This is a genomic window from Paenibacillus pabuli NBRC 13638, from assembly GCF_001514495.1.
Taxonomy (GTDB): Bacteria; Bacillota; Bacilli; order Paenibacillales; family Paenibacillaceae; genus Paenibacillus; species Paenibacillus pabuli.
The window spans coordinates 115,343-173,013 of record NZ_BCNM01000001.1 but is presented as its reverse complement, the minus strand read 5'-3'; the positions used below and the strand labels follow the sequence as shown (position 1 = coordinate 173,013).

Here is a 57,671-nt window from a genome sequence, read left to right as displayed (position 1 = left end):
TGTTGAAAGAGTCGTCCCCGACAGCGCGGTTGATATGAGAAAGAACAGTACAAGCGGCTTCATTAATTTCAAGCATCCCATCAGAGCCTGACGTGGCAGTACAACGAGCGCCAAGATAACTGGCACCAACGTAAGAGATAGGCCTAACCAGTGGTGTTGAAGCATCGTAGCGGTCACAAGTAAAATGTATAAAATCCATTTCAGCCGCGGGTCCATAGCGCCATACAAGCCCTTTGGTTTACCTGCTTCTTTATGAGTGTTGTATATGGATGTGTGTTCCTGCTTGTCGGTTACGACTGGAGAGCTTGGACGTGAAATGGAACGCTTCATTCCCTCTCTGGATTTATCCTCTGTTGCGACCCCATCCGGCTTCTGCGCTAACGACTCATGGACGGACTGAACAATGCTTTCAGCCATTTCCTCCGGGGTCAACGCAGTAAAAGGCAAATGAATGCCTCCTGCCGCAAATTGTTGTGCCAGTTGCATAGAGGGTGGCAGTCCTATACCTGCTGACTCCAGCAAATCAGGCCTTGTATGAAGTTCCCTTGGTGTGAGATCAGCAACCAGACGTCCCTCCTGCAGCAGCAGAACCCGATCTGCATGCGGTAAAAATGTGTCCAGGTCGTGTGTAGCCACAATGGCTCCCTCACCCGCATTTCGATGCTGATTCAATGCTTCCAGCAGCATGACAACACGTTGTGCTTCCAATCCGGCGCTAGGTTCATCGAGCAAGAGCCATGAAGGCTGCGGAGCAGTTCCGAGGGCAAGCCCCAGTCTTCTTCGCTCTCCTCCACTTAGTGCAAAGGGAGATCTGTCCGAATGGAATCGTTCCTGCACTCCATGACCCGCTGCGGAGTCCCAGCGCTCAAGCGCCTCGGAAATCCGCTTATTCTTTTGTTCATCCGGTAGTCGATATGGACGCAGGGAATACGTAAATTCACGCCCAATGGTTCGGGCGAACAGCTGCTGCTCCGGGAATTGAAAGACCAACCCCATTTGCAGCAGAATGGACTGCGGCACTTTCCCATTTTGCCAGAAAGGCTCTCCGTCCAGCTTGAGGATGCCCGTATCTGGAGGTTTCAGGCCAGCGATCGTTTGCAGCAGTGTGGTTTTGCCTGATCCTGTGCAGCCCAGTAATAAAGTGATTTCTCCACGGTTCAGTTGGACATTTACATCTTGAAGCAGCGCTCTTTTGTCAGGTTCAGATGAAGTTATGCTGATATGTTCTAATTCTATTGCCAACGGGCTGCCTCCTTAACCAACTGCTCTGGTCGCAGAGGTTTCGCATCATGAAGCAGACCTTTCCGTTTCAGGAGTAGAGCCGTCTGCACTGTAAAAGGTGGAGCAAGCCCCAGCTCTTCGCAGGGCGATCGTTGTTGTTCGTCTCTTCTAATGTTAGCAGCATCCTCTTCCTTCTCCATTCCATAAAAGAAAGCCACAGGCACTCCGTCGTACACACAACGTCCCTGTTCCATGGCAATAATTCGATCACATCGCGTCGTTTCCTCCAAATGATGCGTAATCCAGATTACCGCCGTCCCTTGCTGGACAATGGTTTGAACCACAGCTTCAATCCGATCCCTGGCTCCCGGGTCAAGCATTGCCGTAGGCTCGTCCAGAATAAGCAGGTCGGGTTGGGCTGCCAGCGCTACTGCAATATTAAGCAACTGCTTTTGTCCTCCTGACAACTGAGATATTGCTGTCTCTGGTGGGAGTTCAAGTCCTACCGTATGTAATGCGTGCTCTCTCCGACGTAACTGCTCATCCGAAGATTCCAGCAACGAAGATAAGGCGAAATGAAACTCCTCTTCAATGGTATCTCCGAGTACTTGTGCATCGGGCTGCTGGAGAACTCCACGAACAACCAGTTCCGATGGAGCTTTTCTTTCTCCGCCCGATAGCGGAGTGAATCCAATCAGTAACCCGGCCAGCGTACTTTTACCGCTACCATTGGCTCCCACAATACTGATCCATTCTCCTGGGGCTATTACTAGCGAAACCCCATCCACTGCCTTTCGAACACGTCCTGATTCGGACGCATAATGAACACGGACATTTTCTAGTTTAATCAAAGGTATCACGTCTTGCATCGCAAATTGGTCCTTTCCCTTTTGAATCTTTTGTGGTACGATCCAAATCGTCAACCACAATTATTTATTTGGTTAACAATAAGATTACCAAAATCGAAAGGAATGTTCAAACATGAAATTATCTTTGCGAGGTATTGTATTTAGCGCACTCATGGCAGCCATACTAGTTCTTTTTGGATACATAAGTATTCCCATTGGTTTCTCACCCGTGCCGATTACACTGCAAACTCTTGCGGTCATGCTGGCTGGAGGGCTGCTCGGCCCATTATATGGCTTTCTAAGTATCGCTCTGGTCGTCATCCTGACTGCACTGGGCTTCCCGCTCCTGCATGGCGCAGGTGGACTCGCCGTACTTCTTGGACCAACCGGAGGATATGTCATGATGTGGCCCTTCTCCGCCTTGCTCATTGGATTATTGCTCTCTAGAATCAAATTGAACGGATTTGTAGGTTATTTCCTTGCCTTTATCGTATTTGAGCTGTTTGGCTCATTACTGATCTATGTTTCGGGCGTACCCTGGCTGGCGTATGCTTACAAAATGTCGTTACCGGAAGCCATGATTCAAGGATTCTATCCTTACATCATCGGTGATCTGATCAAAGCTTTGTTCGCTGCGATCATCATCGCACCTGTACGCATGGTCTTCCCACCACAACGACTGACAGGTAACATGAACTCAACGGTTGTGCGAGCCGATTCCTGATCAGCACTTGCATAAAATTAAAGTTATCCTGAACGAAATGCAACCCAAATCAGCAATGGATACCGAAAAAAAGCCGCGTCCGCGTAAACAGAATATCATTCTGTTTCACGCAGGACACGGCTTCTGTATATAGAAATGCTCAAAGCATACTCCTGCAAATCTCTACTCTTGTTCCTGACCCTTCCCACCATACAAGGTTAGCAGTGGTTCTTGAACTCGCACTTGGCCCGTAATCAAAGGAACCACTTCCTCGTAGTTCGCAGAATTCGTTACAATGATCGGGGTTACCGTATGATAACCTGCGGCCTTGATCTCAGCGATATCGAATTCCAGCAGCAAATCTCCCGCTTTAACCCGATCACCTTCCTGAATGTGTGACGTAAAGTGCTGACCGTCTAGCTTGACGGTATCTACACCGACATGGACCAAAATCTCCGCACCTGTATCCGATACAACAGCCAGGGCATGTTTCTTTTTGAAGGCCACGGTAATGGTACCGTCAAAAGGAGCAACGACTCGGCCAACTGCCGGCTCAATCGCAATGCCTTTGCCCATCGCGCCGGATGAAAATGCCGGATCAGGAACATCACTCAGATCCACAATGGTTCCCTCGATAGGGCTAAGTACTTCTTGATCCGATGAAGCCGCTGCTCTTGCGGATGCCTTGGCGGATTCCGTGCTTTTTTCTTTTTCCTCTTCTTCAACCGGATCTTTGAAGCCCATAATGTAAGTCAATGCAGCCGCAACCACAAAGGATACGCAGATCCCAAGGATCAGTCCTGGGAAGCCCTCTCCGCCCGGTCCATAGAAGATTGGCAAAGTCAGCAGTCCAGGTGCGCCCGAAGCAAATGCTTGAGTACCTGCCTGGCCAATAATAGCCCCACCAACGGCACCCCCGATTACTCCTGCGATGAATGGACGTTTGAGTGGCAGAGTAACACCATAGATAGCAGGCTCGGTAATCCCGAACAAAGCTGTCAGTGTCGATGAACCTGCGAGGGTCTTCAGCTTTTTATTTTTGGTTTTCAGCATCACTCCGAATGCAGCTCCCGTTTGTGCAAAGATGGAAGCCGTTGCAGCCGGTTTGACACCATCACGTCCGTATACAGCAACGTTATTGATAAATACAGGAATGAGACCCCAGTGTATTCCGAAAATAACGAGCAGCTGCCAGCTTGCACCCATCACGGCTCCAGCCAACAGTGGACTAAATCCGAAGGCAGCCACGAGACCTGATGCTATGGCATTACCTACGTATACGCCGAATGGACCGAATACAAGCAAAGTAAGAGGTACCATAATGACAAGCAAAAATAATGGAGTGACAAAATTTTTCACACTTTCGTGAAGAACCTTATTGAAGAATTTCTCCAATTTGCTCATGACGATCACTGCCAGAATAATAGGGATAACGGTAGATGAATAATTCATCAAAATCACCGGGATACCGAAAAAATCGGTTGGCGTTCCCTCCGCCTTTAGCGTAACGATGGATGGATAGATTAATGCACCGGCAATCGTCATTGCCACAAACATATTACCCTTGAATTTGCGAGCGGTTGTGACCGCTAACAGCAAAGGCAGGAAATAAAACAGACTGTCTGCTGCTGCAAATAAGATCTTATATGTGGTTTCCGTCGTTTCGAGCCAGCCGACATTGCTTGCAATGAGCAGCAAACCTTTCAGGATACCGGCTCCAGCCATAACCCCTAAGAGCGGTGCAAAAATACTGGATATTACGTCGATTATACCGCCAATGCCTTTCGCAGATTTACTTGGCTTTTCCTTTTCAGAAGAATCATCCAAAATGTTGCTGATCTGACCAATGGCACTGTAAACTTCAGGCACCTTATTGCCAACGACTACCTGAAACTGTCCCCCATTTTCCTTAACTGCGATAATTCCTTCTGTCTTTTCCAGCTTGGCTTTGTCTGCCTTGGCATCATCCTTTAATACAAAACGCAAACGTGTTGCGCAATGGACCAGTGATACCACATTCTTTTCGCCGCCGACCAGCTCGACGATCTCTTTTGCGAGTTTTTCCTGACTCATGATGTGCACCCCCATATTTACTAAAACAGGCATCTTACCGATTTTTTTGCACGCAAAAAACCTAAGCCTTGAGTAAAGATTGGACACTTCGGTCCTTCCTTCTCATGACTTAGGTTTTGCCTGCCTAACCAGTAACAATCCCAGTTAAATCGTATTCAATTCCTGTTAATCTCATATTATAATAATTTAACCAAATATGTCAACAATTTAATTGCTATCTATTAACGACTCGTTCAATGTGGACGGTCAGATACAATTTTTCTTCATTGGTAAGCTGATGGTTATATTCCTTGTTGACGAACATTTCAATTTTTTCCGTACATGCCGCTGCTTCCGGGTGCTTCTCTTTGATCATGTCATAAAAGTGATCATAGTTATTGTCATAATGGGTCCCGCTTAATACCCTTTGGGAGAAGAATTTCAGATGCGTAATGAAGCGAAAATAGCTGAGAGACTCTTCATCGAATTCCATTTTGAAGTGATATTTCGCTATATTAATAATCTGCTGAATAAACTTCGTGATGTTCATCGTTGTAATGACTTCTTCATTCATCTCCGCATTGACAATATGCAGGGCAATATATGCTGCTTCATCCGGTGGAAGCTCGATGTCCAACCTGGACTTGATCTGCTCCAGCGTTTTCAGGCCTAGTCCGAACTCAGCTTTGTACAGCTGTTTGATTTCCCACATCAGTGCATTCTTGATTTCAACCCCTTCGCGATATCGTTCAATCGCAAAGTTAATATGATCTGTTAGGGAAACGTAAATATTTTCATTCAGGTTACGGCCCAGATTCTCTCTGGCGTAGGTAATAATCTCTTCCACAATTTCGATTAGTTCGATCGGCACTTCGCGCAGCAGCATTTTGAAATTGTCGGATGTCTGCTTGTTTTTAAGCGCAAATACTTTCTGGATGCGGGTCTCGTCTACTTTATCCCCCGGCTTTTTCTTAAAGGCAATCCCACGCCCCATCACCACAAGCTCTGCTCCATCCGCCTGATAGATGCTAATGACGTTATTGTTGATAACCTTTGCTATTTTCACTTCAATCCCCCCGTCACGATCCACTCTCTTGGCAGTCATATATCGCCTTGTGGGCATACAAAAAAAACCTGAAGCAACACAAAATAAACAAGACATCTACGTCTGTTTTTTTGGTGCTTAGGTTTTGCCTACTTCAAGTAGTAACAATCCCAAAACGATATAATTGCGTCAAGTATAGCGTGAAGCGACTTATATGTCAACGCTTTCAGTGTAAGGACGATCGGAAGTTCCATGAAGATTGGTCCTTCCGATCATATGAGGGAAAACTCTCTCGTTAATGCCTGGCTTATGCTTCACCTAAATTGACGCCATCCGATTCGATCACATTTTTATACCAGTGGAAACTCTTTTTCTTGATCCGCTTCAGGTCACCCTTACCTTCATTGTCACGGTCCACGTAGATATACCCATAACGTTTTCTCATCTCACCCGAAGAAGCGCTGACAATATCGATTGGTCCCCAGCTTGTATAACCGATAATGTCTACACCGTCCTGCAGAGCTTCGCCCATCTCGGCAACGTGACGTTTCAAATAATCGATTCGATAATCATCGTTAACTTCGCCCTCAGATGTAACTTCATCATGGGCTCCAAATCCGTTCTCTACCACAAACAGCGGTTTTTGATATCGGTCATGTAATTGATTGGCTGTAATACGCATGCCTTTGGGGTCAATGGTCCATCCCCACTCCGATTTTGCCAAATATGGATTGGCTACTGAACCAAACACATTGCCACTCGTCATGTTTTTAACCACTTCAGGATCGGTGGACGTTGTACGACTGGAGTAATAACTAAATCCGATATAATCAACGGTATGGTTTTTCAGAATTTCCGCATCGCCTGGCTGCATGGCAATGTTCAGTCCATGATCCTTGAAGAAACGTTTGGCATAGCCCGGGTACTCTCCACGTGACTGAACATCAATGAAGAAATAGGACTCCCTATCTTTCTCCATGCCCTGGAACACATCCTCCGGATTACATGTGTACGGGTAGAAGCTGCCTGCCGCGAGCATACAGCCGATCATTGCCCCTGGAATCATCTCATGACAGGCTTTAACGGCCAGAGCACTTGCCACCAATTGATGGTGTGCCGCCTGATACTGAATCTCCTTCACGTTTTCACCATCTTTGAAGACCAGACCCGCGCCCAAGAATGGCAGATGCAGCAGCATGTTAATCTCGTTGAACGTCATCCAATATTTAACCTTGTCCTTATAACGGCCGAATACGGTCTTCGCGTAAGTTTCAAACAGAGTCACCAATTCACGGCTTCTCCAGCTGCCATATTTCTCGATCAGATGGACCGGTACATCAAAATGAGCGAGCGTAACCACAGGTTCAATGCCATGTTTCAGCATTTCATCGAATAATCGATCATAAAACTGCAATCCTGCTTCATTCGGCTGTGCCTCTTCTCCGGTTGGAAAAATCCGCGCCCATGCAATCGACACACGCAGCGCTTTGAATCCCATCTCGGCAAACAGAGCGATATCCTCGGGGTAACGATGGTAAAAATCAATCGCTTCATGTGAAGGATAGAACTCGTGTTCCAGCGGGGTCAATGCAGGAACATTGCCCTTCATAATGCTTCTTCGTTTCTCTCCTGTTGGCAGCAGATCAACAATGCTCAGTCCTTTACCATCTTTCAGATAAGCGCCCTCCGCCTGATTGGCAGCAATGGCTCCACCCCACAAAAAGTTTTTGGGAAACTTAAAATTAGTCATCCGTATTCTCCTTCCAGATATGTAATTCTGTTATCCGCTCAAATCGCAAGAAACATTAAAAAGACAAAAATATTTATGTTGAACTACACATTTACACATAAACGGAGAGGACAGAAAAAATCTGGAGAAGCAACGCGTTCGCCTTTATCCCCGGATTTTCCCTTTGAAAGAGAGAATCAAAAAATCTGGGGATAACAGCGATCGGAAGATTGTTCTGTCCGCGCAGTGGTCCAGTGTAAAATCGTTCGTTCAACTTAAATACAAAAAACCCGAACCAGCCTGGATACACCTCGCGGTGTAAACAAGCCAGCTCAGGTTATGCCCTTATCGGTAACATTCCCAGATCACAATTATGCGGATTGGATAAAACTTTAGCAAGGAATAGGGAAACTGTCAACATCATGAAATCTATAGCAGCTGCCTAATGCAATGCTATACCTGGTAGAAGGCAGCGCAGGTTCCCCCGAAAATCATTTGCTGCTCCGCCTCCGAGAAGGATTTCATATGTTTCGTTATGATCTCAAGTGTTTGAGCGTATGTACCAGCGACCGTGCAAACAGGCCAATCAGAACCAAACATGACCCGATCTGGACCAAAGGCTTCTAGCGCAGTATCGAGATAGGGAGTAAAGTCCTCCTGTTTCCAATTCTCCCAATCCGCTTCAGTGATCATGCCTGACCATTTGCAATACACATTCGGTTGTTCCGACAAAGCATATATCGCTTCCTTCCAAGGTGAAACCTTGCTCGCCTTAATATCAGGTTTCCCCAGGTGATCAAGTACAAAGCGCTGTTCAGGGAACTTCTTAACCAGTTCTATAGCATGGGGCAGTTGCTCCTTGGACACCAGCAGATCATAAGCCAGGTTATACTGCTGCAGCAATGCAATTCCTCGCTGAAAATCGTCTCGCAATACAAACTTCTCATCCGGTTCATCCTGTACCACATGACGTACACCCTTCAACCAGGGGCTTGAGGCATATTTCTCAAGTTGGTGTGAAACATCTGCAGAACACAGATCCACCCAACCCACAACGCCCTTGATGAACTCATGTTGTTCTGCCAAGTGAAGAAGCCATTCGGTTTCCTCAACCGTTTGTCTCGCCTGGACAGCCATACAACCTGATACGCCTGAATTCGTTAGCAGAGGTTCGAGATCTTCCGGAAGAAACGATCTTCGAATGACGTTCATAGGTTCCCCGATCCATCCATATTCATGAACATTATAATTCCAGAAATGTTGATGTGCATCCAGCTTCATTACCTGATCCCCTCCTGTAGTTATTTGCATTAGACCATGAGCTAAATGTAACGCTATTCTTATAAAAATAAAATAAAAAAATCCGTTAAACACTAATTTTTACATGAATTTTATTCCAATTATGAGGGTGTTTCCTGCTCGTTAATTATGATATATTTACAACTTAGAAAGCGCTTTCAATACTTAATTTGGAGGTGATTCCATTTCAAAGAAGCCAGAGTCTTGTTCCATGTTGAATCTTATTTACCAATGTCTTCAAGAACTCTATTTTAGATCAACAATTATAATTACAAAGGAGAATATGTTAATGAACAAAAACCGCAAATCGGTCCTTTCGCTCACTCTCGTAACGGCAATGATCCTGTCCCTGTTCTCATCCGCCATCGCTTCTGCCGCTGATGAGGCGATCCAGACTAGTACTGCTGCCACTCCAACCAATATGCAATCCTATGTTAATGCGATGGAGCCGGGCTGGAATCTTGGTAACTCGCTGGACGCGGTCGGTGCAGATGAGACGGCCTGGGGCAACCCGCTGATCACGCAGCAACTGATACAAAATATTGCAAATCAAGGCTACAAGAGTATACGTATTCCAGTGACCTGGCAAGCACATATGGGTGGAGCTCCCAACTATACTATTGATACCGCTTACATGAATCGTGTACAACAGGTTGTAAATTGGGCCCTTGATGCGAACCTGTATGTGATGATCAATATCCATCATGACTCATGGCAGTGGATCAGCTATATGGAGAATGACCATGCCAATGTTCTGGCTCGTTACAACTCTGCTTGGACTCAAATTGCAAACAAATTCAAAAACACATCCACTAAGCTGATGTTCGAAAGTGTAAATGAACCACGTTTCTCCGAAGGTGGCACAACAAATACTGCTATTGCATACGCTTTGCTGGATGAATTGAATGTATCTTTCCATAGCATCGTGAGAGCATCAGGCGGAAACAACACCACACGTCCACTCGTTCTGCCAACCATGCATACTTCTTCCACTCAACCAGATCTCGATGCATTAACCCAGACGATTGCGAAATTGAATGACCCTAACATTATCGCAACCGTTCACTATTATGGTTTCTGGCCATTCAGTGTGAATATCGCAGGATACACGAAATATAACGCTGAAGTACAAAAGGATATTACAGATACATTCGACCGTGTCTATAATGCTTTTACTGCCAAGGGTATACCCGTTATCGTTGGGGAGTATGGGTTGCTCGGCTTTGATCAGCACACAGGTGTTATTGAGCAAGGCGAGAAGTTGAAATTCTTTGAATTTATTGGCCAATACCTGCGTCAGAAACAAATGACCACCATGTTATGGGATAATGGACAGCATTTTGGTCGTACCAGCTTCACCTGGTCTGATCCGGATCTGTATAATACGATGAAAGCAAGCTGGACAGGTCGCTCCTCCACAGCTGAATCGGATTTGGTTTATCTTAAAAAAGGTGCAGCGATTCAGGATAAAACCGTAAAGCTCAATCTCAATGGCAATACATTTAGTTCACTTGCCAATGGCAGTACCACTCTTGTCCAAGGTACAGATTACACGATCAGTGGTGATGTGCTAACGTTGAAATCCAGCCTGTTGACCCGACTGACCACTTCCGGCAATCTTGGTGTTAATGCCAAGCTGACCGTCAAATTCAACAAAGGTGCAAACTGGACCCTGAATATCATCAAGTATGATACACCTAAACTGAGCAATGCAACAGGCACAACGAGCTCGTTTGCGATTCCGACGACCTTTAATGGCAATCAGCTGGCCACGATGGAAGCCACGTATACCAATGGAGGCAACGCAGGTCCGCAAAACTGGACTTCATTCAAAGAATTTTCCTACACTTTTAGTCCGAATTATAGCAGCAACGTGATTGAACTGAAACAAAACTTCTTCAATGATACGAATAATGGCGAAGTCATTCTCAAATTCCACTTCTGGAGCGGAGACATCATAACGTACAAAATCACAAAAAATGGTTCCAGTGTAATAGGAATCTCTTCCTAATAGGGTTTCACAGCTCAATGTATAGCACATAGGAATTAGCATATAGAAAAACACGAAACGTTGTGTTCAGGGCAACAGGCTTTGGACACAACGTTTTTCATTTATACTTGGTTCAACCGACTGGCGACAGGGACCCACGATCAGGTGATTCACAATAAAAATGAAACATTTCCATTCCGGCTGTGAATAACATATGTTGCTCCCAGGTTTTTATAAACAAGTCCAACATGAGCCTTGTTGCTGGAAACAACATAGAGTTGTTGCGGACAGAAGCTGTGGCACAGCTCAATGTCCTGACAGCACTGCGGCAAGTTATTTTCAAATACAAAGGCGTTTTTCACTACAAATTCTGGCGGAAGCTGATTACGGTCAGTCATTTCCTGAATGTAACGTACAGTAACTGCCCCAAGAGATTGAAGTTGTTTCCCCTCTTCTTCACTGTGTACAAGCACAACAACCGCAAATCCCTTCTTCAGTAATACATCCACAAAATTCTTTCCTGTCTCACCGCATCCTGTCGATACCATCATCATTGCTTCATCCATTGCCGCCAACCTCGCCTTCACATCAGATCCTGCAAATGCCATCTGGAGTACGTTATTTGCGAATCATAGTCCTCTGTCTGCATCTCTGCAATTGAACTGCATGCGATTTCTGCACCGTTCTGATCGATTCCAGACAATCCAGGTGAGCAATTCTTGCCTAATCTCCACTTTTCGCTGTCATGCGGCATTTTACTCGGTCTGTCATGAGCGGAAGAAAAAATCGAGATAATCTAGTCCAAAACGAAGATATATCTCTTGTTAATCGCTTACATGTGTGAATTCTATACCAAAAATCAGAAAATCAGGCGTATATCCATCCCATTTGATTTTACTTGAGCTGTGTTCAGTCGTAACATAATCGACATGATAACAAAAACATTAAAAATCTCATGTGGGAATGTTCATGGTTTTGCCGAATTTGAATTGCCTGTAGGATCCCATCCCTCTGATCTGGTAAAATGGGCTTCGGTGTTCAGACCTTTAAAAGGTATGGAGCTGTCACTGGTCATGCAATATATCCAGCGGCATCAAGAACTATGGGGAAATGAACGCATGCTTTTCCTGCACGAAGCCGCCAGCAATTTGCTTCTCAACCTGGAGCAAGCCAGCACATCTGATGTGATGTTAAGCGGGGAAGAAATTCGTGCCTTTCTGATGCAATACGCACTCACGTACTATTCTTTTTGACACCTTCCGTGAATAGAAAAGATACATAAAAGTGCAAAGAAACCCTGGTGATATACACCGGGTCTCTTTGCATTTTTCAACCTGTCTTTTTCAAAAGCTTACTCTCATGCTGGTTCAACAAATTTCACAACGATTAGTGCTTCACCATTAGCTTGAACAGGGCCTGTTAACGTTGCCGTCACCTGTTCAATTCTATCGTTCCCATTCGGGACGAGCACAGGTGTAATTAATGGCAGTCCTGCAGCCTGGATCGCTTCCATGTCAAATTCAATTAACAACTGTCCTGCGGTTACAGTGTCTCCGCTGTTCACATATGCGGTAAATCCCTCACCCTTCAGTCCAACGGTATTAATTCCAATATGCACAAGCATCTGAACACCTGTTTCATGTTCCAGAATTACCGCATGTTTGCTCTTGTTCATCACATGAGCGATAACGCCGTCAAAAGGTGCGTACACTTTGCCCTCAGAAGGCTCAATTGCGATTCCTTCTCCCATATGCTTTTCCGAGAATGCAGGATCAGGAACCTGCTCCAATGCAACGGCTGTGCCTGTGATCGGTGATGCAATCTCCAGAATATCTAACTTGGTACGATGGTTAACTTTCTTGCTGACAGATGAATTTGACTTCTGCGACTGATCCTTCGCCTTGCTCTCTTCTCCTTCACTGCTTGCTACTTCCTCAGCAAGCGGCTGATCCTTATATCCAAAGAACCAGGTAAGCGCAAAGGCAATCCCCATGGCCACCACGTTGGACAAAATGTACAGCGGCAGTTGACTGTTCAGATACAGCAGGGTTCCCGGAATAACCGTCACCGCCATACCTGTACCTTGCAAATGGAACAAGGATGCGATAAATCCACCCACAGCGCCTCCGACAAGACCCATGATAAATGGTTTCATATACCGCAAGTTAACCCCGAAGATAGCAGGTTCGGTAATTCCCAGAAATGCAGAGAATGACGAAGGCAGTGCGAGTGCTTTCAACTTCGTATTTTTGGTCTTCATTCCCACAGCCAGACAAGCTGCTCCTTGTGCCGCCATGGCACAGGTAATGATGGCGTTAAATGGATTAAAGCCCGTCTTCTCCAAGAGCTGAATCTCCAGAAAGTTAAAGATGTGATGTACACCGGTAACGACAATAATTTGATGGAAGAAACCAATAATAATGCCCGCAATACCAAATGGCAGTCCCAATACGGCTGTCGTTCCATGCAGCACCCACTCCTCCAGGGAATGGAATACTGGACCAATCGCGAAGAGTCCCAACGTAATCATGACCGTCAGCGTAATAAAAGGAGTAAGAATTAAGTCGAGCGCCTCTGGTACGCGTCTTCTCAGCACTTTCTCAAACTTTGCTCCGATCAATCCTACGAAGAACGCAGGCAGCACGGAACCCTGATACCCGACCACCGGTATGAATCCGAACATGTGCAGCGGTTGTGCTGATCCATCGGCCACAGCGTATGCATTCGGCAGCGCCGGATTCACAAGCATGAGACCCAAAACGATGCCGAGAACCGGACTCCCGCCAAACACACGGAATGCAGACCAGGCTACGAGTGCAGGCAGAAATGCAAATGCCGTGTCCGTCAGGATCTGAGTAAATAACAGGAAATTGGGCGAAATGTCCTCTGGCGTTGCACCAAATAGCGATAAAATTTCATTTTGAGTGAGCAGCCCCCGCAGACCCATGAACAGCCCCGTTGCCACCAGCACAGGGATAATCGGTACAAAAACGTCACCAAACGTGCGAATGGCCCGCTGAAAAGCATTACCTTCCTTTTTGCCCTGACTCTTCACGTCTTCCTTGGAAGACCCTTCGATTCCCAACTTCTCAACCTCTTCAAATATTCGGTTTACTGTTCCTGTTCCGAATATGATCTGATACTGGCCAGAGTTGAAAAAGGCCCCTTTGACTTTGTCGATGTTCTCGACCTGCTTCTGATCGATCTTGTCTTTGTCATTCACCATGATCCGAAGACGTGTTGCACAGTGTGCAAATGATGCGATATTTTCTTTGCCCCCGATGGCACGAATAACGTCCTGGGCAATCTGCTGATTATCCGACATGGTCCTTCATTCCTCTCACATTATATCTAATAATCCCATTTTGATGCCTGAAATTCTGCCTTGCCTCCTTGTGCAAAGAAGCGAATCTCCACACTTTCCTTCCTTGGAAATATCCGGCTTGTGAATACCTCTTCTCCATCATTGACAAAAATCTCAACGGAAGAGGAATCCATAAATACATGAAACTTAAGGACGTCTGCATTTAATGTGCAGCGCCGTACATTCCCGTTCTGATCCGCAAGCGCGGCGCCAGATCGTGAGCGGTCCAGGACCACTTTCTGAGTCAACCGATCATACTGCAACACAGTTTTCTCTTCTGCACTCGCCCTCAATTCAATGCCTACGACTTCTGCGTCAAAATCACGGATTTCACATTCCAATTCATAAGCCATTCCAGCAAAGTCCGGGAAGGATCGGGTCTCATTATCAATTGTGAATTCCATAGGAGTCCCTTCAGAATCCCCACGCAGCTTCACCATTTCAGAGACTGGCTGCTGAATTAACTTCCCCTCCCGGAGTGACAACTGCCGCGGAATGGTCAGGCAATGTGCCCATCCACTCTTATCTGTCGGATACTCCAAATCGGGGAGTCCCATCCAGCCCACCAAAATTCGTCTTCCATCCGGCGCCTGCATCGTCTGCGGGGCATAAAAGTCAAATCCACGATCCAGCTCCTGAAATGGACCATGTTCGAATTGCCTTGTCTGAAGATCCAGTGGTCCGCCAATCAGATAGCCCGACTGAAAAATATTCTGATACTCGTCTCCCTGACTCTCTATTCCTTGCGGCGAGAAGATCAACACACCCTGACCCTGCATCTCCAGATAATCGGGGCACTCCCACATGTAGCCAAAGTTAGGTAGCCCAGTATGAATCTCTCCAAGGAACGTCCAGTTTCTGAGATCTGACGAGTGATATAATACCGTGCATCCCGTTTGATCTACACGCTGGGCTCCAATGACACAATAATACGTATCACCCTGCTGCCAAACCTTGGGGTCTCTGAAATGTTCCGTGTAGCCAGAAGGTACTTCAGAGATCACAGGTTGATCCACCTTGGTTATTGAACCGCTTTCATCCATAATCGCCAGACACTGATACGGATGCCTGATCCAATCACGATCTCTTGTATTTCCTGTGTACAGCAGATACAGTTGGCCTTCTTTTTCAATAGCACTGCCTGAGTAAGCCCCGTGTGAATCATAGGTGTCCCCCGGATGAATACCGATTCCGACATTCTCCCAGTCCACCAGATCCGTTGATCGGGTATGATACCAGTACTTCATTCCATGTTCGGTTCCGAGTGGAAACCATTGGTAGAACAGATGATAATACCCCTGATAATATGAGAATCCATTAGGATCGTTAAGCAGTCCGGTTATCGGCTGGATATGGTAATGCTGTCTCCACGCACATGCAGAGATCAAATCTTCAAGTTTGCCTATTTCTCCAGGCTCTGCCTGCTCAATTCGTCTGTAACGCTGCTCTCTGGTCATTTTCATAAAAAGTATTCTCCATCCTAGCGAATATAAATTAGATCAAGAAATGTTACACTTGGCCACTTCGATGGCAGAACAATCCTCCGATCGCTGTTATCCCCAGATTTCCTTGATCCCTTTTCTAAAGGGTGAAATCCGCTGATAAAGGCGAACACTACGTTTCTACAGATTTTTTCTGCCCTCTCCGTGATCGTGTAACTCTTAATTTAATTTATTTTAAAACCCAAAAAAGAGAGGAACCGGTTCCAAATCACTTAAAAAAATAATTCCATGTGGCCTTTTCGGCTGAACCGAGTTCCAAATCCGGATTTGGACATTTGGTGTGGAACCGGTTCGATGGAATTATCATAATGGATTCATTTATAATTTGTCAACGCTTTCTCGTGGAATAATCTCGACATCAATGATCGTGCACAGCTCCACCGGTTCACCTTTTACCAGACGAATAATGTGCGCGGCCGCCAGTTGACCAGCCTGAAAGTAGTGATATTTCACGGTTGTCAGCGCAGGATGAATCATCTCTGTGATCTCGTATCCGCCAAATCCTGCAACCGATAAATCCTGTGGAATTCGCACCTTGTTGGAAAAAGCAATCTTCATCACACCGAGTGCAATGTTATCCGTTGCACCAATAATAATAGTCGGTTTGCTTTCTTTTAGAATGGCTTCTGCGGTAACGATGGCTTCGGACATTTTGAAGCTGGTCTCGTAGTACGTCACGTCACAACCACCCCATTCGTCGATTGCACGCTTGAAGCCCTGTTTACGGTGGATTCCTACTGCCTGATCTTTCTCGGTAACGCCAATATACGCCATCTTTCGATGTCCTTTTTCCACAACGAACTTGCCCATCTCATACCCTGCCTGATCATCATTATGTACCAGACTGTGCAGCTGTTCGTGTTGTTGCCCAACCAATAGGACCGGAATTCCGATGTCTTGGGCAGCTTTCAGATGTGCGTCGGTTACTTCCGCGGCAAGCAGAATAATCCCGGATACCTTCTGTCTGGCAAAATCGTAAATGGCATCAATTTCACGTTGCATATCCTGACTTGTATTCGCAATCAGCATCTGATACTGATTATTTCTTAATTCTTCATCAATGCCAATCAATGTCTGCGAGGTTGCAAAAGAATCCAGACGGGGAACAACCGTTCCAATAATACTGGTTTTTTTGGCTTTGAGACTCTGTGCAAACGTATTGGGTACATAATTATATTGTTTAATTATTCGCTCAATCTTCTGCCGTGTATCCTCACTAACAGAACCGCCATTCAGGAAACGAGAGACTGTGCTCTTCGCCACTCCCGCCATTTGAGCGATATCTGAAATCGTTTTATTCATAATTTCTCCTCTTGTTCGCATTCGCTTGAATTCACTTTATTATACTTCGAATGGCAAACCCTGGCGAATCCTATTCCCATACTGATCCGAGTCCAACCTCACGAGATCCCCGATATGGATATAAATGCGTCACAGTAAAGCGTTATTGAGTCTTGGCATTAATTCAGCTTCTTGCGGGCAATGTTTTGAAATGCTAGTATAACTTCAATTCATAATGTATATCATGAAGTACAGGATAGAACATTTATTTAGAACATCATCATTCATACAGGCTATGACGGAAAGAGTACGCGAGTTTATCGTTCATTACAGGGACGCGGTGCCAAAGACTGAGAGCACCCGAAAGAACACACCGCGGAAGTTCACTCCCGAGCCGATTGCTGAAGGGCTGCTTCTCAAGGATACAGCTCCTAGGACAATCCGTTCCTTGCGTTAAAAGGTCAAAGTGAGAAACAGATCGGCTGTATTCATTCAGCATGACCGTTTCTAATTAGGGTGGTACCACGGCTTCTTCGTCCCTTCGGATGAAGGGCCTTTTTGTGTTTTTTCATCATAATTCAATATTAAAGGAGTAGATCAGAATGGATCAGAGCAAGAACTTGGAACAATTAAGAGGTCGATTGAGTGAGATTAATCATAGTCTTCTGCACTTATTGTCAGAGCGGGCTCAAATTACACAGGAAATTGGGCAAATCAAGGAAAAACAGGGTGTACCCAAGTACGATCCGGTTCGCGAAAAAGAAATGCTGGAGGAACTGACTGCCGCCAATCCGGGGCCTTTCCAAGACGATGCAATCAAACTTCTGTTCAAACAGATTTTCCAGGCTTCCCTGAACCTTCAGGTTGACGAGCACAAGAAACAACTGCTCGTTAGCCGCAAAAATCAGCAGGAAGATACGGTCGTGTCCATCGGAAACGTCAAGGTTGGCGCAGGCAAACCAATCATGATTGCCGGGCCGTGCTCGGTTGAAAGTTACGAGCAAGTACGTGAGGTCGCAGCAGCGCTAAAAGCAGCCGGCATTACCGTGATGCGCGGAGGAGCATTTAAACCTCGTACGTCCCCATATGACTTCCAAGGACTCGGCATCGAAGGATTGAAAATTCTGAAGGAAGTTGCCGACGAGTTCGGATTGAAGACAATAAGTGAGATTGTGCATCCAAGTCATATTGAACTGGCTGGCCAGTATATTGATGTAGTCCAGATCGGTGCCCGTAACATGCAAAACTTTGAATTGCTCAAGGCTGCCGGGGATGTTCAGATTCCGATTCTGCTGAAACGCGGTTTGTCGGCAACTATTGATGAATTCGTTCATGCTGCAGAATACGTCGTCTCCCGGGGAAACAAACAGGTCATGTTGATTGAACGCGGGATTCGCACTTATGAAAAAGCAACACGGAACACACTCGACATCTCTGCTGTACCGATTCTGAAACAGGAAACCCATCTGCCTGTCCTTGTGGATGTAACCCACTCTACCGGACGCAAAGACATTCTCGCGCCTTGTGCCAAGGCAGCTCTCGCAGCGGGTGCGGATGGTGTAATGGTTGAGGTTCATCCTAATCCGGCGGTGGCCCTTTCGGACAGTGCGCAGCAATTGAACATCGAGCAGTTCAACCAGTTCCTCTCCTCCGTGAGACAATCCGGGTTGCTGAACGATCTATAAGGTAACCACAAAAAAGCAAAAGCCTGATCGAAATGTGCGGTTCATACGAAAGGTTGTATGTTCCGACAGTTCTCAGGCTTTTGTCTATATCTCCTCAAACCTCAATAATAATGGGCAGAATCATCGGTCTGCGTTTCGTCTGGGCGTAAATGTAATGACCAATCTCGTCTTTCAGCTTTCTTTTGATCACATTCCACTGGTTCGCTCCGCTTCCGGTTAACTCTTCCATCTTGCTTTGAACCAGCTCATGAATCTCTCTCATAAATTCCTCGGAGTCCTTCACAAACACAAAACCTCTGGAGATGATTTCAGGTGAGGTAACCATATGTTTCTCCGTTTTGCTCAGTGTAGTCACGATCACCAGCATGCCGTCGGAGGACAATTGCCTGCGATCTCGCAGTACAATATTTCCGACATCGCCCATAATTAGTCCATCGACGAGACTATTGCCTGAAGCTATCTTGGGACCAGGAGAAGCAACACCGTCTTTGTACTGAATCATATCCCCATTGTTGACGATGAATACATGATTACGTTCCATCCCCACGGACTCTGCCAGCAGTCTATGCTGGTACAACATGCGAAACTCGCCGTGAACAGGAATCAGATAATCCGGCTTCATCAGGGTCAGCATCAGTTTGAGTTCTTCCTGGCTGCCGTGCCCGGATACATGCATGCCTGCAGCGCCGCTAGAACCATAAATGACGCGCGCACCAAGTACATACAGATTATCAATGACGTGCGCAAGATTGCGTTCATTCCCGGGGATTGCTCCCGCAGCAATAATGACGGTATCTCCAGGTGCAATCTTCACATGAGGATGCTTGGAGGCCGCCAAACGGGATAATGCAGCCATCGTTTCACCCTGACTTCCCGTACATAGCACAACGACCTCCTCCGGAGAAAACTGATCCGAATCTACCGCCTCAATGAGCAATCCCTCAGGTACATCCAGGTACCCCAGCTCACTGGCCACGGACACCACATTGATCATACTTCTACCCAGCAGAGCCAGCTTGCGCCCCGTCTCGAATGCCGCATTTACAATCTGCTGTACCCTGCTAATGTTGGACGCAAAGGTTGAAATAAACACTTTTTGTTTGGCACGAATAAAGGCATCCAATATATGGTCACCGACAATCCGTTCGGAAGGTGTGAAACCGGGCCTCTCCGCATTGGTACTCTCGGACAGCAGCACGTGTACACCCTGTTTGCCAATCTCGGCCATACGATGCAGATCGGGATACGGCCCATTAACGGGAGACATATCGAACTTGAAGTCCCCGGTATGAACCACATTGCCGCCTGGCGTCTGAAAGAAAATACCGAGACAATCCGGTATACTGTGGCTGGTTGCAAAAAAAGAAACCTGAATGTCGCCCAGCGTAATGCTGGATTTGGCATCAATCGTGTGAAGATCAGCTTTTCGCAGCAGCCCATGCTCTTTCAGTTTAAGTTCAATCAATCCACGGGTTAGTCTGGATGCATACACAGGGATATTGATTTGTTTTAACAAATAGGGAATGCCGCCGATGTGATCTTCATGTCCATGCGTAACCACCAGCGCTCTGACCTTATCCTGATTCTCCAGCAAATACGTCACATCGGGAATGATGAGATCAATCCCCGGCAAAGTTTCATCCGGAAACTTTGAGCCACAGTCAATGACAATGATGTCCTGATTGTACTGGATGAGATACATGTTCTTTCCTATTTCATTCAAGCCGCCAAGTGCAGCGATATACAGTTTGTTATCGGCGAAATTCAATTTGGATTGACCCTCCTCTACTTTTAATAATGCCAAGCATGCCTTACATTCCTCTTATGTATTTTTAGTATGGAGCTTCTGACCACAGTTATGCATTACGACGTTTTTTGATGCAAAAAACAACCACAGCGGAACAATTTGCTCCACTGTGGCCCAAAATGAATTATAAATAAATGATTACTTGTTATACGAATGACTTATCGCGCTGAAGCAAAACTTCCTGCTCGTAGGTTTTGATCTCAGCAATCCACTGTTCACGTACGGGTACTTGCTGCTGGGCACAATAGTAATCCCAGATCGCTCCAAATGGATAGGACTTGAATTCTTCTGTCAAGGCAAGACGAAGCGTATAATCCCCAGCCAGCTCAGCTGATTTCAGAGCATCTACAGGTTCCAGCATTGCACGCAGCAGCGCTTTAATCGTATTGCGTGTGCCAACCACCCATGCAGCTACCCGGTTGATACTTGCATCAAAGAAATCCAGGCCGATATGTGTTGTGGGAAGCAGGTCATGCCGTACCAGCTCTCGGGCTATTTCCAATAGCTCGTCGTCCATAATGACAACATGATCACTGTCCCAACGCATTGGACGGCTGACATGCAGCAGAATGCCATTCGTGAACAGGGCCAGGGAAGACAGTTTGTTCGATATCACTTCGGTTGGATGAAAATGACCGGCATCCAGGCAAACTAACGTACCATTTTGCAGTCCATAACCCATGTAGAATTCATGTGAGCCGACAACGTACGCTTCGGAACCGAGGCCAAACAGTTTGCTCTCTACCGCATCCAGATGATGCTTCGGATCAAGCTTCTCGGCAAATACATCATCAAGAGAATCCTTGAGCCGTTTCCGCGGCGTCATGCGATCTACCGGATTATCCTTGAAACCGTCCGGTACCCATACATTGGTTACACAGGTCTGACCGAGCTGCTCTCCGAAGTAAGCGCCTATGCGTCGGGCCGCTTTGCAGTGGTCGATCCAGAACTTGCGAATCTCCGGATCAGGATGACTTAGCGTGAAGCCGTCACTTGATTTTTCGTGAGAAAAGCAGGTTGGATTAAAATCCAGTCCGAGCCCCTGCTCTTTGGCCCATTTCACCCAGTTCGCATAATGCTTCGGTTCAATTCGATCCAGCTCCACTTGCTCGTCTGTGTCAGCATATATCGCATGCAAATTAACCTTGTGCTTCCCCGGAATTAGGGAAAATGCCTGTTCCAAGTCTGCCCGAAGCTCTGCTGGCGTCGTTGCAGCCCCCGGATACTGCCCTGTAACGGAAATTCCGCCTGTGAGCTCTCCGTCTTTATTTAGAAAGCCTCTCACATCATCCCCTTGCCAACAATGAACAGATACCTTGATTTCCGCGAGCTTCTTCAACACTTCGTCCGTATCAATACCATGCTGGGCATACAATAGTTTGGCTGCTTCATATGCTTGCTTGACTTGATTTTCCATGTGTGAGAACCCTCCTTATTATCGTGTAAATGCTGCCGGAACACCGCCGTCAATGGTCATCATGCAGCCAGTCGTTTTTTCCGATTTGGAAGAGGCAAAGAAGGCAATGCCTTCCGCAATGTCTCTTGGATAAATATTAACGAGCAACGTCGTACGTTTACGATAGTACTCTTCCAGTTGATCGGGTTCAATACCATATGCTGCTGCACGCTCATTTCTCCATGACCCATTCCAGATCGCAGAACCTTGCAGGATGGCATCCGGGAGAATCGTATTTACACGAATACCGTATTCTCCGCCTTCTGCCGCGATACAGCGTGCCAGATGAGCTTCGAGCGCTTTGGCCGAGCTATAGGCGGAGGCACTCTTACCTGCATAGACCGAGTTTTTGGAACCGATAAATACCATACTTCCGCCAATTCCCTGCTGTTTCATTAATTTGAAGGCTTCGCGGGCCACGAGGAAGTATCCCGTACCCAGCACATTCATGTTCAGATTCCATTCCTTCAAGGATGTTTCGTCAAAAGGGCTGGAGGTAGCCAGACCCGCATTGTTTACAATGATATCCACGCCGCCATATTGTACAGCTACTTCGGCGTACGCAGATTGCACGGCTTCCTCATCGGTCACATCCATCTTCAATGCATATGCGCGATTGGCACCATATTGATCGTTTATTTCCTGCGCTACCTTCTGCGCTCCTTCAAGGTTAAGGTCCGCGAGAACGACGTGTGCCCCTTCGGATACCAATCGGCGTGCCGTTTCACTTCCAATTCCACCGGCCCCCCCGGTAATAAACGCCACTTTGCGGGAAAACTCAGTCTCTGCAGGGGCAAGGGATAACTTGTAAAGCTCAAGCGGCCAGTACTCTACATTGTAGGATTCATTGGCGCTGAGCGATACGAATTGGCCCAGACTTGTCGCACCGCGCATCACGGCAATGGCTCTATGATACAATGCCCCGCTTACCTGGGACAGTGCCCAACTCTTGCCTGTGTTGATCATGCCCACACCCGGGATGAGAATGACGCGAGGTGCAGCTTCGAACATCACGTCACCGTCATTTTTGTTGCTCTCAAAGTATTGTTGATACTGCTCTTTGTAGGCTGTTACGCCTTCGACCAGCTTGGCTTTCAGTCCCTCGATATCTTCCGCGTCCGGTGTCCAATCGATGAACAGGGGTACCACTTTGGTATGAACCAAATGATCCGGGCATGCCGCGCCCACTTGTGACAGTTTTGGTGAGTCCGCTCCACCAACAAAAGCAAGCACATCCTCCTGATCGTCAAAGGACAGAATCATTTTTTTGCTATCGGATACCGCTCCCCGAATGGTCGGCATTACTTTGGATACGATCTGACGGCGAACTTCTGCCTCAAGCGCAGGATGTTTCTCTCCGCCAAACAGGCTTCCTTCGTCAACACGTGCTTCGATGAAAGCTTCCGCTTCATTAATCATTTTGATCGTCTGTGCGTAACATTCTTCGGATGTTTCTCCCCAAGTCACAAGTCCGTGTTTTTCCATCAGAACCAGTTCGGCATTCGGATTCGAGAATACGCTTTCAGCAATCATCTTGGATAGTGTGAATCCGGGACGCACATAAGGAACCCATACAAATCGATCCCCGTAAATCTCTTTCGCCAGTTCCTTTCCATTATCTGCACAACACAGACTAATAATCGCATCCGGATGGGTATGGTCCACATGTTTATATGGAAGGAATGCATGCAGCAATGTCTCAATGGAAGCACGTGGATGCTTGGAATCGATCATACAATGCCCCAGATATTCGACCATCTCTTCATCCGTCATCGACTCACGCTCAATCAGTGGACGAATGTCTTCCAGTCCAAGGCCTGTAAAATGCTTCGCCTGCATGGAAGCCAGGTCAGACCCGCTGCCTTTTACATACATCACTTCTATATCACGGCCGCGAAAATCTTTCACCGTCGTTTTGGTAGACGTATTGCCTCCGAAAATATTACATACACGGCGGTCTGCGCCAATCAGATTGGATCGGTAGACCAATTGTTCCAGCCCTGTTGTTTTCTCCGAAGCCTGCGCTGAATCCCATAAACTCTGTACCATTTGTTCCCCTCCGATAATGTTTGTTTTATTCCTAATCCGAGTTTATCATCTTTGTTTTGTTTTGGAAACAAAAGATTTTAAAAATAAACGGAAAAATTCAAAAGGTTATTATGCGGATGATCCTCTTTTCAAAAAAACACCCTGACGAATTCGTCAAGGTGCCCTTAGCTCACTATTTAATAGAGATTATTAATAGATCCCTGCTTTTACCGAAGTGTTTTTAATTCCATACGTGTCATAAACCACCGTGTTGCCAAAGCTTGTTAAAGTTCCGTTTGGACCTGTAGCCAAATCCAGATAATTGAGATCGGAGTTGTTCCCATACCAGGACCATGCGAGCCAGCCTACTCCTTTTTCCTGACCGTATTTCATGATTGCATATTCATCGACGTCCCCATTGGTGTGGTATCCACCAAACTCACCGATGATCAGGGCCAAACCTTTGTTCAGCACGTTTTCCATGTTGGCTTTGACCGTTGCGGCATCTTTACCTGCATATTCATACATGTGAATGGAGAAAACCGTATTTTTCTGGGCATCTGCTGCAAAAACACTTTGACCATAGTCCACAATAGATTGCGGATATTGGCCCCAGCCAGCTGCATCTACAATTAATGTATTTTTAATGCCGGCATTTCTCAGTTTCGGAATTGCTTTTTTGTACCCGTCAGCCCAGGCACTGCCGTTCCAGGTCCCGTACCATTCATTGGCAATATTGACGATAACGCGGTCTTCCTTGCCAATCAGAGCTTCCTTGATGCTAATCCAGTAGTTGACTGCTGCATCCAACGAATTGTAGTCATCTTTACCAGTTGCATCATGTACTTCGAGCACTGCGATCATTTTGTTCTGACTCACCAGGTTGATTATGTTTTTAACGGCGTTCAAATCATCTTTGGTATATTGCGTCCCATTGGAGAGCACAATACGTACCGTGTTCGCACCTGTTTTTGCAATGGCGGGTATCGCTGTGTTTAGATCGTTCTTGAACCAGGTATGACTGTGGTTGACGCCCCGCATGACAAAAGCTTTACCCGTAGAGTCATACAACTTGTTACCGCTTACATAAAAACCAGCAGCAGCAGAAGCTTTGGGTGCAGCACTTCCCAACATAACCAAAATGAGCGCAGCAATGACGGTGATGATCGTACCCTTTTGCAACTTGACCATTCGTTAGAACCTCCTACATTTTTTAATTTATTTCAATTAACCCTGCTCAAGGCAATAAGTTAACTAAAATTGAAACTATTAACGCAAAAAAATAAAGTAAAACTTAGAATCAAATGAGGATTATAGTCAGTTTTTATTTAACTTAATTTACCTTAACGATAAGGTTATGAACTCATAATAAAATGAAAGCGCTTACCGGTCAAGTATTTTTTACCATGATCAGGAAGTTATTTCTGAACACAAAAAGACTCCTTCTCTCAGAATGAGTCTAGAGAAAGAGCCAGGGTAATTCTCTTGTTTCTTCTACTTGTCTCCCCTAATTATCACATCATAATTCTATTCGGTAATGTGGCACGAACTGGATTTTATTGAACGTTCCGATCTCCACACCGTCAGCAACCGATGATGAATATGGCTGCCTGCAACATTTTTATTCATGGATCTATCTCCTCCTGGCTCATTGATTTCAATAAAACGTTTACCTGTGCACATATGCTCCTTGATGATTCGGATTCAGTTCAAGCACTCGTTCCAATTCAAGCTTCGCTTCTTCTTTACGTCCAAGGCCAAGCAGTCCCAGGGCTCGCATATATCGACAGTGCTCCTCGTTTCGTTGATCCAGATTATCCTCAAAGACCAGAAAATCCGGCAGGGATACAGCAAAATAATCCATTCTGATATGGTCATGCATATGTCTCTCCGCATAATCAATCAGCTTGTTAAATCGACGCTTTGCTTCCTTTGCATTCCCCATTCGTTCCCAGGCCAGACCCTGATAATAGATCCATTCAGGCGGCTGGTCGTTATAAAACATGGCACTTGCAGGTTCGTCCTGCCCGACGGAAGCTCTCAGATAATTCTCTTTGGCTGCCTGGGCATTGCCCATCTGTTCATAACCACAACCAAGATAGAAGTACACCGGATTGTCCCCTACACCCTCCAGTTTCCCTTCACCCAAATGATGCGGATAAATCAATGATTTTTTCAGCAACTCCACTGCTTGTTCGGGTTGTTTCTTCGCCAGATGTTGCTTCGCCAGTTCAGTAAGAGCCATAACATATTGTCCGGTGACCTTGCCTTCTCCGCCTTCCCAGGGATGAAAATGTCTATGTTGAAGTGCATTCCACGCCTCCTGATGTCGTCCTTGCATGTTCAGCAATGTAACCCACTCGATGTACAAATCATCACGGAAATGAATGAGATCCATATGCTGTTCCAACCATGCGATTCGTTGCTCACAGGAGCTGCCCCTTTTTTTGTACAGTTGATCCAGCTCGTAGAAGATCCGGGCATCCCCGGGATTCAGGCGAAAAGCTTCCTTCAGGGATACCAGTGCATCATCAGACTGATGAAGCTTGTTATAATACGCCAGTCCCAGGTTTCGATGTACTGTAGAATATGTGGGATCGACCTCGCGGGAGGTTTCCCAATGGGTAATGGCATCCTTGTATCGTTTTTTATCATATAGCCAATTCCCCACATAATAATGAGCGCGGGCATCGGACGGATCAGCAATAAGCGAATCCAGCAGCACAAGCAGTTCAAACAGACTGTTCGGAAAACAATAATCCGGCCTGGCAGCTTTCCCTTGATGTTGGCATGACAACGCTTGTTCGGAGTCACCCGCCTTACGGTGCAGATATGCATGAGTGTAATACACCATCGGGTACACTTGCTCTGCTTCGGATACATAATAAGCAAGTACTCCTAGCGCTTCATGCCACAATCCGCTTTCAGCGTAATCTGCAGCCACATTCATATAATTATGGACATCCCCACGCATGAGCTTTTTGAAATAAGAGATAGCTTGGCTCGCCTTTTCGTAATCTGCAAGTGAAGACGTTTCACTATATAACAGAACCAACTCATAAGCGGCTCCAAAATCAATCGGGTCCAGTCCCAGGGTCACGCGAGCGTACTGCATCGCCTGCTGCTCTCGGCCCGTCCTGCGCAACAAAGCCACCTTCAGATGGCGTGCCTTATAGTTTCTGGTATTACGGATCAGCGAACGTTCGACGAGTTCCAATGCTTCTAACTCGTTATTTTCCGCTGTATCGATCTGTGCAAGCAGTAAATATCCGCTATCCTGATACTGTGCAGACCAGACTGCTTTATATAGGGCTTTGTACGCTTCATGATGTCTCCCTTGCAGCTTCAAACAAAGACCAAGCTGATAGAAGGCCTCACTGTCATACGGATTTGTATTTTTCCACGAGAGCGATTGCACAGCTTGGCGAAAATAAACCTCTGCCTCCCGAAACGAGCCTCTTCGCAGCAACAATGTGCCATACGCAATATTATGACGGATATCACCTGGATCACGCTTCAACCCTTCCAAATAGTAAGACTCTGGTTCATAGGTGGCATGCCGGTATTGCTCAAGATGAAGACCTGCCAAGTAGAGCTGTTCGTTGGTCCTGATCTCGGAAGGCAGAGGGAGTGGTTTGGCTGCTTCCGGCACTTCGTTCAGACCAGCCGGTTCAGGCTGATAGGAAACGAGCAGCCTTCCATCCGCGGCACGAACAGTTACCATCAACTGATGCCAGTCCTCCTCACCACTCCATTGGAATGAATTCTTATATAATTGGGTTGGTGAAAGGGTACATTTTTCGCTTAGATACACGGTAGCTGCCCCTTTCAGTTCAATCACCGCATGGGCAAACACTGAAGTTGCATATACACTTACAACGAATCGCCCCGTTTCCTCATCACGCTCCAGATTTACAGCCGCATCAATCGTAGCATTTTTGACCATGCCAACCCCTTTGTAGGGCATAAAATACTGGGAAAACGATTTGCTCTCATAAGGCTGCAGCCAAGTAAAATCCGGCTGGTTATCCGTAAATACACCTGTCATCAATTCAATGTACGGTCCATCCTCATCCGTGAGTTGACGATCCCATGCCTGCCCAAAAGTACCATTTCCCCATGTCCACTGCTTTTTGCCTGGAGATACATGATGGTTGGCTACATGCAACAATCCTGCCTGAACATCATGATCGTAACCGCCCACAAAATTATAATCCGATTTGTATGCCATGTACGATGTTGGAACCGGTATATTTTTGTAACGTGAGATATCGACACCTTCGGAATAGTCCATCTTGTAATACGTCCCTGTAGCAATAGGGAAGCGTGACACATCCCGTTTCCCATGATCCAGCACAGCCGTCACATCCGGCGGAAACACCGATTGCGTATGATCATTTACGGCGACAGCCGGATTTGCCCACCACAGAAAGGTTTGAGGCTCAGGGGTACGATTATATACTTCGGCATTAATCTCCAGATAGGCTTTGCCAGGATAGAGCGTAAATCCGGCGGTCATCTTCGTACCGTACATACGATCTATTTCACCAATCCATACGGTAGCGCTCCCATCGTCATTGCTCGAAAATGTACAATCTACCGGACCAAATGTATTGGGTCGATGGTGCTGGGGCCAATTGAATTCAATGCCTCCCGAGATCCAGGGTCCAGCAAGACCTACCAGAGCGGGTTTGATGACCCGATTGTAGTAAACAAAATCGTAATGGTTCGTACGATCAAGCGCACGATAAATGCGACCCCCCAGTTCCGGCATCATCTCAATGCGTACATACTCATTTTCAAGAATAATGATTCGATACGCTTGATCCGTCACTTCATCTTCGATACGATCGATGACCGGAAGCGGATACACCTTCCCCGAACTTCCCTGGTAGATTCGCTTTTCCAGAAACATCGGATTGGGATCCGGCTTGCCTGTACCGTAGGTGGGAATATGTCTGACTTCTTCCCACACTTTAACTTTGGGTTCTACTGTTATGTGATTCAATCCACTCACTCCTCGCCTTTGTATATATGGTGATCATACGCTCAGGCAAGAAGGAAGAACATTGACATTAAACGGTTCTTGATGGACGATCTTCGGATTTTCCCCATAACAAAGAGAGTACTTCATTCACTGCCAAACAGTGAAAAAGTACTCTCTTTACTAACAAATCATAGCGTGCATTATCTTCGCCGGGCAAAATCAACAAATCTGAACTTGTCCGGTCGATGCCTCGCCTCCGTGTACTGGAATTGACTGGCATCCTCCAGGTACACCTGGCTTCTGACGACTACAACATTATGGAATCCATCAAGATCGAGCAGTTCCCGATCCTCAGCGGTAGGCTCCTCCACCAAAATTTCCTTTTTGGCAAAAGAGATGGTCAGTCCCAACTCGTCCTCAATGTACTCGTAGATGGAATTATTGCATATTTCTTTGCTTAATCCGGGAATAAGTTTCTGACTAATATAGTCCTTGTCCAGAATAACATGGACTCCGTCCACTTTGCGTACACGCCGGATCTCCCACACCTGTTCATTCAGACCAAAATTAATCTTTTTGTACAAGGCCTGATCGACCTGTTGTTCCTCAAAAACCTTCACATACGTTTGGGCTCGGTGCCCCATTTTTTTGGCAAGCTCCTTGAAACTGACCAGTCCCGAAATTGGAAAGTCAATTTTGCGGATATCCAGAACGATGGAGCCTTTACCCTGGATTTTCTGGATATATCCTTCTTCATACAACATTTTAAGTGCTTTGCGGATGGTTTCTCTGGAGGTTTGGTAGCTCTCAGCCAAATCCAGCTCCGAAGGCAGCAGCGATCCGGCTTGAATGTCAGCGGCGCGGATTCGTGCTGCAATATCTTCATAGATTCGTATAAATTTGTTATTCATCATTCATCACCACTGTCCATTACCCTTTTTTTATCCTATTGGCAACCTATTATAACATTAAAAGTCGCACAACCGATAATGCTGCTGCTGGCGATGATGAAATGGTGATGAAATATGTGGATTTAACTAGATCGTTTTGTCTCGTTTCGCTGTATCAGCCTCTTTACTTGTTTGGTTTCCTTCCATAGCTTGTTCTTCTAGAATGCGGATCAGTTTGTTCAAACGGAAGATCAGTGCCGCTGCCTCGGATCTGCTCAGATGCTGCATGGGCCGGAAACTGCCGTCTTTGTACCCGGTAAGCATGTACATTCCTGCAAGCTCTTCCACCTCTTCCTTGGCCCAGTCGGACACATCCATCCCCCGATAAATTTCACGTGCATTATAGGAGAGAACCACCGTTTCATTCGAAGATTCCAGCTTCCAGCTCAGGACAATACTGCTTGTTCCTTGAGCCACCGCTGAAACACGGACTTCATTGGTTGGCAGTGTCTCAAACTCAGGCACAAGCATGACCTCTCCATCTCCCGCCTCATTATAAGTCACGATGGAAAAGTCGGAATATGGGGGCAACAGCCGTTATGGCTGAATCTGTGGAAAGCATCAGTATCGTATCCGATTTTCAGCAATGAGGGCTTGAGGTGAAAGCAAGGCAAAAGCCAGCACCACTTTGGTCAGTTGCTCGGCTTGTTTTTTCACAGCTTTTCGGGATTTCTTCAACGTCTGCTCTCCTTTTCTGCACACGAAAAAAGGAGGCACCCCAACAAAGGAACAAAGTCCTCTGTTGGGGTGCCTCCCCTAACAAGTGTCATTTTTTCTTGATTATAACGATTCGAATAAGGATTGTAAATACCTCGCGTAAGGTGAAACTCTTCATTCTAAGGGTGAGCAGTTATAAACTATGGCTGAGAAACCACTTGTATAATTCCGGGTTAGCATACGTTTCCGTCCAGGCATCATGATCGCCTTCCGGGTATATGGTCAGCTTCACATCCGCATTCAATGCCTTAAGTGCATTCACAATCTTTTCGGATTCAGAAACATAAACGATGTCATCCTTCGCCCCGTGAAACGCCCAGATCGGTATATTACGCAGTTCTTCCGCTTTGGAAGGGTCTGCTCCCCCACATACAGGAGCCAATGCTGCAAATGTATTAGGGTAAAACAGTGGCAGATCCCAAGTACCATACCCGCCCATACTCAGACCTGTTAGATACACCCGGTCGGGGTCAGCTGCTTCGTTTTCCAAAACATGTTCCAGAAGGGCCATAACAGCTTCGCGATGCATACCCCAAAATTCATCCACAGGACATTGCGGCGAAATCACGATAAACGGGAAACTCTTGTCCTGATCCGCAATAAGAGGGACCCCGTTTACTTTAAGCATTTCCAGATCATTTCCGCGTTCCCCAGCACCATGAAGAAACAAAATGACAGGCCATTTCTGGTCCGCAGCACCTGGTCCCTCCATCTCGGGAATATGCAGCAAATAGTCCAAAGTGACGGTTTTGCTAATTTCTTTTACCAGTCGATGCCCGGTTTGGGACATATGCTCGCCTCACTTCTTATCTCTAATTTTCAACAACGCCTCATCCAATGCACCGACCACTCTGTCACACCATGTATCAAATTCGGGATCTTCGGTCTGCAATTCAGGATGGGCAAGAATATATTCTATGGTACTCCGGATTCCCTGATCGGCTCTTGTCGTTGCCACAAATTCCGGAACAAGTCTTTTTAATTTCCGATTATCAAATACGACCGTATTCGCCTTGTCACCCAGCAAACCGCCACGAAGATCCTGATCACTGCACGCTGCCAGGAACTCGGAAGATACATGAACGGCATGCAGCTTGACACCAAGCACATCTGCAATAATTTCATAGATCTGATTCCAGGTGACCGACTCATCCGAGGTAATATGTACCGATTCACCGATGGCGTGAATGTTGCCCATAAGGCCAATGAAACCTTTGGCAAAATCGCGGTTATGCGTTATGGTCCAGAGCGATGTACCGTCGCCATGAATGATTACCGGTTTATTTTCACGCATGCGCTTGATAACCTGCCAGCTGCCTTCTGCTCCGTGCACACCGAGAGGTACTGAACGTTCATTATACGTATGGCTAGGACGCACAATGGTTACCGGGAATCCTTCTTCACGATACTGCTTCATGAGGTAGTCTTCGCAAGCAATCTTGTTGCGTGAATATTCCCAATATGGATTCGATAATGGCGTGCCTTCTGTGATTCGATAGTCCGAAAGCGGTGTCTGGTAGGCAGATGCCGAACTAATGAATATAAACTGCTTCGTTTTGTCCTTGAACAAACGATAATCTCTCTCCAGTTGAGAAGGCACAAACGCAATAAAGTCTGCGACAACATCGAACTCCAGGTCAGCAATCAGCTCCGCAACCCGCGCTTCATCGTTGATATCGGCTTGAAGGATCTTCACTTCTGCTGGCAAAACGTCATTTCGATTGCCCCGGTTGATCAGATAAAGTTCGCAGCCCTGTTTGGCAAGCTGGTTCGTAATGGCTGTACTGATGGTACCTGTCCCTCCAATAAATAGCGCTTTCATAGTTGGCCACCTCCAGATGGAATATATCACTTTCAATGATATCATGCATAGAAAAGAGGAGCAAAGATTCGATTGCGGAATCCTTACCCCTCTCATTTTATATGACCTTTACCGTTCCGTAAATCATGTACATCCCGCAGTGAATTTCATATTCCCCAGGCTGTAAATCCTTGTCTATCGTGTAGTAATTATCTCCCTTTTGCATATACAGGTCCATGCCAAGTTTACTTGATCCAACCGATTTGACATGTGTGACCTGCCGGGTAAGAATAAAATTTATCTTGGTAGGTACGCCGGATTTAACCTCAATAACATTAGGTTCAAAACCGTCATTACTTACGTTCACATCAATAACTTCATATCCTTTCAAGTCCTCCGCCGTCTCGGCTTTGGCTGTTACGGCACTTCCCGAGCCAGGGGACATATCCTTGCCCATAAAATAAACCATAAAAGATCCTAACAGCACAACTACAGTAAGACCCAGCGTTAGCCAAGGCCAGATTTTGCTAATCCTGCTTTTCATCTCAACGCTCCTCTTTCTATGTTCCCATTCTATTGCAACTCTTCTTCAGCATACCCCATTCGGTTAAAAATGAAAATGACTCGTATGGGCCATATCAACATGAAGCATGAGACAACCAAGTCAAATGTGTTCATAAAAAAGAGCCTGATCATTCAGGCTCTTTCATCTATCTATAGCTACTTTTCTCATACCTCTATCTACTCCCCGCTCAGGAGGAGTAAATAGGTGTGCTTCGACGTCGTCTCATTCGCAACTTGTATAACTCCGGCAGAGCTACACCAACCAGAACGACGATAACCCCGATCCACTGCAATGCACTGACATGCTCATGAAGCACAATAGATGAGAGCAATACCGCAATTGGAAGTTCGACTGCACCAAGAATTCCGGCCATGTCGCCTCCAATATGAGGAACACCAACAGCGAACAGAACTGGCGGGATAAAAGCTCCGAAGAATCCGAGCAGCAATCCGAAAACAAGCAGCTGACTCCAGATTAAGCCGTTAAACAGGAACGTCGGCGGGAACAGGATGCATAGCAGGATCAACCCCCCTGTGACCATCCAGGCACTGCGAAAGGCCGGATGGGCTGTTGGAACCGCTTTTCCACTAAACAGTACAAACAACGAGTAACTTACAGCAGCCATTAGTCCAAGGGCAATACCCAGACCGTTAAACTCGCCAAGCCCTTGTTCCAGGAAACCTGCTGCCAGCAAGGTACCACCAAACAGAATAATCAATGTCAGGAAGGTTACTTTGTCAGGACGCTGACGTTTGCTGACGGCCTGAATCAATACGCTAATCCACGTAAACTGGAACAAAAGAATAATGGCCAGCGACGCGGGAATGTATCGCAAAGACTGGTAATAGACGAGACCGGTAATCACTGTTGGCGTCCCTGCAGCCATCAACATCAAACGCTGCTTCCATGTTAATTTCTGGAATGCTTTGGCCACAGCTGCTGATGGTTTTCCATCTGCCTGTGAATTCCGTTTCATTCTAAACTTCGAGTATAATGCCAGCATCCAGGAGAGGATGAAGCCCGTGATCAATTGTGTGCCCACGACCTCTCCAAGTTTGTACCCTTCGCCGTAAGCCAGAACCACAATTGTTGATAATATGCCATAGCTCATCGCTCCTGCGAGAACAGACAGATAATATTTCATTGTAAAAAAAACCTCCTGATGATCGAAAAATGCGTCCGCATGTTTGGATCCATGCCAAGGTCACAGACACCATCCAAATGCAAAAAATCCTAACTACGAGCAAGGAATACAATGATTCCCTGGCATCGTAGTTAGGAAGTATAGGCTTCCCGTAGAGACCCTCGCCCTGTGTACACTTTCGGCCTGCGAGGTTATACGAAATGATATATGCATTTGTTTGTGATTCGTGTGTGACGACTTTTCATATATTACATGGCAGGTGAGGTGGTGTCAACCCTGATTCATTATTTAAATTTTTTTAATTCAAATTCAAAGCTTTAGACAAGCGTTATTACGTCATTCTGTCGCTGTAGAATCCCAGGCCAACGTTTGCTGCAATCCTTCTTTCAGACCAGTTAAATCCAATCCGTCCACTGTAAAGGCCTCACGGATCAACGAAGGAGCCACGAATTCATCATATTTGCCAAGATACGGAGCTTCATCTTCAGCGAGTAACGCAGATGCGTCTGCTGCTGTTCGGCACTCACTCATGATTTCAGCCAAAAGTGTGCGGCCATCCGCTTTGCCAGACACCACAAAATAATATGGCTCCATCGGCACAATAGAACGCAAGGCCAGCTTGTCAGACAAATTATGCTTCATTAGTCGCTCCAATGTTCGGAAAGGCTTGCTTCCCACCCAAGGCAGCACATATAAGGAATCTCCACCCGCAGGAATGACCACCTGCTTCAGCAGGCCGCTCTCACGAGCAAGACGTCGAGCCCGCTCCAGACGATTCACCGCTTGCGGGGACAAATAGGGGTATATCACCGAGTCTGACAGTACTTCACGCATTTTCTGAACGACGGTGGTGTGGATATCGCCACCAGCACCGAGCCATAACGTGTCAACTTTGCCTTTGGCGGACTTTACGTACACGGATTTGTGCTTATGGTCCACCTCTTCCACTTTCCACAGCTTTCCGGCAAGGGAAAAACAGTATCCAGGAGGCGGCACGGTTGTAATCGATCCAATCTCCTCGGAACCGTTCAGCACTTTGTGCTCTTCATCATCTTTGAATACCGCGTAAAAGCGATAGTTATTCACGGTTTTCTCACCCGTAAGCCCGATAATTAATGTCCGCTCTTCTGTCCACTGCAGATGATCCGTCTCAATCAGATAATTTAGAAAAACCTGATATTGATCTGCGCGGATCTGCGCGAATGGTGCCAGGGAAAGGATAGCTTCCGCCAGTTCCCTTGGTTCAGCCTCCCCCATACTTTTCAGCATGCTCATCGTCTGATGATAGAGTACGCCCATTGGCATGCTGCGGGCTTCCAGCGGTTCAACCCACTTGGTCTTCACATACAATTCAATAACAGCAATGGCTCGCATAAGTGTCCATGGCATGCGTGCAGGAAGCTGAGCCTCTTCATCCTCTTCCTCCGGACATACAAATAGCATCTCGGATGCCATATCCTCGCGCCTGCCTGATCGTCCCAGACGCTGCACAAAGCTCGATGCACTATAAGGCGCTCCAAGCTGAACCACCCGCTCCAGTTCACCCAGGTCGATACCGAGTTCCAGAGTTACGGTCGCGGCTGCTACGGCTGGTCCTGATCCCGTCCGCAAAGCGGCTTCCGTCTCTTCTCGCAGCATGGCGGAGATACTGCCATGATGCACATGGAAGACATCTCGCTCCTGTCTCCGAGCAGCGACACGCCGCATCTCAAGTATGGTAACTTCGGCGTCCGTCCGGCTGTTAGTGAAAATCAAAGCTTTCTTGCGATGTGTACTCTCATAGATGAAGTCGTAATAGACTTTACGTGCGTTATGCAGATGTTCCGCCTGTTCTTCATCCCGTGCGTCAGGAAATGAAAAATGCTCCACCCGCAGACGCAGCTTGCGACCACCGGGGGAAGAAACCACATCCACCCCCTGTTCAGTTCCCGCAGCAAGCCAGGCTGTAGCAGCATCATAATCACTCAGTGTCGCAGATAATCCCACTCTTCTCGGTTTACATCCAGCCATGCGTTCAATTCGTGCCAGCTCACTCAACACCTGAATGCCACGATCTGCCCCCATGAATGCATGAACCTCGTCAATAATGACGTACCGCAGATCATGAAATAGCGCCGGAATTGCATTGGGGCGATTCATTAGCAGACCTTCCAGCGATTCAGGCGTAATTTGAAGCACACCGGATGGATGCCGCATGAGACGGGTTTTCTCTGCCTGGGGCACATCCCCATGCCAATGCCATACCGGAATATTCCCCTCTGACAACAAGTCCTTTAGTCGCTCGAATTGGTCATTAATCAATGCCTTAAGCGGCCCGATGTACAAGATGCCCACGGATTTGGAGGGCCGTTCATGCAGCTCGGTCAGCGCCGGAAAAAAAGCCGCCTCCGTTTTGCCGGAGGCTGTGCCTGCCGCAATCAGCATATGATGCGGAGTATGAAAGCAAATGTTGCAAGCTTCAATCTGGGCAGGCCGAAGTGATTCCCATCGTTTTTTATAAATAAATTCCTGTACAAAAGGAGCCAACCGATAAAAAGGATTCTCACTCATAATTCAAACTCCGCCAGAAAATCATCCAAATCATCGGAAGATGACGAAGAATCCGCTGCTTTTCCTGCTTCCTGTCGTTTGACTGCTCGCTCACCAAGCAAATGGGCATAGGTCACTTCGGAATTCTGATGGAGCGTATGAAGTACATCCATGAAATCCCGTACCACTTCCCGTGTGGTCAGTAACTCATCGGCACCGAGGCGGTTAACCGCTGTTTGCATAAAATCAATTAAATCCTCATCCGTCAGACTTACACTGTATCCAAAATGCAGGGCATGAATCTGACGCAGTTTCTGCAACAGAATCAAAATCTCTTCATGGGACAACATCGTAAGTTTCAGTATGGGTCCTGTGTAGTTCGCATATGCCCTTGCTGCATAGCGGCCATCAATGAGTCTGGAGCGGAGTGCTTCGTAACTGAAAAGTCCTCGTCTCTCATCCTCGACAAATTGTGGCGTGCCGCCTACAAAAATGCCGAGGTGTTCCGCTTTGCCTTGCATTGTATCATTGAACATGGTGAGCAGCTTCTCATAGTTGCTTTGCCTTGAAATGCTGTTGGTGATTTTATACAAATTCACCGCTTCATCAATGAACAACAGTAGTCCTTTATACCCGATCCGTGCTGTAAATTCGGACCATAATTTAAAATAGTCGTACCAGTTATCATCGTCTATGATGACGCCGACAGCCAGCTCTTTCTTCGCTTCCGTCTTGGTGGCAAATTCCCCTCTCAACCAGCGCAGCGCTGCTTGTTTACGGTCATCATCCGCTAATTTATACCCGTTCCAGTACGAAGCCAGCACTTTGGCAAAATCAAAACCATGCACCAGATTCTGCATTTCATTTGTTACGGTATAGATCTGCTTCTCCACTTCAGCGGGAAGAGCGGGATCATCCGGGCGCAAGCCCTGGCTCTGCATGGCTTGCTGCTGAAGACCGGCGATCCATTTCTGCAAAATGGGTTCTAGTGCCCCGCCATCAGGACGTGTGCGGGTGGACAATCGTGTCATCAGCTCACGGTATGTTGCGAGCCCCTGACCTTTGGTTCCCACCAGTCTGCGCTCTGGTGACAGATCAGCGTCCGCCACCACGAATTCCCGATCCATCGCATAGTTACGAATCATTTGCAAAAGAAAACTTTTGCCGCTGCCATACCTTCCTGTAATCAGCTTAAAGGCTGCACCGCCCTCGGCAATGTTGTCCATATCCCGCAAGATTGCGTCCACTTCAGCCTTCCGGCCAACAGCAATCTGTTCCAATCCGATTCGGGGCACAACACCTGCTGTCAACGAATTTACCAATGCGGTGGTCAGGCGCTTCGGTATTTTGAGTTCTGTCACTGCTTCATCACCTCTTCACTTGTTCAAACACATTCATATATTCCGAAACCAGCCGGTCGTCTTCAACCAGAAGATCACCAATCGATTCCATGGCCAGATCATTAATTTCATCCAACAGAAGTGCAGGCATCGTACCGTGTCGCTCAGCTACTCGCATCAGTTCCGCATCCGGATTACCACCAAGCAGGGCATGGATCGCCTGTACATGCTGAGGAGAGAGCATCCCTGAGAAATGTACCCATTCTTCATCCAGATCAGAAGAAGCTGCCTCCCATTGCAGCGTCAATGGCTCCATGCCCGCTTGTTCCTCGGAAGGGCTAATGTGGACTTCAACGCACGGCGGCTCCTGCTCGTTGGACGCCTTCGTATCCTTTACCCTCTTCAGATCTTCAGTTTCGTGAACTGAAGACGGGATTAACATAGTCGCTTCGCTATTCCCATCCTCGCAAACCGGCTCTTCCTCAATCATGAGTGCTCTCCGTACATACTCGCTTTCCTCCTGTAAAGATACAAGTTTCTCGGCATCGATTCGAATCATCGGTTGCTCTGCTGCCGGGGCGCGCTCGGCTGCAAAGGCTTTGTCCAGGTAACGTTCAATCACATGTGCAAGCTCAGGTTCAAGGGTCTTTCCACGAAGTCGTCCTCTGAAGCCGAGCAGTTCACGGCATTTATTTTCCGTGCATCGAAATATGCGTGTTACGAACTGGACAAAATCGGTATGTTCTCCAATCGGTATGTAGGTAAGCTGAACCGATTTACCATATATGGAGTGGTCATATACAGCTTTGCGAAACAGCATGCGTTCCATAGTCCGTTCCTTATTCCGAAGTTCAAACTGATCTGATATCCCCACCTCGCGTGTGCGCAGAAGATAAGAATCAACCAGAGACATTACCCGGGGAATATACTCTCCCAGCACGTCCTTGCCACCATCCCTGTAAAATTTGCTGAGTGTGATGTCGTAATCGTAATATCGTTGTAACAGTTTCAGCGAGATTCCAGATAGATGATTGTTCAGCAGCCGCTGCAGCTCCATATCCAGAACTTCCATGGGCAGATAACCGCTTGTGAGGTCCACCATCTCGGAGATGGACATATTCAGCTTGTGTACCAGTCCAAAATCAATGATCCACTCCTGCATATACACATCCAGCTGCGGAAGACGTTCACGGTAGTTGATCCAAAGTTCTTTTAATTGATTGTAACCTGACTGGGGTTCCTGCCAACCAATTCCGTTAATCAGCTCATAAATGTGGACAAACAGATAGGACAGATCCGTATCCGGGAATCGCCCTTGCCGCACTTCGGTCCTCCAATACATATACCACTTCCGTTGGGGTGCACTCATGACACCATAGGTCGGCCAATAACTCATGAAAGGAACCCAAGGAGTTTCCTCCCCTTCCATCTCTGCGAGCTGCCTCGCCTCCTCCACAAATCGTTTCTCCGACGACAATATGCCACCAGACAATGTTAGATTGAGATCAGCACGAACAATCGTCGAACGATCAGGAACCGGAACAACAGTTGTCTCCGGCTCTTCACTTAAATCGATCTCCATAAATTCCAGTTGTCTTGAATCCTCTTTCATCGAACTCTATTACACCATCCTTCACTAGAGAATACGAACAGGTGTATCCATATGCCTCATTATAACACTTGTCTTATGTCTGCGGTGGCGAAAATAGGACTTTCCCTTTAACAACAAAAAAAGAGATGCGATTCAAACTGATATCCAGTTTAAACCACTCTCCTCTATACGGTTTTACTATATCCTATATCACTTCAATAGAACTTTCGGATTTTCGTTTTATGAATCTGTATTAATCCATTGATCAAGCAAGCGGAATGTTTCGGAAGCCGAATGCACCATAATGTCGTGATCTTCTTCAGCTGTGATGGATTGACGCAGTAGTTCCGTGAACTCGGCCCATCTTGCTCTGGTTTCCGCGCCATAGGCATTAAAATACTCCAGACCCCGGTTCGCTTCAATCGGCAGGAACTGTGACAAACGTTTGGTCATGATCTGACCTCCGTTCGTAGATCCTTCAATGACGTACAAATAACCGAACAACCTAGCTGGTGTCGAGATATCCGGAAGATCTTTGCATAAAGGAACCTGGCTGATTTCCTCTCCACTGGCGCCAAGATTCCGCAAATCATTTTCAAGTAAAATTGCTTTACCTCTAATTCCGATATCCAGTCCAATGCTCTCCCAGAATGGCAGCTGTACCGCCTGATCTTCCAACGGTTTCAGGAACCCGTAAAATTTCTCCAGATATTTCTTATACGCTCCCAAGCTAATGGTTTGATTCATAATAGCCTTGGCATAATCATTCTGTTCCACTTGTCTGTGATAATGAGCTGTCTCACTCTTCAGACGTTCCATAATGGTACTGGCTGTCATGTAATCATCGCCCTTCTAAGTCATGGATACTCCATATCATCTAGATAAAGACTCTATATAAGTATACTTTTTCTTTTATGAGAAAACGATATGAATCTGCTGATCAGAAAAGACCATATCCATAATGCTGTTCGACCATCAACATGGTACACTGGGCATATCCTGTTATTGGAGGAATTATACCCATGAATATAACCATTCAACACATTATAGACCACCTGACTGCTGAAGTTAAGTTACCTGAAAACACGGTGGATCAACTGATCACGGGCTCTCCCAACCAAACTGTCACAGGCGTCTTTGTAACTTTTATGCCTACGCAACATGTGATTGAGCATGCCATACAGCGTGGTGCCAACTTAATTATCGCCCATGAGCCTCCATTTTACAATCATCATAGCCACACCGATTGGCTTGCCAAAGACCCTGTCTATGAAACGAAAAATAGGCTGATCAACGAAGCGGGCATCGCCATTTATCGCTGTCATGATGCAATTCACCGCTATCAACCGGATGGCATTACGGAAGGATTGGTTCATGCATTAGGGTGGTCCTCTTATGTGGTACAGCGTAAACCGGAAGCTGACCTTCTGTCCTTCCCAGAAGGAATGACAGTTCAGCTTATTGCGGAACATATTAAACATTCGCTTGGAATCGAATATCTACGCGTAGCTGGTGATCCAAAGATGATATGCAGACGAGCAGCAGTGTTTGTTGGTTTTCGAGGCAACGGCAATTTGACCATTCCTCTGCTTCATCAAGAAGAACTGGATCTGATTATCGCAGGTGAAGGATTCGAATGGGAAACACCGGAGTACATACGTGATGCTGTGCAGCAAGGAAAACAAAAGGCGCTTATTATGATGGGACATGCGGAAAGTGAGGCTTCCGGAATGCAGATGCTGGCAGAGAGATTGACGAAGAACTTTCCTGACCTGCCTGTTCACTTTGTAGGAGAACAACCTGTATACAGAGTACTCTAAGTTGTCAACTGTCCTCCCCCCTATGGCTCGTAACATAGCCGATTATGCTTGCACTATAGGGACTGTATCTGGATTTCTTTGCTTCTATGTTGTACTCTAAATGCGGTGAATTCCAAGCTGAGGACATTTGTCCTTGGCTTTTTGAGTGGATATATCATTTAATAGAAATCGAAGAAGTAATGACGCGACAAGGAGAGTACATCCATGAGAGGAATTATTTTTGCACTATTAGGCGGTGCATGCATTACCCTGCAAGGGGTTGCCAATACTCGCATCAGTACGGACATGGGCACCTGGCAAGCCGCAACGATTACACAGCTCACCGGGTTCATCCTGGCGGCTTTGATCCTGGTGTTTGTACGTGACATCAATCTGCAAGGATTAAAGCAAGTGAAGCCCATGTACCTGGCGGGAGGTGCATTTGGAGCAGTCATCATTTTCAGCGAAGTCACGGCCATCCAGCAAATCGGGGTAACCTTTACGATCTCAGCTCTGCTGATTGCTCAGCTGTTTCTGACCTTTCTGGTTGACAGTAACGGATGGTTCGGCGTTGTGAAGCAAAAGATGAAACTGCCACAATTTCTGGGTATCGCATTGATGGTTACCGGCGTCATTATAATGAAGCTGTAACAGGCCAGTATAAAAGTCAGGGGTGAAATACATTATGGAAGAAGTCCAGAACGAACATCAATTATTGCACTATTTGAAGAAGTATCAACTCGAATCGGTATTTCACGAGCCCCTGCGTCCACATATGACATTATGCCACTTCGAGAAATGTGAATTGATCTGCCGTGAAGGCGAAATATCCGAATATCTATACGTGCTGGTCGAGGGGAAAATCAAAATTTTCACGACCTCACCACAGGATAAAACACTCGTTCTTTGCTTCAAAACACCGCTGGAAGTGGTTGGTGATGTCGAGTACGTTCGGGAGAGCAGCATCGTCAACACCGTACAGGCGGTCTCATCTGTGGTGATGCTGCGCATTCATTATCAATGGCTGGCTGAACATGCCAGCGAGTATGCGCCTTTGTTGAAATTTTTGCTCAAAATCATATCCCACAAGTTTTATATTGATTCGAACTTCTCCAACTTTAACCTGATGTATCCGGTCGAGGTTCGATTGGCCAGCTATTTGCTCTCCATCTCTACCGAAGAAGCGGGGACTGTTATCCACGAAGAATTGGACGCCTTTAATTTGACAGATATCGCTAATCTGATCGGTACGAGCTACCGGCACTTGAATCGCGTGATTCAGAAGCTGTGTGCTGATGGATTAATTATGCGTGATCAGGGATTTATTATGGTCAAAGATCGGGCTGGTCTGGCCGAAGTTGCGGGTCACAACATCTATGAATAAGGAGAGCTACATCCTATGATCATTACAGGTATTTTGGTTGCGTTACTGGCAGGTTCTCTGGTCAGTCTGCAGACCATCTTTAATAGTAAGGTAAATGAACGTACCGGATCGTGGTCCACAACAACGATGGTGCTTTTCACCGGGTTTATTGCATCGTTTCTGATTTCTCTACTGGTGGAGGGCCAAAATACGTTCAGCTTCCAGCACATGCAGCCCTGGTACTGGCTGAGCGGAGCGATTGGGGTTGGAGTGGTCTTCTGTCTCGTTCAGGGCATGAAGCTGCTCGGTCCCACCTTTGCCATCTCCATTGTACTCACCTCCCAGCTAAGTTTCGCCCTGCTCTTTGATTCCATGGGGTGGCTCGGACTGGAGCAAATTCCATTCTCGTGGAACCAGCTGATAGGTGTTCTCGTAATCGTTGGCGGTATCATCCTATTCAAGTTCGGCGGCAGCAAGTCAGCCAAATCGAAAAAATCTTCTGGCACATTGCAATCCGACTCATAAAAGAACAATACAAAAAGAGTGTCAGCCCAATCCGTTGATTGGCCAGACACTCTTTTTGGCAAACGATACGATACACGTATCGTTCAATTCGCTTAAACGAACTCTACGTTATGATAAACCTGCTGAACATCTTCCAGGTCCTCAAGCGCATCAATCAATTTCTCGAACTGAGCTTGTGCATCCTCAGGTAGTTCAATATGGTTTTGCGCAAGCATGGTCAGCTCGGCTACGGTGAACTCAGTAACGCCGGCAGCTTTGAATGCTTCCTGCACCGCATGGAATTGGTCTGGTTCGGCGTATACAATAACGGATTCATCTTCGTCCACGATGTCACGTACATCCACATCTGCTTCAAGCAGGATTTCAAGTACTTCTTCAGACGTTTTGCCTTCTACCCCGATTACCGCTGTCGGATCAAACATATAAGCAACAGAACCACTCACACCCATGTTACCCGCGTTTTTGTTGAATGCGGAGCGCACTTCCGGTGCGGTACGGTTCACGTTGTTGGTGAGGGCATCCACGATCACCATGGCACCATTGGGCCCGAAACCTTCATAACGCAGTTCTTCATAGTTCTCGTCCCCGCTGCCTTTTGCTTTTTCCATGGCACGATCGATAATCGCTTTCGGTACGTTATACGTTTTGGCACGTTCCAGCACGACTTTCAGTGCGCGGTTCGCTTCCGGGTCCGGTTCGCCCTTCTTCGCAGCTACATAAATCTCAACGCCGAATTTGGCATAGACCCGGCTTGTATTTGCATCTTTTGAAGCTTTTTTTTCTTTAATATTATTCCACTTACGACCCATATCGTTTCCGCTCACTTTCAACATATAATCTGCTTTCTACTTTGTCATTATATCTTGTTGGGCGTACTTCAACAAGTTTAGACTCACGAAAAAATGGTAGAAGGCAAGTAGATATAGCGTTCAGAATTTTAAGTTTAGCTCCATAAATGCCAAAGAAGCACCTCCCTAAGGAATGCTTCTTTTCACAAATTCAACTAATCAGACATGAAACTGCTGACCGTCCAGCACTTCAGGCACATAACCGGCACGAATAACGAAATCTCCAAAATGTTCACCCTCATTGCGCTCTCTGGCATATTGATTCACCATTGGAGTCAATGTATCCAGAATTTCGGTTTCGCCAATATTTTCTTTGTACAATTTGTTCAAGCGATGTCCGGTAAAACTTCCGCCGAGATACATATTGTATTTCCCCGGAGCTTTGCCGATAAACGAAATCTCAGCCAGCATCGGTCTTGCGCAGCCGTTCGGGCAGCCTGTCATACGAATAACAATTTCCTCGTCTCTCAGTCCCGCTTCATCCAGTACAGGCTCAAGCTTGTCGATCAGAGAAGGCAGGTATCGTTCGGACTCCGCCATTGCAAGACCGCAGGTCGGAAGCGCAACACAAGCCATGGAACTTCTCCGGAGTGCCGAGTAATGAGCACCATCCGTCAGATTGTATTGCTCAATCAGCGCCTCAATCTTTTTCTTCTTCTGGCTGCTAACATTACCTATAATCAGGTTTTGGTTGGCTGTCAGGCGGAAATCTCCAGTATGAACCTTGGCAATTTCACGCAGACCTGTCATGAGCGGATAACCGTCCACATCCTTCACCCGTCCATTTTGAATGAACAATGTGTAGTGCCATCTGCCGTTGCTTCCTTTCACCCAGCCATAACGATCTCCATTATGGTCAAAATGGAACTCACGCGCCGCATCCAGCTTCCAGCCGAGGCGACTGGTCAGTTCGTCCACGAACCAAGCGAGGCCGTGGTCATCGATTGTATATTTAAAACGGGCATGTTTACGCACTGCACGATCTCCATAATCTCGCTGAATCATAACCGTTTTCTCCGCGACATCAATCATTTGCTCTGGTGTACAGAAACCAATGACTTTGGACACCTGAGGATACGTCTTCGGATCACCATGAGACATCCCCATCCCACCGCCGACAGAAACGTTAAAACCTTGAAGCTTGCCGTTCTCTACAATAGCGATAAAACCGAGATCCTGTGAAAATACATCTACATCATTGGATGGTGGTACGGCGATCCCGATCTTGAACTTTCGTGGCAAATACACTTTGCCATAGATCGGTTCCACTTCTTCATCATTGTCCTGTGAATCGATCACTTTCTCCCCATCCAGCCACAGTTCGTGATAAGCGCGGGTACGTGGGTCCAGATGATTGCTCACCTGGCATGCCCATTCATATACTTCGGCATGAATATCCGATTGATGCGGATTCGGGTTGCACATCACGTTTCGGTTCACATCGCCACATGCAGCAAGGGTGCTGAGTAACGAATCGTTCACTTCACGAATCGTATTTTTGAGGTTCCATTTGAGCACACCATGCAGCTGAAATGATTGGCGTGTCGTCAGACGAATGGTTTCATTCGCATATTTATGCGCAACACGATCCATCATCAGCCACTGTTCGGGTGTAACAATCCCACCTGAAGCACGCACACGCAACATGAATTGGTAGGCGGGCTCCAGCTTGGATTTATTCCGCTCATTGCGCAGGTCACGGTCATCTTGCATGTAACTACCGTGATGTTTCATCAATCGGTTATCGTCCTCCGGAATGGCACCGCTAATCCGGTCTGCCAGCGTTTCAGTCAGACTTCCGCGCAAGTAGTTACTTTTGATCTTTATGTCTTCCACATCGCTGTTCGTACGCTGCGGGTTAAGTAAGTTATTATAAGCCATGCTGCTTTCTCCTCTCGTATCCACGGGATGCTTATCCGACATATGCTCTGGAATTAGTACACATCCCGCTGATACCGTTTTTCCTGTTGCAACCGTGTCAGATATTCCGCTGCCTGTTCAGGTGTCAAGCCACCCTCTTGTTCAAGAATAGTTGCGAGTGCCGCATGAACATCATGTGCCATTCGTTTTTCGTCACCACAGATATATATAGCTGCACCTTCCTGAATCCACTGATACAGCTCTTTGCTGTGTTCCAGCATCCGATGCTGCACATATACCTTCTCTTCCGTATCACGGGAAAAAGCGACATCCATCTTCGTTAGAACACCGTCTTTGAGCCAACGCTGCCATTCAGTCTGGTAGAGGAAATCCGTGGAGAAATGCTGATCACCGTAGAACAGCCACGTCTTGCCTTCTGCGCCCGTCTCTTCACGCTCACCAAGGAAGGATCTGAACGGAGCTACGCCTGTACCTGGTCCGACCATGATGATTGGAGCGTCCGGGTTCTCCGGTAATTTGAAGTTTGGATTTTGCTGAATAAAAACAGGCAATGTATCGCCGATTTCAGTTCGTTCAGCCAGATGAACAGAACATACCCCGTAGCGCTCTCTGCCGCGAGTTTCATAACGTACGGTACGAACCGTAAGATGAACTTCATCCGGGAAAGACTTCGAACTGCTTGCAATCGAATATAGACGTGCCGGAATTTTGCGAAGCACAGCTATGAATGATGCAGCCGAAATACCTTTGAGCCCATAATCCTGTACCAGATCCAGTAGATCACAGCTGTTCATGACCTTGCGGAATTCCGAATCATCTGCGAGCAGAGCAGGCAGTCCGCTACCTGGACTCAGCTTTGCAAGCTGTTCAACAACCGGTTTCGTAACAGCGGTAATTTCGAAATAACGCAGCAGTGCTTCACGCACAGATACCTGATCCCCGCTTTTGTTAACCGTAACGCGCTCATCCGCATTCCATTCCATGGCTGTAATCAGCTCATCTACAAGTCGTGGATGGTTCTCAGGGAATACACCCAGGCTGTCGCCCGGTTCATAATCCAGATTGGAACCCTCCAGAGATAATTCTATATGACGCGTCTCTCGGTCTGATCCTCTGCCGTTCAAGTTCAGATTTTCGAGCACTTCCGCCCTGAACGGATTCGTCCGGTTGAACTCGGATTCAACGCCACTGCCTGCAGCCCCAACGGCTTCACTGGTTACCGTTCCCGCAGATGCCGGTGTACTGCTGAGTGAAGCGAGCACATCATTCATCCACTCGGCCGCCGCTTCATCAAAGTCAACATCACAGTCCACACGGGGTACAAGCGCTGTTCCGCCAAGCTCCTGCAACCGATTATCAAAGTCCTTTCCTGTCTGGCAGAAGAACTCATATGAAGTATCGCCCAGAGCCAATACGGAGTAACGCAGTCCATCGAGCTTCGGAGCCCGTTTGCTATGCAGGAATTCATGCAGCGGAATGGCATTATCCGGCGGTTCGCCTTCTCCATGTGTGCTGACAATAATGAGAAGATTCTCTACTTTTTTCAGTCCGTTCGGTTTGAAATCTCCCATTGCTGACAGGGTCACCTGAAGTCCCTGCTCTTCCAGCTTTTTCGCCAGTTTCTTGGACAGTCCACTGGAGTTCCCAGTTTGTGAACCAAAAAGTACTGTTACTTCCTTAGATACCGCAGCAGGTGCGATTTCAGGAGTAATACCTGCTGAAGATGCAGGCTGTTGTTCCACACCAGCAGGTGCAGCTACAGCCGCAAATCCTTGAATGGCTGTCAGATATCCGCTAAGCCAAGTTTTCTGTCCATCGTTCAATGTAGGAATAAGGCGATTGAGCAGCTCAATCTGTTCCTGATTAAAAGGGCTGTTTGTCACTTGAAGTTCCACCATTTGCCACCTCGCGCATTGCGTCAATTTTAATTCCTACTAAAATGATCATATTAATTTCTACTAATTAGAACCTACCACACGGGGTGTTGAGGGTCAATTTCAATGATTTTATGACATTTATCAGTTTCGCTGATAAAGGAAAAAAAACAACAAAAAACCTCCTCTTCAATGCAGGAAGGTTTTTTGTTTTATTTGAAGTTTGGCGGTCAGTTCAGGTTGAAGTTGAAAGCGGAATATAGTCGCTAAAATGATCTTCCAGCACTTTGCTTTTATCTCCATATACTCTGTCCAGATGATTCTCTCCCCACAGACAGATCCTGTCGATGATCTCCTGTAATGTCAAGCCATAATCGGTCAGCTCATATTCTACCTTGGGCGGAATCTGGGGATGAATAATCCGATGGATGATTTCATTCTTCTCAAGATCACGAAGCTGCTGGGTAAGGACCTTCTGCGTAATGCCAGGAATGGCTCTGCGAAGTTCACTTGTTCGTTTTTTACCTGATATCAGCTGATGCAGAATAAGAATTCTCCATTTTCCACCGACGAGTTCCAGCATCGCCTGCACACCGCTCTCATATTTTTTCATTTCCTCTTCCACTGGTAATCCCCCTTAAATCACATATATATATCCATTATTAAAAGTAACCGAAGAACTTCAAGGTATCTACAGCACTCGAAGGTGCGTACTTCTCAATAAGATGTCATGAAACTTATAATAACATTGGTCAGAACGTTAAACCAAAAAAATGAAGGAAAAAGGATGGTTACTCATACATGAAAGTCAAACTGGTCGTTACTCACCCAAGACAGGATTCCCTTACATTTGCCGTGATGAATCGTTTTATAGAAGGGATGAAAGAGAATCACCACGAAATCGATATCCTTGATCTGTATCGTGATGGATTTGATCCATTATATAGCGTGGAAGATGAGCGAGATTGGCAAAACCCCGACAAGCAGCATGCCCCTGTAATTCGCAAAGAACTGGATCGCGTGCTCGCAGCTGATGCCATTGTATTTGTTTTCCCGATATGGTGGTATAACGTTCCTTCCATGCTCAAAGCCTATCTGGACAAGGTATGGAACATGGGTCTGCTGAACAAGGCAAACGCCAAAAAGGCACTCTGGATTGCACTAGCTGGAGGAACGGAGGCTTCATTCCATAAATACGATTATTACAACATGATTTCGAATTATCTGAATAATGGGATCGCAGGCTATGCAAGAATGCAGGAATCCCGAGTCGAGTTCCTCTATGAAACCATATCCGAATCCAAAGCGCATATCGAAGGCTTGTTGGAGCAAGCCTATCAAATCGGCAGACATTACAATTAACCCTTGCAGCCCAAAAAAGACAGCGTCCATTTAACCATGGCGCTGTCTTCTGTACGATTGTTCTTGATACCTCTAGTGCAGCACGGATATTAAAATACCTTCGTTGTCCATGACTCACAATTCCATGTCTCCGTAACTACATCACGATAGAATTCAGGTTCGTGAGAGATGAGCAGAATGCTGCCTTTGTACGCTTGAAGTGCACGTTTCAGTTCATCCTTGGCGTCTACGTCCAGATGGTTCGTCGGCTCATCGAGTACAAGCAGGTTTGTTTCATTATTGATCAGCTTGCAGAGACGCACTTTGGCTTTCTCGCCACCGCTCAGCACTGCAACCTTACTCTCAATATGCTTGGTAGTCAGTCCACATTTTGCGAGTGCAGCACGTACTTCAAATTGGGTATAGGACGGGAACTCCTGCCAGATCTCTTCGATACAGGTATTATAGTTCGCTTCCTTCATCTCTTGCTGGAAATATCCAATCTCCAGATGTTCTCCGCGCTGAACAGTTCCTTCCAGAGCCGGAATTTCGCCCAAAATACTGCGCATCAGTGTTGTCTTACCAATCCCGTTCGCACCCACAAGTGCAATCTTCTGTCCACGCTCCATACGCAGATCCAGTGGTCTGGACAACGGTTCGTTGTAACCAATCACAAGACCTTTGGTTTCGAAAATGAGCTTACCGGACGTTCTTGCATCACGAAAATTGAACTGTGGTTTCGGCTTTTCCTTGGCAATTTCGATGACTTCCATCTTGTCCAGCTTCTTCTGTCTGGACATCGCCATGTTACGAGTTGCCACACTCGCTTTGTTCCGTGCCACAAAGTCCTTGAGATCGGCAATTTCCTGTTGTTGACGCTTATACGCCGATTCCAGCTGCTGTTTTTTCATCTCATGAACTTCCTGGAAGTGGCTATAATCGCCCACATAACGAGTCAAATCCTGATTCTCCATGTGATAAATCAAGTTAATTACACTGTTCAGGAACGGGATATCATGCGAGATCAGAATGAAGGCATTCTCGTATTCCTGCAAATAGCGTTTCAGCCATTCGATATGCAGTTCATCCAGATAGTTCGTAGGCTCATCCAGGAGCAGAATATCCGGTTTTTCAAGCAGCAGCTTGGCGAGCAGTACCTTGGTACGCTGTCCACCACTAAGGTCATTAACGTCCTTGTCCAGACCGATATCGGTCAGACCCAGACCACGTGCTGTTTCGTCCACTTTGGCATCGATCATGTAAAAATCCTGGTTGGTCAGCGTATCCTGGATCGTTCCTACATCCTCCAGCAACTGTTCCAATTCCTCAGGCGTTACATCGCCCATCTTGCCATACATATCATTCATTTCCTGTTCCATGTCAAACAAATACTGGAACGCACCACGAAGAACATCACGAATGGATTGTCCTTTGTTCAGCACAGCATGCTGATCCAGATAACCGACACGCATCCGTTTGGACCACTCCACTTTGCCTTCATCCGGCTGAAGCTTGCCCGTAATAATGTTCATAAAGGTAGATTTACCTTCACCATTGGCCCCGATCAGCCCAATGTGCTCGCCTTTCAGCAGGCGGAAAGAAACGTTGTTAAAGATAGCACGGTCACCAAAGCCGTGACTTAATTTTTCGACATTTAGTATGCTCATTCATGACACCTTTTCTATATAGACTTCAATTCTTGTATATTATAATCGTTATAAGCGGCACAACTCAACGGATATTGTAAATTTAGCATTCATTTTCGCTGAAATGTCCTCTGTTTCGACTTCATATCGAGGTAAACCAAAACAATGACATTTGCCTTATAGGTATGGATGAGTTAAAATTTTTGCTTAAACGACTTACTACTATAAGAATGGAGCTCTCATGCAGAGCATCAGGTGAACATTATGATTGAAGTGAAACAGTCCAAATTGGGAGATGGCGAATTTAACCGCGGTGTTTTTGCTACGGTAGATATTCCCAAAGGCCAGCTGATCCATCAGGCCCCGGTAGTCCCTTATCCCAATGAAGACCACGAACATGTTGAGAAGACCATTCTCGAAGATTACGTATTCGAATACGGAGCCAATCATACCGCCATCCTGTTGGGATACGGCAGTCTGATCAATCATTCCTACGAACCTAATGCCACTTATGACATTAACTTTGACAACCACACCTTTGATTTCTATGCTTACAAAGATATCAAAGCCGGCGAAGAAGTATTGATTAATTATAATGGCGAGGAAGATAACATGGATCCGCTCTGGTTCCTGGACGATTATGAAGAACGCATGCGCGAACTGAATGAGTCAAATGATGACAGTGACGGGAATGCGGTTGACATCGAATCCAGCTCCCCAGGCACGACGGATCTAAACAAATAAATTGTCATGCACGTTATACGAGAGTTGCAAGTTCATGTGTTGAATAAAAAGCGATGCTATGCCTTCCAAATGGATTAGCGTATTAACTCCTGTACCGCTGCCTAAATTCAAAGAAGCACGTTCTCCATCAAGGAAAACGTGCTTCTTTGCGCCCATCTCAATCGATGATCGGAGGGTCTGTGTGCAGATCCTGATCCGGTTCTGTCAGTTTCCATTTGGTAAACGCTACCTTGAAACCAGCACGCTTCGGAGAACAGAGAAACGGTCCTGCCTGCTTATTCGCTGGATAGGCAAACCGCGCAACCCGAATTGTGCGCCAAGGATGCTCGTCCGTGCGTGCACGAATGATCACGGCTTCGTCGTGATACGAGGCACGAATAGTAACGATTCGTCCACCCCACTCGGGTACTGGAGAGAGTGACCAATCGGAAAATCGATCGGTTACGACTGCTCCCACATGAGCCACACCGTCGTTGACTTCAACCCCCGCCTTGATCCATTGGTCCTGACCGTGCCAGAGCATCAATCCCGCCTGATCATATAATTCCGTGAATGAACTCAAGTCAAACGATACTTCAATGGCCTTGGTTCCATCCCATGGGGCAAGCATGGCATGTCCATTCTGGTGGCAGAAACCATAGAATGTTTTCTCCCAGAAGTCGCTGCCCTCCTGTGCTTCCACAATGAGACGGTCACCTTCCGTCCCCGCATGAACCGGTGCTGTAGTCCACTCGGCTTCATGAATCCGATGAAAATTAGCTGACATCATTTTAACCTTCCTTCCACATCATCACATTAAATTAAAGAGCCCAGGTCCGATGCGGCTGTAGGATATGCAAAATTCATGGTGTTTAACTGATCGGTCGTCAAATCGAACTGAATCGCCATGGCGAACAGGTTAATCAGTTCTTCTGTTTTGCCACCCAATATATGGGCACCCAGGATGCGCCCTGTTGCCTTGTCGATTACGACTTTGGCCATGGCAAATTTTTCATTCGTACGTTTATAAGTATACCATTTCGACATGTCATTTACCTTCACCTCGTAGCCCTCTTTCTTGGCCTGCTCGACATCAAGTCCTACGGAACCCAAGGATGGCACGGTAAATACAATCGAGGGCATTACTTTATAATTAGGTTTGTTATGATTTCCTTTGAGTAAGTTCAGGGATACAGCGCGTGATTCCTGGCTTGCGAGTGGAGTCAAAGGAAGTCCTTCCGTTGCCGCAACATCGCCAGCTGCGTAGACTTTTGGATTGCTGTCGCTTTGTAAGTACTCATTAACGGAGATGCCTTTTTTCGTATAGCTGACGTTTCCCTTCTCCAGTTCAAGCCCCTCCACATTTGGAATACGCCCTGCTCCGTGTACGACAAGTCCGCACTGCCATTGATGCTCAGCCCCATTGCGGGTTCCGCTGACCACATATGTGTTTCCCTGCTGACGAATCGCCTTCACTTCCGCATTCAAGTGCACTTGAATGCCCACTTCTTCTGATTTTTGCAGCAGCAGTTCCACCAGCTCCGAATCAAACTGTTCAAGTGGCTGTTGACCCCGATGAATAATATGAACTTCCGTACCGGCTCTGGCCGCCATATGTGCAAACTCAAAAGCAATGTAGCCGCCACCCACCAGAACCAATTTATCCGGCAGCTGTTCCAGATCAAGAAAATCATCGCTGTATATCAGATGCTCAGCACCATCGATCGGAAGTGGCGCTGGACGCGCACCTGTGGCAATTAGAATATGTTTCCCCTGCAGCACTTCTTCCCCTACACGAATGTGATCTTCGTCGACAAAAGAAGCTTTGCCATGGAACGTATCCATCCCGGCCTGTTTGTACTTATCCTCGCTTGCTCTCGGAATACTTTCGGTAAACGTACGCTTGAACGTCATCAGTTCGGACCACTGAATGGTCGCATTTCCTTTTACACCTTTACCCTTCATTCGTTCATTCCAGTCGATCAGTTCAGCCGCTCCTGCAAGTACTTTTTTGGGATCACAGCCCCGTAACGCACAGGTCCCGCCAAACTCTCGTTCATCAATCACAGCAATTTTCCATCCAGCTTCGGCGCAGCGGGATATAACAGAGCTTGCCGCGCTCCCGGTTCCAATCGCGATCAGATCATAAAGTTGTGTCATGTTGGTTCCTCCTCTTCATGGTTAACCGTAAATATCAAGCTATAGTAACCCTGCTTTTTGCAGATAATCTGCTGCTACTTGTTCTGTACTTGCTCCATTAACGTTCACTTCGTAATTCATTTGGCGCATCTCATCGTCCGTGATGCGGCCTGCAAGTTGATTCAGCACCTCTACCAGCTGCGGATATTGGTCCGCCGTTTCTTTGCGAAGCATCGGCGCTCCTTGATATGGCGGGAACAATTCCTGATCATCCTCCAGCACAACGAGTTTATACTGTCTCAATTCACTGTCAGTGGAGTAGGCATCCAGCAGATTGATGTCTCCCCGCTGAACGGCCGCGTATCGCAGTTTCGGTTCCATGGTGGCTACGTTCGGGAATTGGATGCCATACTTCTTCTGAATGCCAACATACCCGTCTTCCCGATCAGAGAATTCCAGCGTGAACCCGGCCTTGATCTGCTGCTGTACCGACTTGAGGTCCGATATTGTCTTCAGATTATATTGGTCAGCAACCTTCTGAGGGACAGCCAACGTATACGTATTGTTGTAATCCATTGGGCTGAGAAGAACCATATTGAACTGGCTTAACATCCCGTCCCTTGCCTGTTCATACACTTCTGTGCGATCCGTGCTGACTGCGGTTTCTTTCATAAATTCCGAGATGGCGGTACCCGTAAATTCCGGATAAATATCAATATCACCTGATTTCAGTGCATTGAACAGAAATGTCGTTTTCCCCAATCCAGGTTTCAATTCAACCTTCAGATCGGTATCTTTTTCAATCAGCAATTGGTACATATGAATGAGAATCTCCGGTTCGGCACCCAGCTTGCCGGCAATCACCAGATCCTTTTGTCCCCCGCGGGAGAGCCAGGGAATCGTAATCACCAGCACAGCCACCAGAGCGAGCGTTCCGAGGGTAACCAGTGTTTTCCGAAACGATAAACGTTGGAACTGACGCAGCAGCACATCAAACAAAATGGCAAGCAGCGCAGCTGGAATGGCTCCCAGAATGATCAATGCTGTATCGTTTCGGTCGATGCCGAGCAAAATCAGTTCACCCAGGCCGCCTGCACCAATCAAAGCAGCAAGTGTTGCTGTACCCACAATGAGAACCATGGCGGTACGAATTCCTGCCATAATGACAGGCATCGCGAGTGGCAGCTCTACTTTGGTCAGACGCTGCCGACTGTTCATCCCCATGGCATTCGCTGCCTCGACCATGGAAGGATCGACTTCGGATATGCCCGTGTACGTATTGCGGAGTACCGGAAGCAAGGCATACACCACAAGTGCAATGATTGCAGGAAGGGTGCCTATGCCAAATAACGGAATGAGCAGTCCGAGTAGAGCCAGAGAAGGGATCGTTTGTAATACTGCCGTCACCCCAATAATCGGCTCAGCCACTCTTGGCTTGCGTGTCAGATAAATGCCAAGCGGGATCGCAATCAGAACGGCAAAGAACAACGCGATAAATGAGATCTGAATATGCTCAAGGAGAGCTGACAACAACTGTCCTTTACGCTCACTAAACACCTCTGTAAATTCACTCATGTCCTTCACCCCGTTCCTGCAGCTGTTCTGCCCAGTACCGGATCAGATCGGCTCGACTGACCACGCCTATAATCCGGTGTTCTCTCTCGACCAGTAAATGGTCATGGGAAGACATAATATCCACCAGCTCTGGCAGCGTGATCGATGCGGGAACCGCCGTTTTGGCTGACTTCGGCACATGACCGGGTGCAAGCGGTGACATGATGGACTCCAGATTAAATAATGAAGTGACAGGCTGTGGACTTATATCCGGGTCAGGACTGCCAACAAAATCACGTACAAACTCATCGGCTGGCTGCTGGATCAGTTCTTCCGGTGTACCCACCTGTAATACTTGCCCATCCTTCATAATGCAGATGCGATCCCCCAGCTTCATCGCTTCCTGGATATCATGGGTAACAAATACAATCGTCTTCTTCATCTGACGCTGAATATCCAGAATATCATCCTGTAATTTCTCACGACTCATCGGGTCAAGTGCACTGAACGGTTCATCCATCAGTACAATTTCAGGATCGGCAGCGAGTGCACGCAATACACCGATTCTCTGCTGTTGTCCACCAGATAATTCAGCAGGTTTGCGATCACTGTATGTAGTTCCTTTCAGTCCAACCATGTCCAGCAAAGTATGTACGCGCTCCTTGATTTGCTCTGACTTCCATTTTCGGAGTTCAGGAACAACCGCAATATTTTCGGCAATCGTCATATGTGGAAATAAGGCAATCTGTTGCAGCACATATCCGATATTCCAGCGCAATTCATGAATGTTGTATTCATCAATGGGTCGTTCGTTAATTCGTACGATTCCATCTGTGCGCTCAATCAGACGATTGATCATTTTGAGCAGCGTCGTTTTGCCGCAACCGCTCGGACCAATCATGACGAACAATTCGCCCTTATTAATGTTGAGATTCACCTGACGCAGCGCATGGGTTCCATCAGGGTATTGCTTGGATACATTTTCGAACTGAATCATCCGTTCTCTTCTCTCCTTTTTATCAAACATTCATTCTCATCTATTTCCCCAAAAGCACAGACATATAATCACCGCAATGGACTATGGTATCGTTGGTTTCTCTAGAAACTGGTATACGGCCGGATATCTCCAAAGGTTGAACAATCAGCAAAAAAGACGGGCTCCAGGCACCGTCTTCGTATTATCCAGCAGAAAATCTGCTTCCATTATTTTATAAATAATCTTAAAGTTTTTCAGATACTTTCATATGCTGCCTAATAAATTGTTCCAAAGAAATCGGGCTTTGCCCCGTGACGTTGAGTACCGTATCCGTCGTTTGATCTTCTCGGCCTTCCTCCCGGATGAACACATCCATTCCTGCCAGCGTTGTTGCATAGTCTTGCGTCATCCCCGTCCGAATCAGGCTGTTCCTCAATTGTTCATCCGACAAAGATTCATGCTGCACAGGCTGATCCAGGATACGACTGATGGTGTCAGCAACCTGCCCATAGGACAAGGACTCTGGACCCGTAATAATATGAGCTGTATTATGGGGCACAACATCGGTCAGAGCATGAAAAGCAACGGCTGCGATATCATCTGCACTGACAAAACCTATTTTCCCGTCTCCAGCGGCACTGTAGATTTTCCCGAGCTGCTCTATCGTTTCCCGATGCGGTCCCTCCGTAAAGTTCTGCATAAAATAGGAAGGTCGTAGTACCGTCCACTCGGGAGCAAGCTCCTTCAAGCTTTGATGTACTTTGCCAAATATAGCTCCGTCTTCATCAAGGGAAGCACTGCCAAGCAAGACGAATCGTTTAACTCCGCTCCATAACGCTTCCTTGATGAACGGAATCATTACAGCTTCGGGATTCATGTCCATGATTGGCACGACAAGGTACACATGATCCACATTTTTCAGAGCTGAACCATATGTGGTGGGATCATACCAATCAAAATAGACATGGTTGTCGTGAGCTTCAGAAGAAGATGGCTTTTTTCTCCCTGCCAGACGCACCGGATATTGATTTTTCCGAAGTATGGCGGCAAGGCGGCTTCCAGTCTTTCCATTCCCTCCTGTAATTAGTGTTAAAGGTTTATCTTTGATCATTTTCATTTCCCCCCAAGTCCGATTCGAGAACTACCATCGGATTCCAATAGTCTTTATAATGTGTAATCTTGCCGTCCTGATGGCTCACTACAGAGATGTAGCTTTGGTTATAAGGTTTGCCTGTGATCAGAGAACGCCCCTCACACGTGAACTCGGCCACAAACTGTTGTTTCGCATGATCCGCCAGGATCACGGGTTCAGAGAACTGCTGGATTTCAATCATCTTCATAAGATCATGTACATGATTCGCAATTGCA

The 57,671-nt window shown here is 46.7% G+C and carries 46 protein-coding genes and 1 riboswitch (2 of these 47 running past the window's edge); of the genes, 10 read left to right on the top strand and 36 right to left on the bottom strand.

Annotated features, from left to right (window positions below; translation table 11 throughout):
- Nucleotides 1-1,242, bottom strand: the 5' portion of a protein-coding gene (locus PPA03S_RS00465) for an ATP-binding cassette domain-containing protein (protein ID WP_062318812.1). It extends 519 nt beyond the left edge of the window; only the first 1,242 of its 1,761 coding nucleotides appear in the window; the start codon lies at nucleotides 1,240-1,242; its stop codon lies off the left edge, out of view.
- Complete coding sequence (locus PPA03S_RS00460; RefSeq protein ID WP_167665958.1) at nucleotides 1,233-2,072, bottom strand: ATP-binding cassette domain-containing protein; 840 nt, start codon at nucleotides 2,070-2,072, stop codon at nucleotides 1,233-1,235. The genes PPA03S_RS00465 and PPA03S_RS00460 overlap by 10 nt, the downstream gene beginning before the upstream one ends.
- A gap of 130 nt (nucleotides 2,073-2,202) precedes the next feature.
- On the opposite strand from PPA03S_RS00460, the gene PPA03S_RS00455 reads away from it, so the two are divergent.
- Nucleotides 2,203-2,793, top strand: coding sequence for a biotin transporter BioY (locus tag PPA03S_RS00455; RefSeq protein ID WP_062318810.1), 591 nt, complete (start codon nucleotides 2,203-2,205; stop codon nucleotides 2,791-2,793).
- Between the two features lie 162 nt (nucleotides 2,794-2,955).
- Here PPA03S_RS00455 and PPA03S_RS00450 read toward each other — a convergent pair whose 3' ends face one another.
- The 4 genes from PPA03S_RS00450 to PPA03S_RS00435 all read right to left on the bottom strand — a co-directional run bounded on the left by PPA03S_RS00450 (nucleotide 2,956) and on the right by PPA03S_RS00435 (nucleotide 8,879).
- Nucleotides 2,956-4,845: a beta-glucoside-specific PTS transporter subunit IIABC gene (locus PPA03S_RS00450; RefSeq protein WP_062318809.1), complete on the bottom strand. Its 1,890-nt coding sequence runs from the start codon at nucleotides 4,843-4,845 to the stop codon at nucleotides 2,956-2,958.
- A gap of 214 nt (nucleotides 4,846-5,059) precedes the next feature.
- A complete protein-coding gene (gene licT / locus PPA03S_RS00445) occupies nucleotides 5,060-5,890 on the bottom strand; it encodes a BglG family transcription antiterminator LicT (RefSeq protein ID WP_062319842.1) in 831 nt (276 codons plus the stop codon).
- A gap of 286 nt (nucleotides 5,891-6,176) precedes the next feature.
- Nucleotides 6,177-7,619, bottom strand: a complete 1,443-nt coding sequence (locus tag PPA03S_RS00440; RefSeq protein WP_062318808.1) for a 6-phospho-beta-glucosidase — start codon at nucleotides 7,617-7,619, stop codon at nucleotides 6,177-6,179.
- Nucleotides 7,620-8,051: 432 nt separating this feature from the next.
- Entirely contained in the window at nucleotides 8,052-8,879 is an 828-nt protein-coding gene (locus PPA03S_RS00435; RefSeq protein WP_062318807.1) for an amidohydrolase family protein, read from the bottom strand.
- Between the two features lie 307 nt (nucleotides 8,880-9,186).
- On the opposite strand from PPA03S_RS00435, the gene PPA03S_RS00430 reads away from it, so the two are divergent.
- A complete protein-coding gene (locus PPA03S_RS00430; RefSeq protein WP_082703944.1) occupies nucleotides 9,187-10,908 on the top strand; it encodes a cellulase family glycosylhydrolase in 1,722 nt (573 codons plus the stop codon).
- A gap of 149 nt (nucleotides 10,909-11,057) precedes the next feature.
- Here PPA03S_RS00430 and PPA03S_RS00425 read toward each other — a convergent pair whose 3' ends face one another.
- Nucleotides 11,058-11,453: an NmrA family NAD(P)-binding protein gene (locus PPA03S_RS00425; RefSeq protein ID WP_157283881.1), complete on the bottom strand. Its 396-nt coding sequence runs from the start codon at nucleotides 11,451-11,453 to the stop codon at nucleotides 11,058-11,060.
- Between the two features lie 363 nt (nucleotides 11,454-11,816).
- On the opposite strand from PPA03S_RS00425, the gene PPA03S_RS00420 reads away from it, so the two are divergent.
- A complete protein-coding gene (locus tag PPA03S_RS00420) occupies nucleotides 11,817-12,140 on the top strand; it encodes a hypothetical protein (protein ID WP_062318804.1) in 324 nt (107 codons plus the stop codon).
- A 104-nt stretch (nucleotides 12,141-12,244) separates the two neighbouring features.
- Here PPA03S_RS00420 and PPA03S_RS00415 read toward each other — a convergent pair whose 3' ends face one another.
- The 3 genes from PPA03S_RS00415 to PPA03S_RS00405 all read right to left on the bottom strand — a co-directional run bounded on the left by PPA03S_RS00415 (nucleotide 12,245) and on the right by PPA03S_RS00405 (nucleotide 17,055).
- Nucleotides 12,245-14,212, bottom strand: coding sequence for a sucrose-specific PTS transporter subunit IIBC (locus PPA03S_RS00415; RefSeq protein ID WP_062318803.1), 1,968 nt, complete (start codon nucleotides 14,210-14,212; stop codon nucleotides 12,245-12,247).
- A gap of 26 nt (nucleotides 14,213-14,238) precedes the next feature.
- Nucleotides 14,239-15,714 carry a glycoside hydrolase family 32 protein gene (locus PPA03S_RS00410; protein WP_062318802.1) on the bottom strand — a complete coding sequence of 492 codons (1,476 nt, stop codon included), beginning with the start codon at nucleotides 15,712-15,714 and terminating at the stop codon, nucleotides 14,239-14,241.
- 357 nt (nucleotides 15,715-16,071) lie between these two features.
- The gene (locus PPA03S_RS00405) at nucleotides 16,072-17,055 is read right to left on the bottom strand and encodes a LacI family DNA-binding transcriptional regulator (protein ID WP_062318801.1); all 984 of its coding nucleotides are present in this window, start codon (nucleotides 17,053-17,055) and stop codon (nucleotides 16,072-16,074) included.
- A gap of 581 nt (nucleotides 17,056-17,636) precedes the next feature.
- On the opposite strand from PPA03S_RS00405, the gene PPA03S_RS00400 reads away from it, so the two are divergent.
- Entirely contained in the window at nucleotides 17,637-18,719 is a 1,083-nt protein-coding gene (locus PPA03S_RS00400; RefSeq protein WP_062318800.1) for a bifunctional 3-deoxy-7-phosphoheptulonate synthase/chorismate mutase, read from the top strand.
- Between the two features lie 94 nt (nucleotides 18,720-18,813).
- On the opposite strand, the gene PPA03S_RS00395 is transcribed toward PPA03S_RS00400, so the two are convergent.
- The 15 genes from PPA03S_RS00395 to PPA03S_RS00325 all read right to left on the bottom strand — a co-directional run bounded on the left by PPA03S_RS00395 (nucleotide 18,814) and on the right by PPA03S_RS00325 (nucleotide 40,471).
- Nucleotides 18,814-20,487 (bottom strand): ribonuclease J, encoded by a 1,674-nt coding sequence (locus PPA03S_RS00395; RefSeq protein ID WP_062318799.1) that lies wholly within the window; start codon nucleotides 20,485-20,487, stop codon nucleotides 18,814-18,816.
- Nucleotides 20,488-20,671: 184 nt separating this feature from the next.
- Nucleotides 20,672-21,943, bottom strand: coding sequence for an L-rhamnose isomerase (gene rhaA / locus PPA03S_RS00390; protein WP_062318798.1), 1,272 nt, complete (start codon nucleotides 21,941-21,943; stop codon nucleotides 20,672-20,674).
- Between the two features lie 18 nt (nucleotides 21,944-21,961).
- The gene (locus tag PPA03S_RS00385) at nucleotides 21,962-24,031 is read right to left on the bottom strand and encodes a bifunctional aldolase/short-chain dehydrogenase (protein WP_062318797.1); all 2,070 of its coding nucleotides are present in this window, start codon (nucleotides 24,029-24,031) and stop codon (nucleotides 21,962-21,964) included.
- Nucleotides 24,032-24,220: 189 nt separating this feature from the next.
- Entirely contained in the window at nucleotides 24,221-25,144 is a 924-nt protein-coding gene (locus PPA03S_RS00380) for a glycoside hydrolase family 5 protein (protein ID WP_411835324.1), read from the bottom strand.
- 535 nt (nucleotides 25,145-25,679) lie between these two features.
- Nucleotides 25,680-29,018, bottom strand: a complete 3,339-nt coding sequence (locus PPA03S_RS00375; protein WP_062318795.1) for a DUF5107 domain-containing protein — start codon at nucleotides 29,016-29,018, stop codon at nucleotides 25,680-25,682.
- Nucleotides 29,019-29,197: 179 nt separating this feature from the next.
- On the bottom strand, nucleotides 29,198-29,908 hold the full coding sequence (gene treR / locus PPA03S_RS00370) for a trehalose operon repressor (protein WP_082703943.1): 711 nt from the start codon (nucleotides 29,906-29,908) through the stop codon (nucleotides 29,198-29,200).
- Between the two features lie 126 nt (nucleotides 29,909-30,034).
- On the bottom strand, nucleotides 30,035-30,451 hold the full coding sequence (locus PPA03S_RS00365) for an S-layer homology domain-containing protein (RefSeq protein ID WP_167665955.1): 417 nt from the start codon (nucleotides 30,449-30,451) through the stop codon (nucleotides 30,035-30,037).
- Between the two features lie 346 nt (nucleotides 30,452-30,797).
- Nucleotides 30,798-31,454 (bottom strand): carboxylesterase family protein, encoded by a 657-nt coding sequence (locus PPA03S_RS00360; RefSeq protein ID WP_062318792.1) that lies wholly within the window; start codon nucleotides 31,452-31,454, stop codon nucleotides 30,798-30,800.
- 9 nt (nucleotides 31,455-31,463) lie between these two features.
- Nucleotides 31,464-32,486, bottom strand: coding sequence for an SDR family oxidoreductase (locus PPA03S_RS00355; protein WP_062318791.1), 1,023 nt, complete (start codon nucleotides 32,484-32,486; stop codon nucleotides 31,464-31,466).
- 97 nt (nucleotides 32,487-32,583) lie between these two features.
- Nucleotides 32,584-33,009 carry a cupredoxin domain-containing protein gene (locus PPA03S_RS00350; RefSeq protein ID WP_062318790.1) on the bottom strand — a complete coding sequence of 142 codons (426 nt, stop codon included), beginning with the start codon at nucleotides 33,007-33,009 and terminating at the stop codon, nucleotides 32,584-32,586.
- A gap of 208 nt (nucleotides 33,010-33,217) precedes the next feature.
- Nucleotides 33,218-34,174, bottom strand: coding sequence for an EamA family transporter (locus PPA03S_RS00345; RefSeq protein WP_062318789.1), 957 nt, complete (start codon nucleotides 34,172-34,174; stop codon nucleotides 33,218-33,220).
- A 108-nt stretch (nucleotides 34,175-34,282) separates the two neighbouring features.
- Nucleotides 34,283-34,393: riboswitch (purine riboswitch) on the bottom strand.
- A gap of 117 nt (nucleotides 34,394-34,510) precedes the next feature.
- Entirely contained in the window at nucleotides 34,511-36,724 is a 2,214-nt protein-coding gene (locus PPA03S_RS00340; protein ID WP_062318788.1) for a DEAD/DEAH box helicase, read from the bottom strand.
- Nucleotides 36,721-38,064 carry an ATP-binding protein gene (locus PPA03S_RS00335; protein ID WP_062318787.1) on the bottom strand — a complete coding sequence of 448 codons (1,344 nt, stop codon included), beginning with the start codon at nucleotides 38,062-38,064 and terminating at the stop codon, nucleotides 36,721-36,723. The genes PPA03S_RS00340 and PPA03S_RS00335 overlap by 4 nt, the downstream gene beginning before the upstream one ends.
- A gap of 7 nt (nucleotides 38,065-38,071) precedes the next feature.
- Nucleotides 38,072-39,655: a TerB N-terminal domain-containing protein gene (locus PPA03S_RS00330; protein WP_062318786.1), complete on the bottom strand. Its 1,584-nt coding sequence runs from the start codon at nucleotides 39,653-39,655 to the stop codon at nucleotides 38,072-38,074.
- A 219-nt stretch (nucleotides 39,656-39,874) separates the two neighbouring features.
- On the bottom strand, nucleotides 39,875-40,471 hold the full coding sequence (locus PPA03S_RS00325) for a biliverdin-producing heme oxygenase (RefSeq protein ID WP_062318785.1): 597 nt from the start codon (nucleotides 40,469-40,471) through the stop codon (nucleotides 39,875-39,877).
- Nucleotides 40,472-40,656: 185 nt separating this feature from the next.
- Here PPA03S_RS00325 and PPA03S_RS00320 point away from each other — a divergent pair, with 185 nt between their 5' ends.
- The 4 genes from PPA03S_RS00320 to PPA03S_RS00305 all read left to right on the top strand — a co-directional run bounded on the left by PPA03S_RS00320 (nucleotide 40,657) and on the right by PPA03S_RS00305 (nucleotide 43,321).
- Nucleotides 40,657-41,454 carry a Nif3-like dinuclear metal center hexameric protein gene (locus PPA03S_RS00320; RefSeq protein ID WP_062318784.1) on the top strand — a complete coding sequence of 266 codons (798 nt, stop codon included), beginning with the start codon at nucleotides 40,657-40,659 and terminating at the stop codon, nucleotides 41,452-41,454.
- Nucleotides 41,455-41,658: 204 nt separating this feature from the next.
- Entirely contained in the window at nucleotides 41,659-42,084 is a 426-nt protein-coding gene (locus PPA03S_RS00315; protein WP_024633836.1) for a DMT family transporter, read from the top strand.
- 34 nt (nucleotides 42,085-42,118) lie between these two features.
- Nucleotides 42,119-42,817 (top strand): Crp/Fnr family transcriptional regulator, encoded by a 699-nt coding sequence (locus PPA03S_RS00310; RefSeq protein ID WP_062318783.1) that lies wholly within the window; start codon nucleotides 42,119-42,121, stop codon nucleotides 42,815-42,817.
- Between the two features lie 15 nt (nucleotides 42,818-42,832).
- The gene (locus tag PPA03S_RS00305) at nucleotides 42,833-43,321 is read left to right on the top strand and encodes a DMT family transporter (RefSeq protein WP_411835311.1); all 489 of its coding nucleotides are present in this window, start codon (nucleotides 42,833-42,835) and stop codon (nucleotides 43,319-43,321) included.
- A 92-nt stretch (nucleotides 43,322-43,413) separates the two neighbouring features.
- Here the strand turns inward: PPA03S_RS00305 and PPA03S_RS00300 are convergent, their stop codons facing one another.
- The 4 genes from PPA03S_RS00300 to PPA03S_RS00285 all read right to left on the bottom strand — a co-directional run bounded on the left by PPA03S_RS00300 (nucleotide 43,414) and on the right by PPA03S_RS00285 (nucleotide 48,549).
- Nucleotides 43,414-44,130, bottom strand: a complete 717-nt coding sequence (locus tag PPA03S_RS00300) for a YebC/PmpR family DNA-binding transcriptional regulator (RefSeq protein WP_062319838.1) — start codon at nucleotides 44,128-44,130, stop codon at nucleotides 43,414-43,416.
- 198 nt (nucleotides 44,131-44,328) lie between these two features.
- Entirely contained in the window at nucleotides 44,329-46,050 is a 1,722-nt protein-coding gene (cysI, locus tag PPA03S_RS00295; protein ID WP_062318782.1) for an assimilatory sulfite reductase (NADPH) hemoprotein subunit, read from the bottom strand.
- Between the two features lie 53 nt (nucleotides 46,051-46,103).
- The gene (locus PPA03S_RS00290; protein ID WP_062318781.1) at nucleotides 46,104-47,945 is read right to left on the bottom strand and encodes an assimilatory sulfite reductase (NADPH) flavoprotein subunit; all 1,842 of its coding nucleotides are present in this window, start codon (nucleotides 47,943-47,945) and stop codon (nucleotides 46,104-46,106) included.
- A gap of 214 nt (nucleotides 47,946-48,159) precedes the next feature.
- The gene (locus PPA03S_RS00285) at nucleotides 48,160-48,549 is read right to left on the bottom strand and encodes a winged helix-turn-helix transcriptional regulator (protein WP_062318780.1); all 390 of its coding nucleotides are present in this window, start codon (nucleotides 48,547-48,549) and stop codon (nucleotides 48,160-48,162) included.
- Between the two features lie 176 nt (nucleotides 48,550-48,725).
- Between PPA03S_RS00285 and PPA03S_RS00280 the strand changes: the two genes are divergently transcribed.
- On the top strand, nucleotides 48,726-49,286 hold the full coding sequence (locus PPA03S_RS00280; protein ID WP_062318779.1) for an NAD(P)H oxidoreductase: 561 nt from the start codon (nucleotides 48,726-48,728) through the stop codon (nucleotides 49,284-49,286).
- A gap of 89 nt (nucleotides 49,287-49,375) precedes the next feature.
- Here PPA03S_RS00280 and PPA03S_RS00275 read toward each other — a convergent pair whose 3' ends face one another.
- Nucleotides 49,376-50,932, bottom strand: coding sequence for an ABC-F family ATP-binding cassette domain-containing protein (locus tag PPA03S_RS00275; RefSeq protein ID WP_062318778.1), 1,557 nt, complete (start codon nucleotides 50,930-50,932; stop codon nucleotides 49,376-49,378).
- A 243-nt stretch (nucleotides 50,933-51,175) separates the two neighbouring features.
- On the opposite strand from PPA03S_RS00275, the gene PPA03S_RS00270 reads away from it, so the two are divergent.
- A complete protein-coding gene (locus PPA03S_RS00270) occupies nucleotides 51,176-51,655 on the top strand; it encodes an SET domain-containing protein (protein WP_062318777.1) in 480 nt (159 codons plus the stop codon).
- Between the two features lie 157 nt (nucleotides 51,656-51,812).
- Here the strand turns inward: PPA03S_RS00270 and PPA03S_RS00265 are convergent, their stop codons facing one another.
- The 6 genes from PPA03S_RS00265 to PPA03S_RS00240 form a co-directional block, all read right to left on the bottom strand.
- Nucleotides 51,813-52,421 carry a DUF1349 domain-containing protein gene (locus tag PPA03S_RS00265; RefSeq protein ID WP_062318776.1) on the bottom strand — a complete coding sequence of 203 codons (609 nt, stop codon included), beginning with the start codon at nucleotides 52,419-52,421 and terminating at the stop codon, nucleotides 51,813-51,815.
- A 29-nt stretch (nucleotides 52,422-52,450) separates the two neighbouring features.
- Entirely contained in the window at nucleotides 52,451-53,794 is a 1,344-nt protein-coding gene (locus PPA03S_RS00260; RefSeq protein WP_062318775.1) for a dihydrolipoyl dehydrogenase family protein, read from the bottom strand.
- A 39-nt stretch (nucleotides 53,795-53,833) separates the two neighbouring features.
- Entirely contained in the window at nucleotides 53,834-55,348 is a 1,515-nt protein-coding gene (gene opuFB / locus PPA03S_RS00255) for an osmoprotectant update ABC transporter permease/substrate-binding subunit OpuFB (RefSeq protein WP_062318774.1), read from the bottom strand.
- Nucleotides 55,341-56,324 carry an ABC transporter ATP-binding protein gene (locus PPA03S_RS00250; RefSeq protein ID WP_062318773.1) on the bottom strand — a complete coding sequence of 328 codons (984 nt, stop codon included), beginning with the start codon at nucleotides 56,322-56,324 and terminating at the stop codon, nucleotides 55,341-55,343. Before PPA03S_RS00250 ends, opuFB begins: the two co-directional genes overlap by 8 nt.
- A gap of 223 nt (nucleotides 56,325-56,547) precedes the next feature.
- Complete coding sequence (locus PPA03S_RS00245) at nucleotides 56,548-57,414, bottom strand: NmrA family NAD(P)-binding protein (RefSeq protein WP_062318772.1); 867 nt, start codon at nucleotides 57,412-57,414, stop codon at nucleotides 56,548-56,550.
- Nucleotides 57,401-57,671, bottom strand: the 3' portion of a protein-coding gene (locus tag PPA03S_RS00240) for a nuclear transport factor 2 family protein (protein ID WP_062318771.1). Its footprint extends 179 nt past the window's final position; the window shows 271 of its 450 coding nt (coding positions 180-450); the start codon falls outside the window, past its right edge — the gene reads right to left on this strand; the stop codon is at nucleotides 57,401-57,403. Before PPA03S_RS00240 ends, PPA03S_RS00245 begins: the two co-directional genes overlap by 14 nt.

Bases quoted from the DNA above. Each gene is read 5' to 3' on its own strand.
- PPA03S_RS00320 (WP_062318784.1), top strand. From the start codon at position 40,657: ATGAATATAACCATTCAACACATTATAGACCACCTGACTGCTGAAGTT.
- cysI (WP_062318782.1), bottom strand. From the start codon at position 46,050: ATGGCTTATAATAACTTACTTAACCCGCAGCGTACGAACAGCGATGTG.
- PPA03S_RS00455 (WP_062318810.1), top strand. From the start codon at position 2,203: ATGAAATTATCTTTGCGAGGTATTGTATTTAGCGCACTCATGGCAGCC.
- PPA03S_RS00425 (WP_157283881.1), bottom strand. From the start codon at position 11,453: ATGGATGAAGCAATGATGATGGTATCGACAGGATGCGGTGAGACAGGA.
- PPA03S_RS00410 (WP_062318802.1), bottom strand. From the start codon at position 15,714: ATGAAAATGACCAGAGAGCAGCGTTACAGACGAATTGAGCAGGCAGAG.
- PPA03S_RS00250 (WP_062318773.1), bottom strand. From the start codon at position 56,324: ATGATTCAGTTCGAAAATGTATCCAAGCAATACCCTGATGGAACCCAT.
- PPA03S_RS00430 (WP_082703944.1), top strand. From the start codon at position 9,187: ATGAACAAAAACCGCAAATCGGTCCTTTCGCTCACTCTCGTAACGGCA.
- opuFB (WP_062318774.1), bottom strand. From the start codon at position 55,348: ATGAGTGAATTTACAGAGGTGTTTAGTGAGCGTAAAGGACAGTTGTTG.
- PPA03S_RS00340 (WP_062318788.1), bottom strand. From the start codon at position 36,724: ATGAGTGAGAATCCTTTTTATCGGTTGGCTCCTTTTGTACAGGAATTT.
- PPA03S_RS00310 (WP_062318783.1), top strand. From the start codon at position 42,119: ATGGAAGAAGTCCAGAACGAACATCAATTATTGCACTATTTGAAGAAG.
- PPA03S_RS00360 (WP_062318792.1), bottom strand. From the start codon at position 31,454: ATGTCCCAAACCGGGCATCGACTGGTAAAAGAAATTAGCAAAACCGTC.
- PPA03S_RS00350 (WP_062318790.1), bottom strand. From the start codon at position 33,009: ATGAAAAGCAGGATTAGCAAAATCTGGCCTTGGCTAACGCTGGGTCTT.
- PPA03S_RS00325 (WP_062318785.1), bottom strand. From the start codon at position 40,471: ATGACAGCCAGTACCATTATGGAACGTCTGAAGAGTGAGACAGCTCAT.
- PPA03S_RS00385 (WP_062318797.1), bottom strand. From the start codon at position 24,031: ATGGTACAGAGTTTATGGGATTCAGCGCAGGCTTCGGAGAAAACAACA.
- treR (WP_082703943.1), bottom strand. From the start codon at position 29,908: ATGAATAACAAATTTATACGAATCTATGAAGATATTGCAGCACGAATC.
- PPA03S_RS00260 (WP_062318775.1), bottom strand. From the start codon at position 53,794: ATGACACAACTTTATGATCTGATCGCGATTGGAACCGGGAGCGCGGCA.
- PPA03S_RS00300 (WP_062319838.1), bottom strand. From the start codon at position 44,130: ATGGGTCGTAAGTGGAATAATATTAAAGAAAAAAAAGCTTCAAAAGAT.
- PPA03S_RS00380 (WP_411835324.1), bottom strand. From the start codon at position 25,144: ATGTTGGGAAGTGCTGCACCCAAAGCTTCTGCTGCTGCTGGTTTTTAT.
- PPA03S_RS00415 (WP_062318803.1), bottom strand. From the start codon at position 14,212: ATGTCGGATAATCAGCAGATTGCCCAGGACGTTATTCGTGCCATCGGG.
- PPA03S_RS00450 (WP_062318809.1), bottom strand. From the start codon at position 4,845: ATGAGTCAGGAAAAACTCGCAAAAGAGATCGTCGAGCTGGTCGGCGGC.
- PPA03S_RS00280 (WP_062318779.1), top strand. From the start codon at position 48,726: ATGAAAGTCAAACTGGTCGTTACTCACCCAAGACAGGATTCCCTTACA.
- PPA03S_RS00405 (WP_062318801.1), bottom strand. From the start codon at position 17,055: ATGAATAAAACGATTTCAGATATCGCTCAAATGGCGGGAGTGGCGAAG.
- PPA03S_RS00355 (WP_062318791.1), bottom strand. From the start codon at position 32,486: ATGAAAGCGCTATTTATTGGAGGGACAGGTACCATCAGTACAGCCATT.
- PPA03S_RS00270 (WP_062318777.1), top strand. From the start codon at position 51,176: ATGATTGAAGTGAAACAGTCCAAATTGGGAGATGGCGAATTTAACCGC.
- PPA03S_RS00420 (WP_062318804.1), top strand. From the start codon at position 11,817: ATGATAACAAAAACATTAAAAATCTCATGTGGGAATGTTCATGGTTTT.
- PPA03S_RS00330 (WP_062318786.1), bottom strand. From the start codon at position 39,655: ATGAAAGAGGATTCAAGACAACTGGAATTTATGGAGATCGATTTAAGT.
- PPA03S_RS00435 (WP_062318807.1), bottom strand. From the start codon at position 8,879: ATGAAGCTGGATGCACATCAACATTTCTGGAATTATAATGTTCATGAA.
- PPA03S_RS00315 (WP_024633836.1), top strand. From the start codon at position 41,659: ATGAGAGGAATTATTTTTGCACTATTAGGCGGTGCATGCATTACCCTG.
- PPA03S_RS00305 (WP_411835311.1), top strand. From the start codon at position 42,833: ATGATCATTACAGGTATTTTGGTTGCGTTACTGGCAGGTTCTCTGGTC.
- PPA03S_RS00245 (WP_062318772.1), bottom strand. From the start codon at position 57,414: ATGATCAAAGATAAACCTTTAACACTAATTACAGGAGGGAATGGAAAG.
- PPA03S_RS00440 (WP_062318808.1), bottom strand. From the start codon at position 7,619: ATGACTAATTTTAAGTTTCCCAAAAACTTTTTGTGGGGTGGAGCCATT.
- PPA03S_RS00400 (WP_062318800.1), top strand. From the start codon at position 17,637: ATGGATCAGAGCAAGAACTTGGAACAATTAAGAGGTCGATTGAGTGAG.
- PPA03S_RS00345 (WP_062318789.1), bottom strand. From the start codon at position 34,174: ATGAAATATTATCTGTCTGTTCTCGCAGGAGCGATGAGCTATGGCATA.
- rhaA (WP_062318798.1), bottom strand. From the start codon at position 21,943: ATGGAAAATCAAGTCAAGCAAGCATATGAAGCAGCCAAACTATTGTAT.
- PPA03S_RS00265 (WP_062318776.1), bottom strand. From the start codon at position 52,421: ATGTCAGCTAATTTTCATCGGATTCATGAAGCCGAGTGGACTACAGCA.
- PPA03S_RS00275 (WP_062318778.1), bottom strand. From the start codon at position 50,932: ATGAGCATACTAAATGTCGAAAAATTAAGTCACGGCTTTGGTGACCGT.